Source organism: Acidovorax sp. Leaf78 (genome assembly GCF_001422735.1).
Taxonomy (GTDB): domain Bacteria; phylum Pseudomonadota; class Gammaproteobacteria; order Burkholderiales; family Burkholderiaceae_C; genus Acidovorax.
Genome location: NZ_LMLZ01000021.1, coordinates 1 through 54,484, shown reverse-complemented (window position 1 = coordinate 54,484; position 54,484 = coordinate 1). Strand labels below are relative to the sequence as shown.

Here is a 54,484-nt window from a genome sequence, read left to right as displayed (position 1 = left end):
TATGCGGTGGGCCAGGGCGTGCAGCTGCACTGGACGCCGGAGCAGGCCCACCCGCTGTCGCCCCGCACGGTGCCGGTATCCGCGCCTGCTGCTGCTGCTGATGCGGCCACTGCGCAGGCCGTGCCGGCCTGACCCTTTTTCGTTTGATCGTTCGTCCTCTCGTTTCCAACCCCCTGCCACTTCGCCAACCAAGGAGCTTTCCCATGTCCGACGACTCTCGTGCTGATTCCCCCGCTGTTGTTGCTGCCGCCGCCTCCGACACCACCGGCGGCATGCAGCGCCGCTCGCTGCTCAAGGGCACGGCGGGCATCCTGGCCGCTGGCGTGTTCCCGGCCGTCCATTCGCAGGAGAAGATCGTGCTGCGCTACCTGGGCACGGCGGTGAACCAGGACAAGGCCATTGCCGAGAAGTTCAAGGCCGACACCGGCATCGAGATCCAGTACGTGGCCGTGACCACGGACGACGTGACCAAGCGCGCCGTGACCGCGCCCAACAGTTTCGACCTGATCGACACCGAGTACTTCTCGCTGAAAAAGATCGTGCCCACGGGCAACTTGAAGGGCATCGACACCAAGCGCATCAAGAACGCCGACAAGATCACCACGCTGTTCACCACCGGCATGGTGGCCGGCAAGGCCGTGGGCGACCAGGGCACGGCGCCCAAGAAGGTGATCTACCTGGAAGGCGAAAAATCCAAGAAGTTCGCAACCGCGCCCACGCAGTTCATGTCGCTGATCCCCACCGTGTACAACGCCGACACGCTGGGCATCCGCCCCGATTTGATCAAGCGCCCCATCAGCTCCTGGGCCGAGCTTCTGAACCCCGAGTTCAAGGGCAAGACCGCGATCCTGAACATTCCTTCGATCGGCATCATGGACGCCGCCATGGTGGTCGAGGCCATGGGCATCTACAAGTATCCTGACAAGGGCAACATGACCAAGAAGGAGATCGACCTCACGATCAAGACCCTGATCGAAGCCAAGAAGCAGGGCCAGTTCCGCGCGCTGTGGAAGGACTTCAACGAGTCGGTCAACCTGATGGCATCGGGCGAGGTGGTGATCCAGTCGATGTGGAGCCCGGCCGTCACCGCCGTGCGCACCAAGGGCATCGCCTGCAACTTCCAGCCGCTCAAGGAAGGCTACCGCGCCTGGGCTGCAGGCTTTGGCCTGCCGGCCACATTGAGCGGCCGCAAGCTTGATGGCGCGTACGAGTTCATCAACTGGTTCCTGGACGGCTGGGCCGGTGCGTACCTGAACCGCCAGGGCTACTACAGCGCCGTGCTGGAGACCGCCAAGTCCAAGATGGAAGCCTACGAGTGGGCCTACTGGATGGAAGGCAAGCCCGCCACGCAGGACATCAAGAGCCCCAATGGCGACGTGCTGGCCAAGACCGGCGCGGTGCGCGACGGCGGCAGCTATGAATCGCGCATGGGTGGCATCGCCTGCTGGAACGCGCTGATGGACGAGAACAACTACATGGTTCAGAAGTGGAATGAATTCGTCGCGGCCTGACGGAGTGAAGGGCGGGGCCTGGCTCCGACAGGCTCAGCCCGAACGGTTTGGGGGAGGGCGTGTGTTCACCGCAACCCCCAATCCGACCCCAATCCACCCCCAACCGTTCGCACTGAGCTTGTCGAAGTGAGGGCTCAGCATGACTTTTTGTGCCGATCCGTCATTGGAAAAATCCCAACCCGTTCACGCTGAGCCTGTCGAAGCGCCGCACGAGGCTTCGACAGGCTCAGCCCGAACGGCTCGGATCGATCGAACGCGAATCCTTGTGAATAGTCACGTTCTCTTGCGCTAATTTGGCTGAACCGCACCACCATGAGCACCACCCACACTCCGACCTTGCCTGCCAGCGCCGCCCCCGGGCGCGGCATTGCCGCCTGGTGGCAGGCCGCGCCGTTCACGCTGGTGTTCGTGCTGTTCTTCCTGGTGCCGCTCGCGCTGATCGTGATGGTCAGCTTCTGGGACTTCAACGAGTACGAATTGCTGCCGGGCTTCACGTTCAAGAACTACGTGTCGATCTTTGCGGGCTGTGGCGATGCGTCAGACGGCCTGTGCGTCACGCTCAAGACGTACTGGTCCACGCTCAAGTTCAGTTTTCTGGTGTGGCTGATCACGCTGGTGATCGGCTTCACGGTGGCCTATTTCCTGGCCTTTCATGTGCGCTCGTCGGGCATGCAGACGCTGCTGTTCGTGCTGTGCACCATTCCGTTCTGGACGTCGAACGTGATCCGCATGATCTCGTGGGTGCCGCTGCTGGGGCGCAACGGGCTGGTGAACCAGACCCTGGTGGGGGCGGGGCTGGTCGATCAGCCCGTCGAATGGCTGCTGTTCTCGGACTTCTCGGTGGTGCTGGCCTTCGTGCACCTGTACACCATGTTCATGATCGTGCCCATCTTCAACAGCATGATGCGCATCGACCGCAGCCTCATCGAGGCCGCCAGCGACAGCGGGGCCAGCGGCTGGCAGACGCTGTGGAACGTGATCGTGCCGCTGTCGCGCACCGGCATCATCATCGGGTCCATTTTCGTGATCACCATCGTCATGGGCGACTTCGTCACCATCGGCGTGATGGGCGGCCAGCAGATCGCCTCCATCGGCAAGATCATCCAGGTGCAGACGTCGTACCTGCAGTTCCCGCTGGCCGCGGCCAATGCCGTGATCCTGCTCGCGGTGGTGCTCATGATCATCTGGGGCCTCACGCGCCTCGTGGACATCCGAAAAGAACTATGAACACCCCCGTTGCTTGCTCACTTCGTGTAGCCGCCACCCCCCTCCAGGGGGCGACACCGGTGGCCCGGCAAAGCCGGCTCCACGGTGTCACTGGCTTGGTTCATGCCATGTTGAATGGCTTGTTGCCGAAATTGGTCCATCGTAGGAATCCCGCATGAAAGCTCCTCGCGAATCCCGCCCCGCCAGCTTCTGGCTGCTGGCCATCGTGTTCAGCCTGTTCGTGCTGTTCATGTACGGGCCCATGTTCGTCATCTTCATCCTGAGCTTCCAGGGCCCCGAAGGCGGGCTGACCTTTCCCATGCGCGGCGTGTCGCTGCACTGGTTCCACAAGCTGGCCGAAGGCTTGGGCGTGGTGGACATCGGCGCGGCGCTGTGGCGCTCGCTGGGCCTGGGTGTGGCGGTGATGCTGTGCACGGTGGTGCTGTCGGTGCTGGCGGGCCTGGCCTTTCGCAAGAGGCTGGCGGGCGGCAACACGCTGTTCTTCATCGTCGTGGCCAGCCTGATCATGCCGTCCATCATCGTCTCGCTGGGCATCGGGCTGGAGTTCCGGCTCATCGACAACGGCATCAAGGCCGCGCTCGAATGGCTGGGCATGGAGAGCGCGCTGGAGGGCTACGGCACGTCGCTCGGCCTGTTCACCTCGGCCCTGGGCGCGCACCTGACCTGGACGCTGCCGTTCGGCCTGCTGATCATGTTCGCGGTGTTCAACCGCTTCAACCCGGCGTACGAAGAGGCCGCGCGCGACCTGGGCGCCACGCCCTGGCAGGGCTTTGCCCATGTGGTGCTGCCGCTGATCGCGCCCTCGGTGGTGGGCATCGGCATGTTCGGCTTCACGCTCAGCTGGGACGAGATCGCCCGCACCTCGCAGGCCATCGGCGACGTGAACACGCTGCCGCTGGAGCTGCAGGGCCTGACCAGCACGGTCACCACGCCGTCGATCTACGCGCTGGGCACCCTGACCACGGTGGTGTCGTTCGTGGTCATGGGCATCACGCTCGCCCTGGTGTGGGCATTGGGCCGCGGGCGCAAGGGCCGTTCGGGGTAAAAACGGCACATCTATGACCACGACTGCCAAGAAACCCCGGCGCGCAGCCCAGGCTGCCGCTTCTGCCCCCGCCTCCGCGCCCGCCGAATCGCCCGTTCAGTCGACCATGCAGTCGCCTATGGCCGACGTCCCGGGCCAGCTGAGCGACAACGACATGTACGACCGCATGGTGTCGGCCATTCTGGACCACCGCCTGCCGCCCGGCACCAAGCTGGTCGAAGACAAGCTGGCAGCGGCCTTCGGCGTGTCGCGCACGCGCGTGCGGCCGCTGCTGGTGCGGCTGGCCAACGAGCAGGTGGTCACGCTCACACCCAACCGGGGCGCGTCCATCGCCCAGCCGACACCGGAAGAGGCGCGCGAAGTTTTCGAGGTCCGTCGCCTGCTCGAGCCGCGGCTGGTCGAGCTTTTCATCGCCAACGCCACCGACGCCGACATTGCCGCGCTGCGCACCTGCATCGACGACGAAGAGGCTGCGCGCGCCGGTGGCGACATGCGCCGGGCCATCCGCCTGTCGGGCGACTTTCACCTGCACATCGCCCAGGCCGCGGGCCACCAGACGCTCGGGCGCATCCTGCGCGAACTGGTCTCGCGCACCTCGCTCATCCTCATGACCTATAGCCCCAGCCATGCCCGCGAGCGCGAGGAGGCCACGGCCTGCGGCTGCCGGGAGCACCGCGCGCTGATCGACGCCATCCGCTTGCGCGACGCGCGCGAGGCGGCGCGGCTGATGCTGGACCATTTGAAACGCATCGAGTCCCAGCTGGAGTTCACCCCGCCCGCCAGCGATGCGCCCGACCTCATCGGTCTGCTGCTGGGCCGCGCGGCCTGAACGCATCGACCCGACCTCCACGACCTTCTTTAACCGTGCGCCAACTGCTGGTCATCAACCCCAACACCTCCGCCAGCGTGAGCACGCTGCTGCAGCACCACGTGCAGGCCGCTGCCGGCTCGCATGTGGCAGTGCGCACTGCCACCGCCCGTTTCGGTGCGCCGTACATCGCCTGCGAGGCGAGCTACGCCGTGGCAGCGCATGCCGCGCTCGACGCCTGGGCCCATGACCTGGCACAGCCGCAGGGCAGGCAGCCGCCGCCCGATGCCGTGCTGATCGGCTGCTTTGGCGACCCGGGACTCATGGCCCTGCGTGAAAGCAGCCCGGTGCCCGTGACCGGCCTGGCCGAAGCGTCCTTCATCGAAGCCGCCCGCCACGGCCGCTTTGCCATCGTCACCGGTGGCGAGCGCTGGGGCCCCATGCTGCAGCGCCTGGCGCAGGCCCTGGGGCATGCGCACGGGCTGGCAGGTATCCACACCGTGGCCCCCACAGGCGCTCAGCTGGCTGCCGACCCGGACGCTGCCCGCGCCTTGCTGGCCCAGGCCTGCCGCGATGTCGTGCGCCAGATGGGTGTGCAGGCGGTCATCCTGGGCGGTGCGGGCCTGGCCGGCATGGCCGCCGCCGTGCAGCCGCAAGTGGGCGTGCCGGTGATCGACAGCGTGGTGGCGGGTGCGACCTGGGCGCTGCGGGCGCACCCGGTGCCGCCCGAGCGTCGGGTGGCGGGGTTTGATGTCAGCTGGGCTGGCGTTTCAGTCGATATGGCAGATCTGGGAATTAACGCTACGTTTGACGGAGGCAGCGGGCAGGTTTAGTATTACATGTGTAATTACTGGAGTTCCCATGCACACCCTCAAACTCACCCAAGTCGGTAACTCTGTCGGAGCCATCTTCCCCAAGGAGCTGCTGGCGCGACTGCAGTTGGAGAAGGGCGATGAGCTGTACGTGACCGAGTCACCTGATGGCTTGCGCATCACGACCCACAATCCGGAATTCGAAGCGCAGATGCGCGTTGCGCGCGAGATCATGAAAGAGCGTCGGGCCGTTTTGCACGAGTTGGCCAAATGAGCCAGTGGGTCTGGCTGGACAGGGCTGTCATTGTTGCCATCCATGAAATGCAGTTGGCAGAGCATGGCGGAGGTGCAGGCGTGCGTGATGCAGGATTGCTGGATTCGGCATTGGGCAAGCCGCTCCATCTGAGCCACTACGGCGAGCCGCCGCCCGATGCCCCTGCCTTGGCCGCGTCGTACGGCTACGGCATTTCTCGCAACCATCCTTTCATTGACGGCAACAAGCGTACAGGCTTCGTGGCGGCGGAACTGTTTCTGCGTCTGAACGGGTGGACGTTGGCTGCGGATGATGCGTCTTGCGTGATGACCATGCTCGCCGTCGCTGCCGGAGACATTTCGGAAGAAGCCTTTGCCGCCTGGCTGCGCAAACATGCAGTCGCTCGCCAAGCATGAAGGCTTTGAGGCCTCTACCGCTTGACTGTTAAGCGCGAGCAGCTATCGAATCTGTAGCGGCAGGCCGTATGGATCAAGGCGCCATCACCTTCGGCTCGAAATCGCAATACCGTGCCACCACGCACTCCCAGCAGTGCGGCTTGCGCGCCTGGCACACATAGCGGCCGTGCAGGATGAGCCAGTGGTGCGAGTCCACGGCGTACTCGGGGGGCACGCGCTTCATCAGCTGCAGCTCCACGGCCAGCGGGTTTTTGCCCGGGGCCAGGCCGGTGCGGTTGCTCACGCGGAAGATGTGGGTGTCCACCGCCATGGTGGGTTGGCCGAACGCCACGTTGAGCACCACGTTGGCCGTCTTGCGGCCCACGCCGGGCAGGGCCTCCAGGGCTTCGCGGGTGCGGGGGACCTGGCTGCCGTGCTGCTCCACCAGGATCTGGCAGGTCTGCAGCAGGTGGCGGGCCTTGCTCTTGTACAGGCCGATGGTCTTGATGTAGCCCTCCAGGCCCTCGAGGCCCAAGTCCCAGACGGCCTGGGGCGTGCCCGCCACCGGGAACAGCTTGCGCGTGGCCTTGTTCACGCCCACGTCGGTGGCTTGGGCCGACAGCAGCACGGCGGCCAGCAGTTCGAACGGGGTGGTGTATTCCAGCTCCGTGTTGGGCATGGGGTTGGCCGCCTTGAGGGTGGCGAAGAAGGGCTCGATGTCGGAGGTCTTCATCTGGACTTGGGTGGGGGCGTTTTTTTTCTGGAAGGCACGGGTGGTGCCGCTGCATTGTCCCGCAGCTGGCCGCGCAGGAACTCCAGGAACATGCGCACGGCGGCCGGCAGGGTGCGGCCGTGCAGCGTCTGCAGCTCGGTGTAGCGCGCGCCCATGCCGGGCTCGCGGATCTGCGCGGCGTGCAGCTCGCCGCGCTGCACGCGGTCGCGCACCGTGACTTCGCCCGAGATCGAAAGGCCGCCGCCGTGCAGCACGAAGTGCATCAGGGTCTCGAAGTGGTTGCACACCAGCGCGGGCTCGAACACCAGGCCGCGCTGGCTGCAGCCGATGTCGAACAGCTGGCGCACGGTGTTGTCGCGCTCGGGCAGGGCGATGGGGTAGCCATGCATCTGCGCCAGCGTGACCGACGCGAATCGCGCGAGCGTGTGGTCCTTGCGCATGATGGCGATGACGGGTGATGCCAGCCGGTGCTGCACGGTGATGTCGCGCTCGGCCGATCGGCTGTAGGTCAGCCCGATGTCGGCATCGCCGTTGAGCACGGCGGTGGTCACGGCTGCGGGGCTGACCACCCGCAGGTGGAACTGGATGCCGGGGTACTGCGTGCGGAACTGCGCCATCACCCGCGGCAGGAATTCGATGGCAAAGCCGGCCGAGCTGCACACGCGCACCAGCCCGGTGTGCAGGCCCTGCAGCGCCGCAATGTCCGACACCACGCGGTCCGCCTCCAGCGCGCCGCGCCGGGCGTAGGCCGCCAGCAGCTCGCCGGCGGCGCTGGGCGCCATGCCGCGCGGGCGCCGCTCGAACAGCGGCACGGAGAGCAGGTCTTCGAGCGCGGCCACCTGCCGGCTCACGGCCGAGGGCGACACGTTCAGGCGCGTGGCGGCCTCGCTGACCGAACCGCTGCGCACGACCTCCAGAAAGTAGCGCAGTGCCGTGTCCTGAAGCCGGGTCGAAAGCATGGGGCCGCCTTGGGGTGTGGATTGCATAAAACGCAACGATAACCTCAGAAATCGTCGATTGTCGAAACGCAAGGGGCTGCTTATGCTGACTTGCAAATGACACAATCCTCCAGCTCCGCCACATCGACCACACCCGCGCAGCCTGCCCAGGGCAGGGCACCGTGCGGCATCGTCGGCCACACGGCCACCAGCCTGTCGCGCGCCATCCACGCCCGCGACGTGTCGTGTGCCGAGGTGCTCGACGCCTACCTGGCACAGGTCGACCGCCTGAACCCCGTGGTCAATGCGCTGGTGGCCCTGGCAGACCGCGACATGCTGCGCACGCAGGCCGCCGAGCGCGATGCGCAGCTGGCGCGCGGCGAGAGCCTGGGGCCGCTGCACGGCTTTCCGCAGGCACCCAAGGACATCATGCCCGCGGCCGGCATGGTCACCACGCGCGGCTCACCCATCTTTGCGGGGCAGGTGTCCACCACCGACGCCGTGGTGTTCGAGCGCATGCGCGCGGGCGGTGCGCTGTTCGTCGGCCGCAGCAACTCGCCCGAGTTCGGCCTGGGCGGGCACACCTACAACCCGGTGTACGGCACCACGCGCAATGCGTTCGACCCGGGCGTGTCGGCGGGCGGCAGCAGCGGCGGGGCGGCGGTGGCCGTGGCGCTGCACATGCTGCCGGTGGCCGACGGATCGGACATGATGGGGTCGCTGCGCACGCCGGCGGCGTTCAACAACGTGTATGGGCTGCGCACCTCGTTCGGCCTGGTGCCGCACGGCCCGACCGAAGAGGTGTTCTTCCAGCAGTTCAGCGTGGCCGGCCCCATGGCGCGCAACATCCCGGACCTGGCGCTGCTGCTGTCCGTGCAGGCGGGCTTCGATGCGCGGCTGCCGCTCACCCGCCGGCACGAGGACGTGGCCTTGCTGGGGCGGCCGCTGGAGCGCGACTTCGGCGGTGCGCGCATCGGCTGGCTGGGCGACCTGGGCGGGCACCTGCCCACCGAGCCCGGCGTGCTGGCCACCTGTGAGCAGTCGCTCGCGCACTTTCGCACGGTGGGCTGCACGGTGGAATCCGTGGTGCCCGCGTTCGACATGGCCCAACTGTGGAACGCCTGGATCGACCTGCGCAGCTTCAGTGTGGCGGGGGCCAACGCGGGCCTGTACCGCAACCCGGCCACGCGCGCACTGCTCAAGGCCGAGGCGGTGTGGGAGATCGAGCGCGGCATGCGGCTGTCGGCCCTGCAGGTGTACGACGCGGCCCGCGTGCGCAGTGCGTGGTACCAGATGCTGCGCGGCCTGTTCGAGCAGTTCGACTTTCTGGTGCTGCCGGCCGCGCAGGTTTTTCCGTTCCATGCCGACCTGGACTGGCCGCACGAGGTCGGCGGGCGCACCATGGACACCTACCACCGCTGGATGGAGGCCGTGGTGCCCGCCACCATGGCCGGCCTGCCTGCCTTGGCTGCGCCTGCGGGCTTCGGGCCCGGCGGCTTGCCGGCGGGGCTGCAGATCATCGGTCCGGCGCAGTCCGATGCGGCCGTGCTGCAGATCGGGCACGCGTACGACCAGGCCAGCGGTCATGCCCGTGTGCCGAGCCCGTTGCTGGGCTGATGCGCGCTGTTTTCCACATCGATTCGCCATCCCGCCCTTACTGCTCTTACTGCCCTTCCCGCATTTTTTGACCGGAGAACTCCCCATGTCCCTGCCGCGCTCCCGCTTCGTATCGTGTCTCCTGGCCAGCGCATTCGTGCTGGCAGCGCCCGCCGTGTCCTGGGCGCAGCAGACCTATCCCGACCGGCCCGTGAAGCTGGTCGTCCCGTTCGCGCCCGGCGGCGCCACGGACATCCTGGGGCGCCTGCTGGCCACGGCGATGGGCGAGCGGCTGGGCCAGCCGATGGTGGTCGAAAACAGGCCGGGCGCGGGCACGGTGGTGGCCGCATCGCTCGTGGCCAAGGCACCGGCCGACGGCTACACCCTGCTGCTGGGCGCCAACACCACGCTCACCATGAACCCCGCCATCCGCACCAACCTGCCGTACGACCCGGTGCGCAGCTTCACGCCCATCGGCATGGTGGCCGACATGGGGCTGCTGCTGGTGGCCCACAACGATGTGCAGGGCAGCACGCTCAAGGACATCGTGGCGCAGGCCAAGGCCGCGCCGGACAAGTTCTCGTACGGGTCCTACGGCACGGGCTCGTCGGTGCACTTCGGCGCCGAGATGCTCAAGGCCACCGCGGGCTTTCCGATGTTGCACGTGCCCTTCAACGGCAGCTCGCCCAACCTGACTGCGCTGATGGGCGGGCAGGTGCACCTGGCGGTGGACACGGTGGTGGCCTCCACCCCGCTCATCAAGGCCGGCAAGATCAAGCCCATCGCCGTGCTCAGCCCGCAGCGCCTGGCGTTGTTGCCCAACGTGCCCACGGTCGCTGAGAGCGGCTACCCGGGCTTCGACATGGGCTCGTGGTTTGCGTTCGTTGCGCCCGCCGGCCTGCCCGCGCCGGTGCAGAAAAAGCTGGAGAAGGCCCTGGCGGACACCATGGCGTCTGCAGAATTCAAGAAGAAGCTGGTGGACATCGGCATGACCCCGGCCTGGGGCAACGGCGACGCGCTGCGCGCCCGCATCGAGCGTGAGCTGCCGCTGATGCGCGCCGTGGCGGCGCGGGCGGACATCCGCGTCGATTGATCGAGAAGGCGGCGCGCCCCGGAGCGGGGCGTGCTCAAGCCGTGCGCTGCACCGCCAGACACAGCCAGCACGGAAACGCTCCGGTGGCGGGGTTGACGGCAAAGTGCTCGTCATACACCTCGACGGCGGGCCGCGCGGCCACTTCCCAGCCCGCGGGGATCTGCCCTGGTGCCATCATGCCCGCCCAGGCCGCGCCGATCTCGGGCCCGGTGCCCACGAACTGCAGGCACGCATAGTCGCCGCCCGGAAAGTCCTGCACCAACGCCTCGGTGCCAGTGCGCAGCCCCACCCCCACCTGCACGCAGGCGTCGTAGCGGCATTGCTCGGGCGGGGTGCAGGTCGGGTTGTCCAGACTGATACCGTAGTACTTGGGGCGCGGCTCGGCCAGGCCATGGGCCTGGCACCACTGGCCAAAGCGGTCCCACAGGTGCGTGAGCGACGGGCCGTAGTGGCCGGTCTGGCGCATGTAGGCCAAGCGCATGCGGGGCAATTGGCGGATTTCGAGGGGCATGGGGCAGGTCTTTCAGACGGGTGATGGCCGACAACGCGGCGCCTTGCATCGTAAACACCTTGCCCGTCGCAGGAAACCTGCTTGGCAATTGGCGACAATGGCAAATTCTTTGCCACCCACCTTGTTGACGCCATGCAATTCGCCGACCGCCTGAACAATGTAGAAACCTCCGCCATCCGCGAGCTTTTCAAGCTGCTGGGCAAGCCCGGCATCATCAGCTTTGCGGGCGGCTTCCCGGACAGCGCGATGTTCGACGTGGATGGCATCCGCGCTGCCAGCAACGCCGCGCTGGCCGAAGAACCCGGCGCCGCCCTGCAGTACGGCGCCACCGAGGGCTACAACCCGCTGCGCGAGCAACTGGCCGCCTTCATGGCATCCAAGGGTGCCACGGCGGTCGCGGCCGACAACCTCATCGTCACCACCGGCAGCCAGCAGGCGCTGGACCTGCTGGGCAAGACGCTCATCAGCCCCGGCGACAAGGTCATCGTGGAAGGCCCGACCTTCCTGGCCACCATCCAGTGCTTTCGCCTGTACGGCGCCGAACTCATCAGCGCACCCATCGACGCCAACGGCGTGAAGACCGACGAGCTGGAAAAGCTGATCGCCGAGCACAAGCCCAAGTTCGTCTACCTCATCCCCACCTTCGGCAACCCCAGCGGCGCCATGCTGAGCGCCGAGCGCCGCAAGGCCGTGCTGGAGATGGCCGTGAAGCACAACACCCTGATCGTCGAGGACGACCCCTACGGAGACCTGTATTTTGGCGACGCGCCACCCCCCAGCCTGCTCAACCTGTCGGCCAGCGTGCCCGGCAGCCGCGAGCTGCTGGTGCACTGCGGCAGCTTGAGCAAGGTGCTGTCGCCCGGCCTGCGCGTGGGCTGGATGATCGCCCCGGCCGAACTGCTGGCCAAGGCCACCATGTGCAAGCAGTTCAGCGATGCGCACACCAGCACCTTCGCGCAGGCCACGGCCGCGCAGTACCTCAAGGCCGGCCGCATGCCCTCCACGCTGGCCAACGTGCGCAAGGTGTATGCCGAGCGCGGCCAGGCCATGGGCGATGCGCTGCGCAAGGAACTGGGCGACGCCATCGAGTTCGTGCAGCCCCAGGGCGGCCTGTTCGTGTGGGCGCGCCTGACCGGCGCCGGCGGCAAGGTGGCCGACGGCAATGTGCTGGCCAAACGCGCCATTGAAAAGGGCGTGGCCTTCGTGCCCGGCACGCCGTTCTTCTGCGCCAACCCCGACCACGCCACGCTGCGCCTGTCGTTCGCGACCGCCGATGTGGAGAAGATCCGCGAAGGCGTCGCCCGCCTGGGGCAAGCAGTGACAACCCCCTGAGTCGCTTCGCGCCTTCCCCCTTCTCTCGAATTGCGTTGCAATTCGGGAAGGGGGACACCGCCAGCGCGGCGGGGCGGCCCTTGCGCGGCGGTTGCTGGCAGGGCAGTGCCCACCAATAAGTTCACGGTTGTATTGGAAACCTATGGAATCTACCTCTGAGCCCAGTTCTGGGCAGCGGCGAATCATCGAGCGGCTGGAGAGCCTGGAGATCAAGGCCAGCTTCACCGAAGACCTGCTGGACCAGCTCAACATGACCATCTACCGCCAGCAAGAGCTGATCGACCGGCTGGCGCGCGAGGTGATCCAACTGCGCCAGCAAGCGCCGGAGGGCGGTGGCGCCGCGGCACCGCGCAACCCGCGCGACGAGCTGCCGCCGCACTATTGACGATAAAAGGCCCACCCCGCCGTACACCGCGCTCCGCGTCGAAAGGCTGCCCATGCCATCCTCCACGCTCACCCAATCGGCCCTGGCCCTGTGCGGCGCAGGCGCCGCGCTGCACCTCTACACGGTAGTGTTCAAGGCAGCGGGCGGCGAGGAGGGCGCGGGTGCCAGCGCATTTCTCATCGGCCTGTGGGTCTTCTCGTGCGCGCCGTACGCCATCTCTGCCTGGCTGGCACGGGGCCGCTGGGCGGCGTGGGCCCTGGGGGCGGCTGCCGCGTGCCTGGTGGCAGACCTGTACATGCACTACAGCGTCTTCGTGGCCCCGGCGGGCTCCACCGCCGCGCTCGGCCTGCTGTTCATGCCGCTGTGGAACCTTGTCATCATCGGCCCGGCGGGAGCATTGCTGGCCGGGGCTGTGCATTGGGCCTGGCGCCGCAAGGCGGGCGCAGCGGGCTGACCGGCAGTCGCAACAGCCGCCAGGGCCGCGCTGTCACGCCTTGACCGAGCGCCACGCTGCCGCGGCCAGCTCGCTGCGGTAGGTTTCGGGCGACGGCAGCGTGCCCGGCCCGGCGCGGTCCGAGAGCCAGGCCCGGCAATAGCTCTGCACCGGCCCCATCACCAGCGAGGGCATCAGTTCGCATGGCAAGTCCAGCACCGCACCGGCGCGGCGCTGCGGCTCGAACCAGGCCACCAGCGCCTGGTTGCGCCGGCGGGCCGCCTCGGCCAGGTCGGACGATCGCGGGCCCGCCGCCACGGCGCCCCGGGCCTGGAACATGAAGCGCGCCCGCTCGGGCTGCGCCACCACCCAGTCCAGATACCCCGTGACCAGGGCACGCACACCGGCTTCGACGCCGCGCGAAGCATCGAGCTGCGCCTGCACGCTGCGCGACTGGTCGTGAAAGATGTCGAAGAACAGCGCCGCCACGATGCCGTCGCGGTTGCCGAAGTGGTGATAAATGCTGCCCACGCTGGCCCCGCAGCGGGCCCGCACGCCGTCGATGGTGACCGCGTCCACGCCGCCTTCGGCCGCGCAGGCGAGGGCGGCGTTCAGGATGTCCTGGCGGCGGTCTGCGGTGGCTTCGGTCGGAGGGGCGGGCGGGTTGGGGGAAGTGCGGCTTGCCATGGCATGTAATTCTAGAATAAAGTTCTAGAAAATATTTCTAGTCCACGATGGTGCCCATGCAGTCTTCTTCCGCCGCTCCCACAGCCTTCCCTGCAGCCGCCGCCACGCCCGGCGCAGCCTTGTACCCGCACCTGCTCGCGCCCCTTGATCTGGGCTTCACCACGCTCAAGAACCGCGTGCTCATGGGCTCCATGCACACGGGGCTGGAGGACGAGCGCGACCTGTCGCGCATGGCGGCGTATTTCCGCGAGCGGGCCGAGGGCGATGTGGGCCTGATCGTGACCGGCGGTTTTGCGCCCAACATCGCGGGCTGGGCCAAGCCTTTTGCGGGCACACTGTCCACGTCGGGCGCGGCGCGGCGCCACCAGGTGGTCACGCGGGCCGTGCACGAGGCGGGCGGCAAGATCGCGCTGCAGATCCTGCACACGGGCCGCTACGCCTACCACCCGCTGGCGGTGGCGCCCTCGCGCCTGCAGTCGCCCATTTCGCCGTTCACGCCGTTCGCACTGTCGGCCCGCGGGGTGGAGCGCCAGATCCGCGCGTTCGTCAACTGCGCAGTGAAGGCGCGCGAGGCGGGCTACGACGGCGTGGAGGTGATGGGCTCGGAGGGCTACTTCATCAACCAGTTCCTGTCGCAGACCACCAACCTGCGCCAGGATGCCTGGGGCGGCGACTACAGCCACCGCATGCGCCTGCCGGTGGAGATTCTGGCCCGCATGCGCGAGGCCGTGGGGCCGGACTTCATCATCATCTACCGCCTGTCGATGATCGACCTGGTGCCCGGCGGCAGCAGCTGGGACGAGATCGTCACCCTGGGCAAGGCCGTGGCCACGGGCGGGGCGAACATCGTCAACACCGGCATCGGCTGGCACGAGGCGCGGGTGCCTACCATTGCCACCAGCGTGCCGCGCGCGGCGTTTGCCTGGGTCACGCAGAAGATGAAGGCCGAGTTCGCGGCGGCAGGCATTGCCACGCCGCTGGTCACCTCCAACCGCATCAACACGCCCGAGGTGGCTGAAGCCGTGCTGGCCGACGGCTGCGCCGACATGGTGTCGATGGCGCGGCCGCTGCTGGCCGACGCCGCCTTCGTGAAGAAGGCCGCCGAGGGCCGGGCCGACCGCATCAACACCTGCATCGCCTGCAACCAGGCTTGCCTGGACCATGTGTTCCAGAACAAGACCAGCAGTTGCCTGGTCAACCCGCGCGCCTGCCACGAGACCGAACTGGTCTACCGCCCCATCGCCGCACCGTCGGCCCGCAAGCGCATCGCCGTGGTGGGCGCCGGGCCTGCGGGCCTGACGGCGGCCACGGTGGCGGCCGAGCGTGGGCACGAGGTGCACCTGTTCGACGCGGCGCCCGCCATCGGCGGCCAGCTCAACATGGCCAAGGTGATCCCGGGCAAGGAGGAGTTCCACGAAATGCTGCGCTACCTGACCACGCGGGTGGAGGACACCGGCGTGCAGTTGCACCTGAACCGCGCGGTGGAGGCGGCGGACCTGGCGGGCTTCGACGAGGTGGTGGTGGCCACGGGCGTGCTGCCGCGCGACCCGCAGATCCCCGGGCAGGACCACCCCAAGGTGCTGAGCTACATCGACGTGCTGCGGCACCGCAAGCCGGTGGGCGAGCGCGTGGCCATCATCGGCGCGGGCGGCATCGGCTTTGACGTGGCCGAGTTTCTGACCCACGGCGAGCACCCATCCACCACGCTCGACGTGAGCGCGTGGCAGGCCGAATGGGGCATCACCGACCCGGCCGCAGCGCGCGGTGGCCTGGCACCCGCCGGGCCGCACGCCACGCCGCCGGCGCGCCAGGTGACGCTGCTGCAGCGCAAGAAGGGCAAGCTCGGTGGCGGCCTGGGCAAGACCACGGGCTGGATCCACCGCACGGTGCTCAAGATGAAGGACGTGCAGATGGTGGGCGGCGTGAACTACGAGCGCATCGCCGACGAGGGCCTGCTGGTGTCGTACGGCGATAAGCGCGAGGACCCCACCTGGATCGCCTGCGACACCGTGGTGCTGTGCGCGGGCCAGGTGCCGCTGGCCAGCCTGGCGCAGGCGCTGGAGGCCCAGGGCCGCAAGCCGCACCTGATCGGCGGCGCGCTGGAGGCGGGGGAGCTGGATGCCAAGCGCGCCATCGACCAGGCGGCGCGGCTGGCTGCGCGACTGTGATGGGCGCAGCACACACCACACCACGCTGCACCAGTAGGTGACGCCGCGAGCGATTCAGGCAGCGGATTTGATATAAAAAAAGGCCCTGCCGCTTGATGGTCAAGCGCTAGCAGCTATTGTTTTTATAGCAATTGAATCGACCGCGCCTTACGCAGCGGGTGCGGCAGGCACCTGCAGCGCATGGAACACCCGCAGCGCTGCCCAGGCGTCGTTGGCGGCGTAGAGCACCTGCGCTTCGGTCAGCCGGTCGTTGGCCCAGTTGGACGTCGCGGCCTTCTTGGATTTGAGGAAGCGCCGGTTGAACAGCACGGCCACGGCGGCCTTCACGCCCATGTCCTTGCGGTAGCCGCGCTGGCGGAACACGGTGTTGAGCTCCAGCACATCGGCGGGCTCCACGCCCAGTTTGGCCTTGATGCGCTTGGTGTCGTCCCCCAGTCCGAAGCCTGCCTTGGTCACGGCACGCAGGGCCAGCAGCTCGGCCACGCGCGCGCGGCAACCGGCATCCTGCAGCTGAAAGACCCAGGCGTGGTCCAGCGTGGACAGCTGCACGATGTGCGGGCCGTCCGACGCCTCCCCTTGCACGAAGGTGGGTTTGGATTCGGTGTCGAACCCCCAGGCCGTGGCTTTGCACAGCGCGTCGCGCGCGCGGTCGGCCTGCTCCGGCGTGCGCACCAGCGTGATGCTGTCCATGCCCAGCCGCTCGAAGGCGTCGAGCAGGGCGATCTGCTCCTTGCCGGGGATGGCCTGGTGGTGCGATGGGTGCGCGCGGCCGTGGGGGGCGGTGTCGGCGGTGTCGGCGGTGGTGGGGGTAGGGGTCTGGGTCTGCCCGTGCGCGACTGCGCGCCGGGGTGGGGTGGGGGCCGTCATGCTGGGGATTGTGCCCGGTGCCCGGCGGCGGGGTCAGGGCCTGCGCGCCTTTGCTGCCTTCGGGACCTTAGGGGCCTTGGGCTTGTGCAGGCGCGGCACCTCGCCAATGCGCGCCAGCGCCTTGCGGCTGGCCGTGGTGGTGCGCGGGAGGCGGGCGGCCAGCCAGCCCACGCCGAACCAGGCGCGGGCGTCCCGGGTGGCGATCTCGGTGTACAGGTCGCTGGCCACGCGTTCATCGTGCAGCCGGCCCAGCGCGGCCAGGGCGGGGCGCAGGCTCTGCAGAAAGGCATCGCCCTCGTCGCCATCGAAGGCGGGCACCAGAAACTCCGCCAGGTAGCGCAGGCGCTTCAAGCGTTTGCGCAGGCGGTGCTGCGCGGGCGCGGCCAGCGTGTCGATGCGGCGCCCGTCGGCGAGCACCTGGGTGCGCAGCGATTGGAGCTTCTTCTGGAGTGTGCGGCGCACGTCCTTCGGGGGCAGGGCCTGTGCGCCGTCGGTGGGCTCCGCCTTGTCGGCGGTGAAGCCCATGAGCTCGACCAGCGCGGACTGGAAGGCCGGCGTGCGCACGATGTCCGCCGCGGCATGGCCTGGGGCGTCGCCCAGCGGCATCAGCAGCGAGGCCGGTGCGCCCGCATCGCGCAGTTCGGCGTTGAAGCCGCGCAGGATCTGCTCGCGGTCGCGCAGGCTGCCCAGGCGTTGGAACACGTCCCGCAGTGCGGGCTCCCAGTGCGGGGCGAAGCGCCCGGGTGCCAGGGCGTCCAGCTCGCGCAGCGCGGTGCGCAGGCGGCGGATGCCGATGCGCAGCTGGTGGACATGCTCGGCCAGGTCGGTGGTGGGCAGCGTGGTTTCGACGATTTCGCTGGCATTGGCCAGGATCTGCACCAGGCAGTGGGAGAGCACGGTGCGCTGCAGGTGGGCCGCATCCAGAAACAACGGCGCGGTGCTGCCCGCGCGCAGCGGGCGGGCCGACACCGCCGGGCGCACCCACTGCGGGGCCAGCAGCCGCTCCCCGCGTTCAGCCTTGGAAATGGTGCTCAGCACCAGGCCGTGCTGGCGTGCCCAGGTGTCGGCCAGCCGGGCCAGGCCGGCCACGGGGCCGCTTTTGAGTTCGAGCTCCAGCTCGCAGATGCGGGCCTCCTGCTGCTGCGGGGTGCCGCGGCGGGCCACCACGCGGCCGGTGTCGAGCGCCAGCTCGGCCATGCCCCCGGCAAAGCGGATGTCGCGGGTGATGCGGTCCATCTCGGTGCCGTAGGTCTCTGCCAGGGGGCCGGCCGCGCCCTGCAGCGCGCGCATCATGATGTCTCCGGCCGGCGATCCCGCATGCAGGTCGGGCTGCAGCGCGGGTGCGCCAGCCGGGCTGGCCGCGCCGCGCTCCACGTTGTGCTCGTGGCGGTCCAGCGGGCCCTCGCCCAGGGCCTTCACGGTCTGCACCCAGCGGTCGCCTTCCCGCCGCAGGCGCAGCGCGATGCCGCGGGACGACAGGGCGGCATCGGGCGTGTCGAAATAGCGCGCCTCCATGCGAATGGGCGTGTGCCGGCCGCGGCGAACGGCGGCGGTGACGGCGGCCAATTGCGCAGGGGGAATGCAGAACTTGAATTCGATTTCCATGGTGCCCGGGTATTTTCAGTGAGTGCGAATTATCGTGGAGTGCGGTGCTGGCCGGGCGTTGGCGATGGAACCGCTGCCTGTGCAGTCATGCGATTTGGACGTAGATGCCAGGTACGGTGCATTGCTTTGTTGCAGATAATCAATTTCAAGATAATGAAATTATCGTGAATGGATTATCAAGGAACGAATGAATACCAAGTCATGATTTTGTCACTTGAAATAAATAGTATCTGAACACCGGCGGATATGTCGCACAGGTAGCCGCTTCCCAAGGCTGCCAGTCCGCCGGGTCGACCAGAAAGTTCACATGCTCCAGACCATGAAAATCGGCACCCGCCTGGCCTTGGCGTTCGCGGTGCTTTTGCTCTTGCTATCGGCACTGGCCGCAGGCGGCATCAGCGGCGCCAAGCGCCTGACCGAGCGCAGCGCGGCGCTGTATGGCGACCGCACGGTGCCGCTGGGCGTGCTGGCGGAGATCAGCCACCTCACGCAGCGCAACCGCGTGCTGGTGATGGACATGCTCATGGACCCGGGCACTGCCAACCAGGCCACCCACGCGACGCTCACAGCGAACGTGGAGCGCATCCGCACGCTGTGGAAGACCTACACCGCCCAGCCGCTCGGCGCCGAAGAAGACGCACTGGCCCGCGCGTTCGCACAGGCCAATGCCACCTACCTCGACCAGGGGCTGATCCCCGCCGCCGCCGCGCTGGTGGGCGGCAAGTACGACGACGGCTCCGAGCTGTACATCAACCAGATCCGGCCCCACGCCGCCAAGGTGCAGGACGCCGTGCAGCGGCTGGTGGAACTGCAGGTGCGCGTGGCGGCCGATGAATTCGGCGCCGCACGCGCCATGAGCGAGACCATCCATGTGTGGATGCTGGCCGCCACGGCGCTGGCGCTGCTGGCAGGTGCGGCGATGGCGGTGGTCATCACCCGGTCCATCTCGCGGCCGCTGCAGCAGGCCGTGGCCGTGGCGCGCACGGTGGCCGGGGGCGACCTGAGCGCGCGCATCGAGGTGCGCGGCACCGACGAGACCGCCGAGCTGCTGGGCGCCCTGCGCGAGATGAACGGCCAATTGGTGCGCGTGATCACCGAGGTGCGCGACAGCACCGAGACCGTGGCGCGCGATGCGGTGCAGATCGCGGGCGGTGCTGAAGACCTGGCCCGCCGCACCGAGGTGCAGGCATCGAGCCTGCAGGAGACGGCCGCATCGATGGAACAGCTGACCGCCACCGTGCAGCACAACACCGACAACGCAGGCCGCGCCACGCGCCTGGCCCAGGAGGCCAGCAAGGTCGCCAACGAAGGCGGCAGCGTGATGCAGGACGTCATCGCCACCATGCAGGAGATCAACGCCCAGTCGCGCAAGATCAACGACATCATCAAGGTCATCGACGACATCGCTTTCCAGACCAACCTGCTGGCGCTGAATGCCGCGGTGGAGGCGGCCCGCGCGGGCGAGCAGGGGCGCGGCTTTGCGGTGGTGGCGGGCGAGGTGCGGGGGCTGTCGCAGCGCAGCAGCACTGCGGCGCGTGAAATCCGCGGCCTCATCACCGCCAGCGTGCGGGGTGTGGAGCGCGGCTCCACCCTGGTCGGCCAGGCGGGCGAGCGCGTGGCCAACACCGTGCGCCATGTGGACCAGGTGGTGGAGCTGATCAGCGAGATCCAGGGCGCGGGCCAGGAGCAGGCGCGCGGCATCGCGCAGATCGGCGAGGCCGTGCGCCAGCTCGATGTGGCCACGCAGCAGAATGCGGCGCTGGTGGACGACAGCTCGTCGGCCTCCACCGGCATGAAGAACCAGGCCCGGCGCCTGCTGGATGTGATCCGCCAGTTTCAGCTGGGCCCGCAGGCTGGCGCAGCCGGCGACGAGCCGCTGCGCCTGGCCGGCGCGGACACCGCAGTACAGCCCCGGCTGTCCATGGCGCCCCGGTGAACACCCGCGCCGACCACCCTGCGCCCATTCCCATGAACCGGACGGACGTACTCATCGCCATTGCAGAGATCGCCCACACGGGCGGCGCGGCCACGCCCGAAGACGCCATCGCGCAACTGGCCATGATCATCGACGACCTGGAGCTGTCGCACGGCGGCGCCGAGCACGTGATGGAGATGCTGCTGCGCATCGCGGCCTGCCTGTGGAACCTGCAGCAGGAGCGGATGCGGATCTGACCGGGGCCCGCCGTGGCCCGGCGGCGATGGCCGCGCGGGCAGAGGAGGCGGTCAGTGGCCCGGCGTTTCTGGCTGCGGACCGGTGGGCTCCAGCGATGCGATCTGGTTGCGCCCCCGGTGCTTGGCCAGGTACAGCGCCTGGTCCGCACGGTCGAGCGCATCGCGCAGGCTGCGGTCGGTCTGCCGAAAGGCGCCCAGGCCCATGCTGGCGGTGATGCCGTAGGGCTGGCCTGCATCGTCGCTCAGTTGCAGCGCCCGGATGCTGGCGAGGATGCGCGTGGCCACCTCCAGCCCCTCGTCGATGGCGGTGAGCGGCAGCAGCACGCCGAATTCCTCGCCGCCCAGGCGGCCCACGACGTCGCTCGCGCGCAGCTGGCTTTTGACGGCCTGGGCAAACGCCGCCAGGGCGCGGTCGCCCTCCAGGTGGCCGAAGCGGTCGTTGATGGACTTGAAGTGGTCCAGGTCCAGCATCAGCAGGGTGATGGGCTCGCCATTGCGCAGCGAATGCGCGTACACCGACTCGGCGCATTCCAGGAAGGCGCGCCGGTTGGCCATGCCGGTCAGCATGTCGGTGGTGGCCAAGCGCTGCAGCTCGCGCTCCAGGTTCTTGCGCTGCGTCACGTCGCGGTAGATGCCCTCCACACCCGCAAAATTGCCGGCGTGGTCGTACAGCGCGTGGCTGCTGATGGAGATGTCGATCACCTGGCCGTCGCGGCGCACCATCTGGCCGGGGAAGTCCGAGACCTCGCCCTGCGCGAGGATGGCCGCCTTGAACGCATCGCGGTCGGAGCTTTGCGGGTAGTACGACTCGGCGGTGCGGCCCTCGATCTCGTGCGGCTCGTAGCCCAGCACGCGCCGCACGGCCGGGCCCACGTGCTGCACCACGCCCTGCGCATTGGTGCGGTAGTACACGTCCTGCATGTTCTCGAACAGGCGGCGAAAGCTCTGCTCGCTCTCGCGCAGCTCGGCCTCGATCTCGCTCTGGTGAGTCATGTCCATACCGGTCATCAGCACGGCGGGCGCGCCTTCCCAGTCGATGGCGACGCTGCTCACCAGCACCATGCGCAGCTGGCCCTGCTGCGTGCGCACCCGGAATTCGGAGGATTTGTTGGGCCGCCGGGCCTGATCGGCCCCCGCCACCTGCTGTACGCGCCGGTTGGAGCGGCGCTGATCCAGGGGGTGCACGAACTCGGCGAGCACCTGACCGATCAGGCCTTCTGGGCTGTCAAACCCCAGCAACTGCGCACCCGCCGCATTGGCAAAACGGATGGCCCCGTTCTGCGTGACCAATACCGCCGCCGGCAGCGCTTGCAGCAGATCGATGGAGGGGTGCATGGGTGTGGTTTGTCACCAGATGTTGTGCGCCATTGTGGCATCTGGGTTTTCAACTGGGAATGGGTTTGTGCCGGGGGCGCTACCATCAGCCATGAGAAAAACTTTTCAACTCCACGCCGAAGGCAAGAATCCGGACCGCATCCTGGATGCCGTCAAGCACGAAATCCGCAAGTACATCAAGCGCGAACGCCGCCGCGATCTGCCTGAAGGCGCCGACTACTGGGACTTCGACTGCCGCTTCGGCCGTACCCAGGACGCCGCCGAGGTGGTGCACCTGTCTGCGCTGACCGAGCGCATCAACGCGGTGGCCGCCGAGGGTGGCCCGCAGTTCTACGTCGAGATCTTCGCCAAGCCCGGCCAGCGCAAGGCGCGGCCTCCCGGCGCAGAGCCTGAAGGCGAGGGCGATGAGGGGATGGACGACGAAGAGGCCTGACCGACTGGCCCCAATGAACCCCTGACCGCTGGTGGCCCGGTCACCGGGTCACCGCTCAAATTGGGTGACAGGGTCGTATCACGAAGCGCTGGAGGCATGCCCCAGCGCTTTTTTTTGTGCAGGCGCTTATGCCTTGCCGGGCCCGTGCTCGGCGTCGCCGGCTGCTGCCGCCGCGGCAGCAGCGGCCCGCAACTTGTCCTTCTTGTTCGGGCGCTTGCCCTTGATGCCGCCGGTGCCGGCGGGTGACTGCGCATCGGGCGCAGCGGCAGGGGCCGTTGCGGTCCGCTCGAAGCCCGCAATCTGCTCCAGTGGCAGTGCCAGGTGCTGGCGCTTTTCGATCAGCCGGAAATGCGCTTCGGCGTCGGCCGTCACAAAGCTCACGGCCACGCCGCTCTCGCCTGCGCGGCCTGTGCGGCCGATGCGGTGCACGTAGTCCACCGCAGAGCGCGGCAGGTCGTAGTTGACCACGGCGGGCAACTGCGCAATGTCGATGCCGCGTGCGGCCAGGTCGGTGGTCACCACCACCTGCCAGCGTTCGTCCTTGAACTCCTGCAGCACCTGTTTGCGGGCGCCCTGGCTCAGCCCGCCGTGGAAGGGCGAGGCGAAGATGCCGGCCTTGTAGAGCTTTTCAGCCACATGCTCGGCCGCGTACTGCGTGGCCACGAACACCAGCACGCGCGACCAGCCGTGCTCCTTGACCAGGTGGCGCAGCAGCTGGGTGCGGCGGGCAGCATCCACCGCAATGGCGCGCTGCTCGATGGAAGGCTCGTTGCCCGGCGTGTGGGGTACTTCGACCCGCACGGGGCTCTTGAGCAGTGCATCGGCCAGCGCCTGCACCGCGGCCGGGAAGGTGGCCGAGAAAAACAGGTTCTGCCGCTGCGTGGGCAGCAGCGCCAGCACGCGCTGCAGTTCTTCGGCGAAGCCCAGGTCCAGCAGGCGGTCGGCTTCGTCCAGCACCAGGTGCGCCACGGCAGACAGGCGCAGCGCGTTGTGCTCCACCAGGTCCAGCAGGCGCCCGGGCGTGGCCACCACGATGTCGGCGCCGCCGCGCAGGCCCAGCATCTGGGGGTTGATCGACACGCCTCCGAACACGATGGCCACCTTCAGCGGCTGCTGCAGGTGCTGGGCCAGGCTGCGCAGCACCTCGCCCACCTGCGCGGCCAGCTCGCGCGTGGGCACCAGCACCAGGGCGCGCACGCGGCGCGGCCCGGAGGTGGCGCTCAGGGGCAGCAGCTGCAGCAGAGGCAGGGCAAAGGCGGCGGTCTTGCCCGAGCCGGTCTGCGCGGCGCCCAGCACGTCCGAGCCTTGCAAAATGGCCGGTATGGCCTCGGCCTGGATGGGCGTGGGCGCAGTGAACCCCAGCTGGGTGGCGGCATGGACGAGGGCCGGGGACAGGCCGAGGGAAGCAAAGGGCATGGGCAGGGGGCAGGGCAGGCGCACGGACGGCTAGCCAGGATGGGGCCGCAGGGCGCTGCGCGTGGAGGAAGGGAAGCCGCCATTGTCGCCGCAGTTGCAGCGGCGGCACAGGGGCTGCCCGGCTGCGGGCGGTGGCACCGATAATCAGGCCGCCTGCTTTTTCGTCACTTCTTCTTCGCAACCATGGCCCTGACCCTCGATCCGTCCAACATCACCCATGGCATCCAGCTCGCGGTGGCGCCGGTGTTCCTGCTCACCGCCGTCTCCGGGATGATCGGCGCCGTGGCCGGCCGCCTGGCCCGCATCATCGACCGGGCGCGTGTGGTGGAAGACCGCGCACGCGCCAACACCGAGCCCGAATTCCTGGCCCGTGCCTACAAGGAACTGGCCGACCTGCGGCTGCGCGGGCGGCTGGCCAATGGCTGCATCGGGCTGCTCACGTTCTGCGCTTTCCTGATCGGCATCACCATCATCCTGCTGTTCCTGGGCGAGACGACGAACTTCCAGTCCAACCGGCTGGCGGTGGCGGGCTTCCTGGCAGGGGTGGCCTCATTCCTGCTCGCGCTCGTGTGCTTTCTGACCGAAACGCTGCTTGCCACGCGCCTGCTGGACTTTCACATGCTGCAGAACGAAGTGGAGCACAAGCGATGAAGTCGTTCGCGGACCTGGGCGGGCTGGTGTACTCCACCGACGCGGGGCGCATGTGCCCAGGCTGCCGCCAGCCTGTGGCGCAGTGCGTCTGCCACCAGAACAAGCCGCTGCCCACGGGCGACGGCATCGTGCGCGTGTCGCGCGAGACCAAGGGCCGCGGCGGCAAGGCCGTGACATTGGTCAAGGGCGTGCTGGTCGACGCCGCCGCGCTGGAGCAGCTGGGCAAGCAGCTCAAGGCCGCCTGCGGCAGCGGCGGCACGGTGAAGGACGGCGTGATCGAAGTGCAGGGCGACCATGTGGACCGCGTGATGGCCGCGCTGCAGAAGCTGGGCCACAAGGTCAAGCGCGCGGGCGGTTAAGGCCGGCGTAGCCGACCACCGGATCGGCGGGGGCGGCGGAGCGCGGCGACTAGAACGCAGCCTTGACCAGCGTCTGCACCTTCTGGCCGAACACATGCAACTCGAAAGGCTTGGTCAGCACCTGCATGCCGGTGGGCAGGTGTCCGTGGCTGAGCACGGCATTTTCGGCATAACCCGTCACGAACAGCACCTTGAGCGCCGGATGCGTCGTGCGGGCCGCATCGGCCACCTGGCGGCCATTCATTCCGCCGGGCAAGCCCACGTCGGTGACGAGCAGCGTCACGGAGGGGTCGTGCTGCAGCAGCTCGACCGCGCCAAGCCCGTCCTCTGCCTCCAGCACGCGGTAGCCCATCTCACGCAGGACCTCCGCCATCAACGCGCGGACCGAGGCTTCATCATCGACGACCAGTATGGTCTCGCCCAGCCCGGTGTTGCCGAGCGGTGGCGCCTGCGCGGTGTGCTCATTGCGGACAGTGTCTTCACCCAGGTGCCGCGGCAAGAAGATGCACACGGTGGTGCCTGCGCCCACTTCCGAGTGGATCCTGGCCTGCCCCCCTGACTGGCGCGCGAAGCCGTAGACCATGGAAAGACCCAGGCCGGTCCCCATTCCAAGGGGTTTCGTCGTGAAAAAGGGGTCGAACGCGCGGGCGATCACTTCGGCAGGCATACCGGTACCGTCGTCGGTCACGGCAATCGACACGTACTGGCCCGGCCGCATGCCTTCGTCGCTGGCGGTGCGTTCATCGATGGACCGGTTGGTGGTCTCCACCACCAGGCGGCCGCCGTCGGGCATGGCATCGCGGGCATTGATGCACAGGTTCAGCAGCGCATTTTCGAGCTGTCCGGGGTCGGCGAGCACCGGCCACACGCCGGTCCCGGCAAGCACTTCCAGCGCAACCTGCGGTCCTATGGAGCGGCGAATCAGGTCCTCGAACCCGCCGATCAATTGATTGACCTGCACGACCTTGGGCTCGAGCGTCTGCTGGCGGGAGAAGGCCAACAGACGGTGCGTGAGCGCGGCTGCCCGTTTGGTCGCGGTCTGGCCCATCTCGATGTAGCGCAAGGACGGAGATTCCTTGCCGGCCTGGCGTTTGAGCAGCTCCAGGCTGCCCGAGATCGCACCGAGCAAGTTGTTGAAATCATGCGCCAGGCCGCCGGTCAGCTGGCCCACGGCTTCCATCTTCTGGGACTGCCGCAGTGCGGCTTCGGTCCGCATGAGTTCAGCGGTGCGCTCCTTGACCTTGCGTTCGAGCGAGTTCGCCAGCGCATGCAGGTTTTGTTCGGCGCGCCGGCGCTCCACCGCGTGACGGGTTCTGTGCGCCACCTCGCGGATGAGGCTCATTTCGTCCGCCGTCCAATGCCGCAAGGTGGCATGGTTCAGGTACAGCAATGCCACCAAGCCGCCTTCCTCATTCACCGGCATGTTGATGACCGACTGCGCACTGATGGCGATCAGCGCATCGGCCGTATCGCGCGTGCGCGGGTCGGTGCGGGCATCGGCAAATACCACCGTCTCCCCCCGCTTGAGGTCTTCGATGTAGCTGCCGAAGTCCCGAAAATGAAGCGTGCCTGCCAAGGTCGCAATGCCCGGCGCGTTCCAGTCGCGGTCGATGGTGATCGTCTCTGCCTCGCGGTCGATCAAGCCGTAGCCAGCACGGCTCACGTCCAGCACCCGGCCCAGGGCCTCGGCGGCGCGGTAGGCGATTTCATGCGGCTCGTGCGGGACGCCATAGACATCGCGTTCCAGAAGCTCCATCAGCTGCGCACGCCGGCCGGCCAGCACGATGTCGGTGATCTCCTGCGAGATGCCGGCCATGTAGGCGGGTTGGCCCTCCGCGTCACGCTCCAGGCGGCCCATGATCCGCACCCACGCCAGCTGGCCATCCGGCCGCACGATCCGGTACTCGATGCGGTAGTCCTCGCCGGTCGCGATCGTGTGGGCGACCGAGGCTTGCATGCGCGCCAGGTCATCGGGATGCACGGCGCCCAGCAGTTCGGCGTAGGTAAACGGCAGGGATTCGTCGCGGCCGAAGTTGGCCTTGCAGTGGCCTGAGGCCATGAGCTCTTGCCGCGCCAGGTCCAGTTGCCATACGCCCAGCTCGCCAGCATCGGTGGCGGCCCGCAGCCGCGCCTGCCCTGTTTCCACTTCGCGCACGCGCTGGGCCAGCTCCACCGTCAACCGTTCGGCTTCTTCCTTGGCGGTCTGCATCTCGGCCACTGCCGCGATGCGGGCTGACCGCTCTGCCACCTCGCGCAGCGCGCGGTCCAGCACGGACGCGAGCCGTGGCAACCTCGACTTGCTCACATAGTCGGTCGCGCCGCGCTTGAGCAGTTCTACCGCGTTGTCCTCGCCGATCACCCCGGATACAAAAATGAAGGGAACCAGCGGCATCCGCTCGCGGGCCAGGTCGAGCGCCTCGGTGCCGGTAAAGCCGCCCAGTTCGTGGTCGGACAGGATGACGTCGAAACCGCCGCGCTCCAGCGCGCCCGCAAAGCCCTGGGCATTGCGAACCCATTCGATGTGGGCGCGGGGGTAGATACCCAGCAAGAATTCCTGGAGCAGTTCAGCGTCGAACGCGGAATCCTCCAGCAACACGACCCTCAGCGGGTGCTCCGATCGGACCATGGTGCCCAAGATCTACTCGTACCTGCGGTTGGTGCGCAGGGACCCTGGGGGCGGCTCATTGAGCACTGCCCAAAACACGCCCAGATCGGCGATGGCAGACACGAATTGCTTGAATTCGACGGGCTTGACTACATACGCGTTGACACCCAGTTCGTAGCTGCGCAACAGGTCGCTTTCTTCCTGCGAAGAGGTCAACATCACCACCGGAACACTGCGCAGTGCCGGACTCTGGCGGACCGCTTCAAGCACCTCCAGTCCGTTGACCTTGGGCAGCTTCAGATCGAGCAGGATCACCGCCGGGTTGCCTTCGGCGCGGTCGGCATATTCGCCTTCGCGGCGCAGGTAGTCGAGCGCTGCGGCGCCATCGCGCAGCACCACGACGTCGTTGGCCAGCTGGCTTCGCTCCAGGGCCAGGAGCGTCAGTTCCTGGTCGCGCAGGTCGTCCTCGACCAGAAGAATCGGCTTAAGCATGATCGGACTCGTTCCCGACAGATTGAAAATTGGCAGCATTGTGCCCGGGCTCTGGGATCTCGAACCCAAAAGTGGCGCCATGTCCTACGTCGCTGTGGGCCCACACGCGGCCTCCGTGCCGCTCCACAATGCGTTTCACGTTGGCCAGCCCGATGCCCGTGCCCTCGAACTCTTCGGCCTGGTGCAGGCGCTGGAATACCTGGAACAGTTTGGCTGCATATTGCATCTGAAAGCCGACGCCGTTGTCCTGCACCTCCAGGCCCTGTCCTTCGGCGTTGCGAACGGCCCGCACCGTGACCACGCAGGGCTTGCTGTCGCGGCTGTATTTGACGGCGTTGCCCATGATGTTGCGCACCGCCACTTGCAGCAGCAGCGGGTCGGCCATCAGCACGGGAAGGTGCGGGTCCACACGCCATTCGATGGTCCGATCGCGTTCGTGCCGGGAGATTTCGCGCACCAACCCTTCCACCAGGCTGTTGCAGTCCACCCGCTTGATTTTGAGCGCCGTGCGGCCCATGCGGGAAAAATCCAGCAAGGCATCCACCAACTGGCCGGCGAATGCCGCCGCATCCTTGACATGGCCCATGTAGCGGTGCGCACGGGCGGTGAGCGCCGTGCCTTCGGTTTCCATCACCAGGTCCACATAGCCAGCGATATGGCGCATGGGCGCCCGCAGGTCGTGCGATACGGTGTACGAAAAAGCCTCCAGCTCCTTGTTCACGCGGCCCAGTTCGCTGGCGATGGCGGCCAACTCCTCTGCGCGGCGCAGCACGACCCCGATCAGCGCCTGGCGCAGTTCACCGGCCGTGCCGATCTCTGCCGCGGACCAGGGGAGGCAATGGCCGCCGATTTGCTCCACCCAGCTTGCAAAGCTGTGGCGGGGGTGGATCCTCCCTGTCGCATCGGGCTGGCGACTTTTGCGCGGATCGCCCGCCCACGTCACCGTCTGAACCAGCTCGGGCCTGAACCACAAGATGACGTGGCGATGCACCTGCGAAATGGAAATGGCCAAGACGCCTGAAGCGGTGGTCTGCCATTCGGCTGCCTGCGGGTAGTGGGCGGTGAGCTGCGAACTTTCATAGACCTCATGGCCCATGCCCGCGACCCAGTTCGCCAGCTCCAGCAGCGCATCGGGGGGCGGCGTCTCGCCCGCAGTCCATGCCTGGTCGTCCAGCACCACGGCCGCACCCGTGGCACGGGCCAGGCGCAGCAGGAGCGACGGCTCGTCCACGATGCGGCGCAGGCTGGCGTCGCTGTCCGACAGGTGCGCAACCAACTGCAGGGTCAGCTTGCGCAGCTCCAGCCGCGCCGCCACTTCTGCGGTGGCCTGTTTGGCATCGATCTGCATGGAGAGGAATTGGCCGAGCAGCGAGCAGGCCGCGCGCATGCCGGAGTCCAGATACCGGGGCGCGTGGTCGTGGCACGAGGCCAGTCCCCACAACTTGCCGTCCACCACGATGGATACCGACATCGACGCGAGGGTGCCCATGTTGCGCATGTACTCCAGGTGCACCGGCGACACGCTGCGAAGAAACGCTTGGGACAGATCGATGTCGTGTGCTGCGGGCCCACCCGGCGCGGCCAGCAGGGGCACCGCCTGGTAGTTGGCGTCCGGAATCAGCCGGAACCGGTTGGCCAGATAGAGGGCTCGGGCCTGCTGCGGAATGTCCGTGGCAGGGAAATGCAGCCCGAGATAGCTGTCATAACCCGGCGCTACGGCTTCACCCAGCACTTCACCATGGCCGTCGGCGTCGAACCGGTAGACAAGGGTGCGGCCGAACCCGGTCAGGCGCTGCAATTCTTCCGCCGCCAGTTGGGCCAGTGCCTCTACCGTGTCGGTGTCCTGAAGACGGGGAAGGAAATCGCGGGCCACGCCATAGATGGGCTCCTCCGGCCGCTGTTGGGGAGGGGTGGGCTCACACTCCAGAATCAGCTGTGTGGCGTTGCGATGCGCCCAGCAGGAGTGCATCTGGGCATCGATGTGGAGTACACCCACCTGCATGGACACGCCACCGGGTGGTGTGGCATGCAGGGCCTGATGGTCCATTGCAGCCAGGGCATCGGCAGCTGCATCGAACCAGTTGGCGCTCCAGGCTTGCAGGGCCAGCGTTTCACCGTCAAGAACCAGCATACGGCCATGCGGCTGGATGGCGCCGGGGATGCGAATGGGCTCTTGGTCACAGAGCGTGAGGTCCGAAGGAGTATTCATGGCGAGATCTGAGAACGCGGAGGGTCGGCTGCAATAGACCGGCGGGGAATTTCTTGTAGATTTTCCAGCCCATGCCTATTTGATCACGCGCGCTGCGGCCAGCGCTTTGCGCGCGCCGCCTTGCCATGCGCGTGGAGCGGGGCGCCCTGGCCAAAGCGCGACGGGCGAGCCATCCTGGTCGGCTTTCATTGCTAGTGACCTCTCCACAAAAGTGCGAGATTCCTCGCCTGCGGGCGTTAATCTTGAAGGCTGACCAACGCCTCACTTCCCTCATGGCAAGCTACCCATATCTCCTGACACGGCGCGCAGAATGCGCGAGGCCGATTGCAGCAACACGTGCACAACAACCCCACGAGGTGAGCGATGCAGGCCATTGACCCCGACAAGCTGCACCGCCTGGTCACCGTGCAGATGCCCTACGGCAAGTACAAAGGCACGCTGCTGGCCGACCTGCCGGGCAACTACCTGCACTGGTTTGCGCGCGAAGGCTTTCCCAAAGGTGAGCTCGGGCAGTTGCTGGCGCTGATGCGCGAGATCGACCACAACGGTCTGTCCGACCTGCTCACGCCGCTGCGCGCCGGCGCCGCAGGTCGGCCCGCACCGTAGGCGCGGCGCGTTCCAGTCCCGCCATAATCGCGCTCAGACCACACCAACAACTCCGAGGGAATGCACATGAAGGGCAATATCGCTGCGATCGTTCTGGTCGTGCTGGGCGTGTTTTTTCTGCTGACCAACCTGGGGCTCATCAGCATCAGCCTGCGCGAGTTGCTGCGGGTGTGGTGGCCGGTGGCGCTGATTGCGGTGGGTGTGGCGCTGTTCTTCACGCCCGGCACCAAAAAGGACAAGTAGGGCTCTGGGGTGGGGAGGGCCTTGGCGCACAAGGCCCGCCCTCGCTACCTAGCTACCATTGGAAGGATGAGCGCAGGCCGACGGGGCCTTGCGAACCGACTCAGGGCGCTCGCGTGTCCGGCGCCACGTCGGTGGAAAACGACGGCGCCTCGCCGAAGTAACCCCTGAAAAGATTGCGCGCAATGCCATGGGCCGCCAGCTGCAACTGCTGGGCGGCCTCGGGCGCAAAGAGCCGGGTGGTGTGCAGCTGCCACAGCCGTACCCAGGCCGCAAAATGCGCGGGCGTCACGCCGTCCAGCGCCATGTGCTTGCCGAACACGTCGCCCCTGAAGCTGCGCGTGCCCAGCGCCACCGTGCTCCAAAAGTCCACCAGCCGCTGCAGGTGCACATCCCACTGCCCGTGCAGGGCCTTTTCGAACACCGGCCCGAGCAATGGGTCCGCGCGCACGTCCGCATAGAAGCCATGCACCAACTGCGCGATGCTGTCCGGGTTGGGCACGCCCGTGGGGACCGCGCTGCTCGTTGTGTCAAGGGTGGCGGTAGACCTGCCGTTCGTCGCCTGCATCATCTTCATCATCCGCAGGCGCAGCCCGACGACCCGCAGCCCTGCGCAGGTGACGAGGTTGCGGATGGAGCGGCGTCTGCCTCAAACGCCGGGAACAACACGTTGTTCTCCAGGTGGATGTGGCTGATCAAATCGTCGTTCAACTGAGCGATGCCGGCGTAAAGCGCGCGCCAGGTGTTGCAGGCGCCCAGCGGCGGTGTGGCATCGTGGGTGAGCGCGTTGAGCTGGTCGAGCGCGGCGCCATGGTCCACATGTTCCGCGCGCATCATGCTGATGGGCTGCCCTACGAAGGGGCTACCGCCGGCCTTCATCATGGGGAACAGGATCTGCTCTTCCTTGCGCATGTGCGAGAGCAGTTCTTCGTGCATGGCTTCCAGCAGGTCGGCCAGCCCCGCCGGCACCTGCGGGTTGTCGCGGTGCACGGCCTCCACGCGGCGGGCCATGCGGATCAGCTCGGGCAGCTGGGCGCGGTGCACCTCGTGGTAGCGCACCAGGATGTGGTCGATCAGCACACTGGGGGAAGCCGCCTCGGGCGCAGCCTCGTGGTGCTGCAGGGCCGCCAGCTCGGCCAGCACCGCATTCACATCAAGCCCCTTGTCGGCAGTGGCCTGTGCCAGCGCGACCTGGCCGCCGCAGCAGAAGTCCAGCTTGAGGCGGCGGAACACCGCAGTGGCGCCCGGCAGGTGCACGGCGATCTGGCCGATCTGCTGCTGGGCATTCAGATCGAAATCCGTGGCGGACGAAGCGGTGTGGAGATGGTCTGCGCGGGCGTTCATGGCGGTCCTTTTAAAGATTCATGTGATGTGAATATTTTATTCGATAAAATTCAGCCGCTATGAATCTTTTGATTGACCTGGGGCAAAGTCCATGCGCCTGACCCAATGGACCGACTACACGCTGCGCGTGCTGATGTACTGCGCCGCCACCGAAGGCCGCGAGCAGCCGGTGACCATCGTCGAGGTGGCCGAGGGGTACGGCATTTCGCGCAGCCACCTGATGAAGATCGTGCAGCAGCTGGGCGCCCAGGGCCTGCTGGAGACCACGCGCGGGCGGGGCGGTGGCATGCGGCTGATGCGCCCGGCGTCAGAGATCAATGTGGGAGCGGTGGTTCGCGCCACCGAGACCGACTTCCATCTGGTGGAGTGCTTCGACCCCGAGACCAACCGCTGCCGCCTGAGCAGCCACTGCCGCTTGAAGGGCGTGCTGGGGCGCGCGATGCAGGCTTACCTGGACGTGCTGGATGGGGTCACGCTGGCGGACTTGATGGTGCCCACGGCACCGGCCACGGGGGTGGTCGCCGCCGTGGCCGCGCCGCGCAATGGGTCGGCCCGGCATGCCTCGGTGCCGGTGGCAGGGCTGCCGCTGCCCTTGTATCTGGAGTGACGCTCGCCTGGCGGCGGGGCGCCCGGTACGCAGGGCCTTCAGCAGGCGTTGCTCAGCGCAGCACTTCCAGCAGCCGGTCCAGCCCGCCCTCGTTAATGGCCACGTTGGCCTGCGCGCGCACGGCGGGCTTGGCGTGGTAGGCCACCGACAGGCCGGCCACGCCCATCATGGGCAGGTCGTTGGCGCCATCACCCACTGCGATGGCCTGCGATGGGGCAATGCCCATGAGCGACGCCACTTCCAGCAGGGTGCGGCGCTTTTCGGCACCGTCGCAGATGTCGCCCCAGGGCTGGTTCACCATGCGGCCGGTGAGCAGGCCGCCTTCCACTTCCAGCATGTTCGACCGGGCGAAGTCGATGCCGAGGCCCGCCTTCACGCGGTCGGCAAAAAAGGTGAAGCCGCCCGAGACCAGCAGCGTGGTCAGGCCGGCGGCCTTGGCTGCGGTGATGAGCTCTTTGGCGCCGGGGTTGAAGCGCAGGCGCTCGGTGAACACCTGCTCCATGTGTTGCACCGTCACGCCCTGGAGCAGGGCCACGCGCTGGCGCAGGCTCTCCTTGTAGTCGGTGATCACGCCCTGCATCGCAGCCTCGGTGATGGCCGCCACCTCGGCCTTGCGGCCTGCGGCGTCGGCGATCTCGTCCACGCATTCGATGTTGATGAGGGTGGAGTCCATGTCAAAAGCGATGAGCTTGTAGGCAGACAGGGACAGCGGGGGCTCAATGCCCTGGACAACTAGGCCGGGAGCGAATTCGGTGGCGTGGGTCATGGCTGGAAAAGAATAGGTGCTGGGCGTGGCCGCAAACCCGCAATGGTATCGTCCACGCCCGGCAGGCAGGCAGGCAGGCAGGCAGGCAGGCAGGCAGGCAGGCAGGCAGGCAGGCAGGCAGGCCGGCTTGATGCGCGCCGTGCCAGCCGTGCCTACGCCACGCTGGGCGGGAGCTTCAGCCGCAGCTCCAGGCGCGACGCGCGCTCGCTGATGGCCTGGATGCGCTGGGCTTTGGCAGCTTCAGACAGCTCTTTGTTGCGATTGACCTGCTGCCAGGCCACGAACATGTCGATGTCTGCCGCCGTGATGAGCTGCGAGTTTCGTGATTTTCTGAAGGCCGAGAGGTTGTTGACCTGCTTGAGCACTTCTTCGTCCAGCGCGTTGTTCTTGCCGAACGCGGTAATGATCTGCTGGAGCCTGCGGCGGGTATCCAGGGGGAGGGCGGTGGACCATATCAGCGGAGATTGCGGAATCACCGGCGATGTCCACAGGATATTGAGCTGGCTGGCCAGCTCCGGGTTTTTGACCTTGAACATCTTGAGTTCTTCGTCATTGGCGGTGGCAATATCCACCTTGCGTTGCGCCGCCAAAGTGAGATTTTCAATATGGCTGCCGCGGCGCACCTCCGTGAACACGCCGGCCGGGTCGTTGATGCCGCGTTTGACGAAGGCGTAGTACAGCGGCACCAGGTGGCCCGAAAAGCTCTTGGTTTCGCCGTCGGCAAAGACCAGGCCCTTGCCGGGCTGCTGGGCGGCATCCAGGGTTTTGAGACCGCTGTCCTTGTGCGTGACGATGATGGAGTGGTAGCCGGTGCTGCCGGTGTCCGTCACCATCTGGGCAAAAACCTCGCCCACGCCGCGCTCCACCACGGCCAGTGCGGCTGAGTTGCCCGCCCAGGCCAGGTCGATCTCGCCGCTGGCAAATGCGCCGGCCAGGGCTGATGGGTCGGGCGAGACCCATGGCTTGAGGGTGATGGGCTGGCCCAGCTCCTGCGCCACGCGTTGGACGAAAGAAGTCCACGCTGCCAGCGCAGCATCGGTTCCGCGTGGGGTGATGACTGCGAACACCAGCGGTGATTTGCGCACATCGCCCTGCGCCGGGGGCGGCGCTGCGCGGCTGCAGGTGTGTGCCAGTAGCAGGCCACTGGCCAGCAGCCATTGCCGCCGGCTGTGCGGCGCATCAACATTCACCATGCCATATCTCCTGAAAATCGCCTCGTGAATCGGAATTGATTATGAAGCGATGGTTTGTGGGTAGCGGTATTCGATTCGAAAATGCCGGCCGATCGCTTGCAATGGAATATAGGTGCTGTGGCGTGGGATGCGCAAACCCGGAAGAACCCTAGGAGGTTGTATATATTTCGAGCAGTTCTTGACTTGGCTTTCAAGCTGCTTTCGAATATCTTTCAAATGCCTTTCAGAATTCTTTCAATAATCGCAGGTGTAAATACCGTGTGCAATGATTGGAATCGATAATTAATGCATTTGCCGGTCGAGGGTTCAATGCTTTGTCTGCGGCCAGACGGTCAGTGGTTCTTGTCCCGCTTCCAACAGATGAGGACCAGCAGCGCCTGCCGCATGGCCAACAGCGCTGCCGCAACTGCATGGCTTGGGCCATGATGAGGGGGCTCGCCCTTGTTGAATGAGATGCCCCATGACCCTTGCTTCCACCGCCTCGCGTGCCGCACCGGCAGACATGTCCAATCGTTTGCGCGGCCTTCAGTCCGACGCCCGTGAGCTCGACGACACGGCCGTGGACATCCGTGGGCATGTGCCGCCCTGGATGCTGGGCGGCAGCTTGCTGCTCAACGGCCCGGCGCTGTGGGACCTGCCGCACGGCAGTTATGCGCACTGGTTCGATGGCCTGGCCATGCTGCACCGCATACGGTTTGCACCGGGCAACGCCGGGGGCGCCAGCGCAAGCTACCGCAGCCGCTACTTGCAGACCGATGACCTGCGCGAGAGCCTGGCGGCGCGCAAGCCGGCCCGCGGCGGCTTTGGCAGCCCCAGCCCGGCCGGGTGGTTTCACCGCCTGCGCCATCTGCGCAACCCGGTGGTCACCGACAACGGGGCGGTGGTGATGGCGCGCATCGGCTCGCAGTGGGTGGCGCAGACCGAAACTCCGCTGTTGACCAGCTTCGACCCCGATACGCTGCAGACCACGGGCCGCATCGTGTATGACGATGCCGAGGTCATCCACGTCATGTCGGCCCACGGCATCACGGACGCTCAGGGCACCTACTGGAACGTGGGCGTCGAGATGGGCCCCAAGTGCACCTACAAGCTGTTCAAGATCGTGGCAGGCAGCCGCACCCGCGAGGTGATTGCGCGCTGGGCCGTGCGCCAGGCGGGCTACCTGCATGCCTTTGCCATGACGCCCACGCATGTGCTGGTGTGGCAGCCGGCCATGCGGGTCAACGCCATCAAGCTGGCGCTGTCGGGCCAGGGCTTCATCGACAACTTTGCGTGGAAGAGCGCTGCGGGCTCGTCCATCGACGCGATCTCGCTCGCCGACGGCGGCGTGCGCAGCTGGGCGGTGCCAGCAATGGCCAGCTTTCATGCGGTGCAGGCCTGGGATGAGCCCAGTGCGGACGGCCGATCACCCGCCACGCTGGTGCTGGACCTGTGCACCACCGACGGGCCCGAAATCTTCAGCGCGTTCCGCCTGGCGCGCCTGCGTGCGGGCGAGCCGGTGGGCGTGCAGCACCGAGTGCAGCGCTACCGGCTGGAGCCTGGCCGTAGCGACGCGCAGCCCCAGCTGCTGGTAGGGGGTGCGAGTGTCGAGCTGCCTTCGGTGCATGGCGCCTATTGGGGCCGCCAGCGGTCCCGCCATGCCTGGTTCGCCGGGTTCGACCCGGACGGCAAGGCGCCCCTGTTCGACCGAACGCTCAAGCTGGACCTGGACGCCGGCCGCATTGCCGGCGCCTGGCAGCGAGAGGCGGCTGTGCATCTGGAGCCCCTGTTCGTGGACCGCCCGGGCTCCACGGCCGAAGACGATGGCGTGCTGCTGGTGCCGACGCTCGCTGAGGGCGACGAGGGCACGGTGATCGGTGTGGTCGACCCTGCCAGCATGCAGTGCCTGGCCACGCTGCATTTGCCGCAGGTGGTGCCGTTCGGCTTTCATGCGGCGTGGAAACGGGGGTGAATGCCGCGGCGGGCGCGGCGGTCCCGGTTGATATTCGCGGCTTCGGCAGCATGTGCGTGTTTGTCATGTAGCCTTGGGTACCCGCCCACACGCGCCAGCCAGACTTTCGCCCGCAGGCGATCCACGATCGACCCAAGATGAAGACCATTGACGAAATGCTGAACCTGGACCTGCTCACCCCCGAGCAGCACGTAGAAATCAGCGCGTGGATTGCGCGCTCTGCCTCTCCCGAAGAAATCCTGCAGATGCCCGCGCCCCTGTGGCAGGCGCTGGAACGCGCCAGCAAGGTGATGGGGATCGACGAGGACCTGTTGCGGCCCCCGTCTTTCGATGCGGACAGCCTGGCCCTGGGCTAGGCGGCTCTTGCGAGGGCGCGCGGGCCCAGGCCTGGGGCCGGCGCTTCAGGCCGGCGCCGGTTCGGCATCACTCGTTGCTGCAAACACTTCACGCGCAGCCGCCAGGCCATTGAGCGCAGCCGGAAAGCCCGCGTAGACGGCCATCTGCATGATGACTTCCACGACCTCTTCGCGCGTCACGCCGACGTTCAGCGCGGCCTGCAGGTGCACCTTGAGCTGCGGCGCCGCGTTGCCCAGCGCCGTGAGCGCGGCCACTACCGCGATCTCGCGGCTGCGCAGGTCGAGACCCGGGCGCGAATAGATGTCGCCGAACGGAAACTCGATCAGGTAGCGGGCAAAGTCGGGTGCGATGTCGGCCAGGCTGGCCACGACGTGCTCACCGGCCTGGCCGTCGATCTCGCGCAGCTTGGCGAGGCCCTGCAGATAGCGGGCGTTGGTTTCTGAGGTCATGGGGTGCTTCCTTTGCGGGGTTTGCGGGTGGGTGGTGATGGCGTAGGGCAAAGGGAAGCCTCCAGATCCTCGTAGTGCGCGATCTTGGCCTGCAGTGCCTGCGCGGCCTGCTGCATGGCGTTGATCGTGGCGAGCACCTGGGCCAGGTGCTGCTGCAGCAACTCGCGCCGCTCGGGGGCGGTGGCGTTCCCTTCGCTGCGCAGCCGCGCGAAGGCCTGCATCTGCCCGATGGGCATCTGGGTCTCGCGCAGGCGCAGCAGGAATCCGATCCATTCCATGTCCGACGCCGCATAGCGGCGCTGGCCGCCGGGTGCACGCGCCACGGGCGCGATCAGACCGGCGCGCTCGTAGTAGCGCAGCGTGTGCGCGGTCAGGCCCGTGCGCTGTGCGACGTCGGCAATGGTGAGGAGGGATGCCATGGGAACGATTCTGAAAGTTAGAGCGCACTCTAAGTCAAGCGAAAAGATCGGGCAAAAATGCGACTCCCTTTTTGCAGCCTGAACCGTCTGCACTGCATTCATTGCATCCACCGCATCCACAGCGTCCGCTGCATCACTGCAAGCGCAGGGCGTGCAGGGCGCGGCGCGCCACCTCAGCGGTCGGCTTGGCCGGGCAGCAGCAAGATCTTGCCAATGCTGGCCCCGGATTCCATGCGCTGGTGTGCCTTCGCAGCCTCGGCCAGCGGGTAGGTCCTGTCGATCACGGGCCGGATCGTGCCGTCCGCCAGAGCGGGCAGCCACCGCTGGGCAAAGCGCTGCACCATGGCCTGCTTGACCTCGGGCGGGCGCGACTTCATCACGGTGCCAAAGATCTGCAGGTGGCGGTACAGCACCGCGTCCATCGGCAGCGTGGCGCCCTGTGCACCGCCCAGCAGGCCCACGGCCACCATGCGCCCTCCCACCGCCAGAGAGCGCACGTTGCGTTCCAGGTAGGGCGCGCCGATGAAGTCGATCACCACATCGACACCTTGGCCGCCCGTTTTCTCGGCAACCACGGCCGCGAAGTCCTCGCTGCGGTGGTCGACGACCACATCGGCCCCGAAGCCCCGCACCGCGTCGTGCTTGTCGCCGCCCGCCGTCGCGAACACCTGTGCACCCGCTGCATGGGCCAGTTGCACCGCGGCCGACCCCACCCCACCGCCAGCGGCGTGGATCAGCACCGACTCGCCGGGCTGCAGGCGGGCCAGGTGGAACAGTGCTTCGTGCGCGGTCACAAAGACCTCGGCCACCGCGCCCGCAGCGATCAGATCTAGGCCCGCGGGCACGTGCATCGCCATGCGGTGGTCGATGCGCGAGAGCTCGGCGTAGGCGCCGCCGCCCACGATGCCCATCACCCGGTCGCCCACGCTGAAGCCGCGCACTTGCGGCCCGACCTCGACCACCGTGCCGGCGACCTCCAGGCCCATGGTGTCCGCATCGCCGAAGTAGGCGCGGCCATAGGCGCCCTTGCGGTGCGACAGGTCGGCGCGGTTGACGCCGATGGCGGCGTTGCGCACCAGCAGGTCGTGGGGGCGCACCTCGGGGGCTGTGATCTGGCGGGCCACCAGCACTTCGGGCCCGCCGAAGTCGTCGAACACGATGGCCTGCATGGTGGGCTGGCTTGCAGGCGAATGCTGGATGAGGGCGGACATGGGCAGGGTTCCTTGGGTTGAATCGATGTCAATGCCCCAAGGTTAAGCCGCCACGGTGCCTTTGAAATGCAGCAGTTTCGCTCTACAGTGATGCAAATTTGCATCACCAACACCACCATGAACTGGGACGACACCCGCATCTTTCTGGCGCTGACCCGCACGCCCTCGTTGCGCGCCGCGGCCCGCAGCCTGGGCATCGACCAGGCCACTGTGGGGCGGCGACTGAACGCGCTGGAGGCCGAGCTGGGCGCCAAGCTGTTCTTGCGTGCCAAAGACGGCTACCTGCTGACGGCCGCGGGCGAGACCGCTTTGGCTGCAGCGCGGCGCATGGAAAGCGCGGCGCTGGACCTGCGCGCCAAGATCGAAGGCCAGGACGACAACCCCGGCGGGCTGGTGCGGGTCACCAGCTCCGATTCAATCGCCATCGAATTCCTGCTGCCGGCGGTGGAGCGGCTGCAGCAGCGCTGGCCCACCATCCGCGTGGACCTGGAGATTTCGACCCAGGTGCTCAGCCTGACGCGGCGGCAGGCCGACATCGCGTTTCGCAACGTCCGTCCCGAGTCACCGGACTTGGTAGTGTGCCGCGTGGCCGCCTGGCCGGTGGGCCTGTTTGCCAGCGCCACCTATCTGACGCGATTCGGCGAGCCGGTGCCCGATGACGAACTGCGCGGCCACCAGCTGGTGGCCTACCGCCCGTACCTGGACCACAGCCCGTTTCCCACAGTGGTCGAGGTGCCGGCCCGCCATGCCCGGATCGCCATGGCCGTCAACTCCAGCCTGCTGCTGCGCAAGGCGGTGGCAGCGGGCATCGGCCTGGGCGAGATGCCGGTGCACCTGGGCGAACGTGAAGGCCTGGTGCGAGTGTGGCCGCAGCGCCGCCGCGCCAGCGACCACGAGGTCTGGCAGGTCATGCACCCCGACCTGCAACGCACGGCCCGGGTGCGGGCGACTGCAGAGTTTTTGTCGGAGGCCTTCGGTGGCAGTTGAAATGGTGGGCTGAAGGCTGCTGAGTGGTCCGCGTCAGAGGCCGGTACGCTTGCACTGAACGGGGCAGTCTATGGGTGCGTGGCGTGCAGCGGTGCGTTCGGTCATGTGGCGAATTGCACAGCCACCGAGATTGCTCACTGCGGCACCAGCCCTGCCGCCTTCACCAGCTCTGCATGGACCTTGATCTCTTGCGAGATCGAGTCCTTGAGCTGCTGGCTGCTGCCCGGCGCCACCTCCATGCCGCTGGAGGCCAGCTTGGCGCGGGTGTCGGGGTCGGCCAGGGCCGCATGCGCGGCGCGCTGCAGCCGGTCAATGACGGCCTGGGGCGTTTTGGCCGGGGCCAGCAGGCCGACCCAGGCCGACAGGTTCATCTCGGGCGCGCCTGCCTCGGCCATGGTCGGGGTCTGCGGCAGCGTGCCGGTGCGCTGCGCGGCCATCAGGCCCAGGGCATGCAGCTTGCCGGACTGGATGTGCGGCAGCGCTTCGGGCAGCACCGCAAACAGCATGTCCACCGTGCCCGCCAGGGCGTCGTTGATGGCCGGGGCGCCGCCCTTGTAGGGCACGTGCAGCAGGTCGGTGCCGGTGCGGGTGGTGAACATCAGCCCTGCCAGGTGCTGCGGGCTGCCGTCGCCGGACGAGGCGTAGGTGAGCTTGCCGGGCGCCGCTTTGGCGGCTGCGATCACCGCGGCCACGGTGGGGAATTTCTGCTTGTCCTTGACCACCAGCACCATGGGCTGGTTGACGAACTTGGTGATGGGCACGAAGTCCGCCTCAGGGTCGTAGGGCAGGGTCTTGAAGATGCTTTTGTTGGTGGTGAGGAAGGACGCGGGCGAGACCATCAGCGTGTAGCCGTCGGGCGCGGCGCGCGAGACCAGCGGCGTGCCGATCTGGCCGGATGCCCCGGCCTTGTTGTCCACCACGAATGGCTGGCCCAGCTCGGCCGCCATCTTCTGCGTGACCACGCGCGCGATCATGTCGGCGCTGCCGCCCGCGGGCAGGGCCACGATGACTTTGACGGGGCGGTCGGGGTAGGGCGCCTGTGCGAATGCGGCGGTTGCGCTGCACAGCGCCAGTACTGTGGAGGTAAGGGTAGAAACCAGACGCCAAGAATTCATGGAACAACTCCCAAGGGGTGGAACAAGCCAGCGGCCACCGGCGGTGGCGCTGCTGCAATGCGGCCGCGCCGCGCGTTCCTGGGGGTTAGCAATTCCTGCACCACACGCCGATGGTCCGGCAAGGGCCCACGGGGCAGCCCCGCCTGTTGACGGTGTGTTGCTATGTTATTGGTAGCAATAATATGATGTGGGATCAGCGGTGGCGGCCTTTTTGGGTCGATATCTGCCCAAGGGCACCCACAGGGCGTGGTTGACCGGAGCACTGCTGCAGAGACCGGGCCTCGTCTCAGGAGTACAGCCATCTTGTAAACCACCCATTCACTGAATGCGGGACCCACCCCGCCGCAGCCTCGGTGACAAACCAGAATACGATCAGCCCCAGCATTCCGGTACACCACAGGCTCAGCCACCGGAGCATCGGGTGTGCAGGTAATACGCGATGCCGTGCCGCAACCACCACGATGATGCCCACGAAGCCGCCCAGAGCTGCCGGCCATGGCACGTAACTCCAATCCGACCCGTCCAGTGCCAGCACTGCCGCGGCGGTGCACGCCGCACCCACCGCGCCGCTCACCAAAGACCGCCGCCCGGTCCACTGCGCCAGTGGAGCAAAAAGCCACAGCGCCACGCTCAAAGCCAGCGCGGCAGAGCCTGGCTGGCCTGGCCAGATGTAAGGGTCGGGGATCTCATAGCGGAGTGAATAGCCGACGTCCCTCATCGTGGCGGGCAGCCAGAACTGCCACCAGCCGGTGATCACCACCACCATCGATGCGGCCGCCCGATGCAAGCGGGCTCCGAGCTTGAAGGCAGCCCAGGGGGCCAGCACGCTGACCGGGATGCTGATGACCACCAAAAACCCGGGCGACCAATGCATGTTCATCGGGCCGCTGGACGAGAACCCGCTCTGCGCACTCCAGGCTGCGATCACCCACAGCGCGAGCAGCAGCGCCCACGCGGCGGACCACGCCCTGCGCGGGGTGTCGGTCAACATGGATTCACCACTGCCCGCTGAGCTTTGGGAGCCTGCAACCCGTCAAACCGGTGCCGCCACCGGCTGCCCCAGCGAGCGCAAGATATCCCGCACCATCTGCGCGCGGTCCTTCGGGTCCTTCAACTCACGCTCGATGCGCAGCTTCTCGTTGCCCGCCAGCTTGATGTGCTTGTTCTTCTGGATCAGCTCGATGATGCGCATCGGGTCGATGGGCGGCTGGGGTTTGAAGGTGATGTTGATCACGCCCGGGGCGGCATCGACCTTCACCACGCCGTAGGGCTGGCTCAGCACGCGCAGGCGGTGCACGTCGATGAGGGTCTGGGCCTGCGGCGGCAGTTTGCCGAAGCGGTCCACGATCTCTTCGAGCAGGCTGTCGATCTGGTCGGGCGTCTTGGCGGTGGCCAGCTTCTTGTAGAACGACAGGCGCAGGTGCACGTCGCCGCAGTAGTCGTCGGGCAGCAGGGCGGGGGCGTGCAGGTTGATGTCGGTGGTGACCGACAGGGGCGAGAGCAGGTCCGGCTCCTTGCCGGCCTTGAGCGCCTTGACGGCTTCGTTGAGCATCTCGTTGTACAGCTGGAAGCCTACTTCCAGCATGTTGCCGCTCTGGTTCTCGCCCAGCACCTCGCCGGCGCCGCGGATCTCCAGGTCGTGCATGGCCAGGTAGAAGCCGCTGCCCAGCTCCTCCATCTGCTGGATGGCGTCCAGGCGCTGCGCGGCGTGCTTGGTCAGGCCCTCGGTGTCGGGCACCATGAGGTAGGCGTACGCTTGGTGGTGGCTGCGGCCCACGCGGCCCCGCAGCTGGTGCAGCTGCGCCAGGCCGAACTTGTCGGCGCGGCTCATGATGATGGTGTTGGCCGTGGGCACGTCGATGCCGGTCTCGATGATGGTCGAGCACAGCAGGATGTTGTAGCGCTGGGCCACGAAGTCGCGCATCACGCGCTCCAGTTCGCGCTCGGGCATCTGGCCATGGGCCACGGCGATACGGGCCTCGGGCAGTATCTCTTCGAGCTTCTGGCGGCGGTTCTCGATGGTCTCCACCTCGTTGTGCAGGAAGTACACCTGCCCGCCCCGCTTCAATTCGCGCAGCACCGCCTCGCGGATCACACCCGTGCCCTCGTTGCGCACGAAGGTCTTGATCGCCAGGCGCCGCTGCGGCGCGGTGGCGATGACCGACAGGTCGCGCAGGCCTTCGAGCGCCATGCCCAGCGTGCGCGGGATGGGCGTGGCCGTCAGCGTCAGCACATCCACCTCGGCGCGCAGGGCCTTCATCTGCTCCTTGTGGCGCACGCCGAAGCGGTGCTCCTCGTCGATGATCAAGAGGCCCAGGTTGTGGAACTTAGTGGACTCAGACAGCAGCTTGTGCGTGCCGACCACGATGTCCACCGTGCCGTCGCCGATGCCCTTGATGGCGGCGGTGATCTCCTTGCCCGAACGAAAGCGCGACACCTCGGCCACCTTCACCGGCCACTTGCTGAAGCGGTCCACCAGCGTCTGGTAGTGCTGCTCGGCCAGCAGCGTGGTGGGCGCCAGAAAGGCCACCTGCTTGCCGCCGGTGACGGCCACAAAGGCCGCGCGCAGGGCCACCTCGGTCTTGCCGAAGCCCACGTCGCCGCAGACCAGGCGGTCCATGGGGCGGGGGCTGATCATGTCCTGGATCACCGCGTGGATGGCGGCGTTCTGGTCGGCGGTTTCTTCGAAGCCGAAGTCGTTGGCAAAAGTCTCGTAGTCCTGCGGGCTGTAGCGGAAGGCGTGGCCTTCGCGCGCCGCGCGGCGGGCATAGATGTTGAGCAGCTCGGCCGCGCTGTCGCGCACCTGCTCGGCGGCCTTGCGCTTGGCCTTTTCCCACTGGCCGCTACCGAGCTTGTGCAGCGGCGCTTCGTCGGCACTCACGCCGGTGTAGCGGCTGATCAGCTGCAGCTGGCTCACGGGCACGTAGAGCACGGCCTTGTCGGCGTATTCGAGGTGCAGGAACTCCTGCATGGCGGGCGTGCCGTCGGGGTTCTTGTTGCCCACGTCCATGTTGACGAGGCCGCGGTAGCGGCCGATGCCGTGCGCGCTGTGCACCACGGGGTCGCCGACGTTCAGCTCGGCCAGGTCCTTGATCAAGGCCTCGACGTCGCTCACCTGCTCCTGCTTCTTGCGCCGGCGCGTGGTGGGGCCGGCGGCGAAGAGCTCGGTCTCGGTGACGAAGTCGATGCCGTCCTCGATCCAACTGAAGCCCACCGTGAGGCCGGCGGTGGCGATGCCCACCTTTTCGTCGGCCGTGCCCTGGAACTCGGCCAGCGAGTCGAAGGCCGGCGGGTTCACCCCGCTCGCGCGCAGAAAGTCGAGCAGGCTCTCGCGCCGGCCCGCGCTTTCGGCCAGCAGCAGCACGCGGTGCTGGGTGTTGCGGATGTGGGCGTGCAGGCGGGCCAGCGGGTCTTCGGCACCACGCAATACCGACAGGTCGCCCAGCTTCTGAAAGTGCGGGTTCTCGGCAATGTCCTCCACGCCGGGGCGGATGGACAGCTGTGCATGCTCCTTGGCGCGCGTGTAGAACTGGTCGGCCGAGAGGAACAGCTCCTCGGGCGGCAGCACCGGGCGCTCGGGGTCGCCCTGTACCAGGCGGAAGCGGTCTTTCGTGTCCTGCCAAAAGCGCTGGAAGGCCGGCTCCAGGTCGCCGTGCAGCACCACGGTGGCTTCTGAACCGAGGTAGTCGAACACCGTGGCTGTGTCATCGAAGAACAGCGGCAGGTAGTACTCGATGCCAGCTGTGGCCACGCCCGCGCCCATGTCCTTGTAGATGCGGCTCTTGGTCGGGTCGCCCTCCAGCATCTCGCGCCAGCGGCTTCGGAACTTGGCGCGCGCGTCGTCGTCCATGGGGAACTCGCGGCCGGGCAGCAGGCGCACCTCGGGCACGGGGTACAGGCTGCGCTGGCTGTCGGGGTCGAAGGTGCGGATGCTGTCGATCTCGTCGTCGAACAGGTCCACCCGGTACGGTACCAGCGAGCCCATGGGGAACAGGTCGATCAGCCCGCCGCGCACCGCGTATTCGCCAGGGCTGACCACCTGCGACACATGGCTATAGCCCGCCAGCGTGAGCTGGGCCTTGAACTTGGCCTCGTCGAGCTTTTGCTTGACCTTGAAGTGGAAGGTGTACCCCGCCAGGAAAGACGGCGGCGCCAGCCGGTACAGCGCCGTGGTGGCCGGCACCAGCACCACGTCGGCACCGGTGTCCTTGTCTTTTTGGCTGATGCGCCACAGCGTGGCCAGCCGCTCGCTGATCAGATCCTGGTGGGGCGAGAACGTGTCGTACGGCAGCGTCTCCCAGTCCGGGAACAGCGCGCAGCGCAGCCCGGGCGCGAAGAAGGCCATTTCCTCGATGAGGCGCTGCGCATCGGTGGCGTCGGCCGTGACGATGGCGGTGGTGCGCCCTGCGGCCTTGTCACGTTCGGCCAGGCGGGCCAGCAGCAGCGAATCGGCGCTGCCCACGGGGCGGGGCAGGGTGAAGCGTTTTCCGGGGGAGAGTTTGGGCAGTTCCATGCGGACGGTACGTGTCGTCGGTGGGCCCGCCGCACCCGTTGGGCGCAGAAAGCGCACGGGCTGTTTCGGGGGCAACGGAGCATTCTAGAACCTGCGCATGAACTCTGCCGGGCCCGCGCACGCCCTCGCCTGCCGCCGCCCGCGACAACGCTGAGGGCGCAGTGGACGGGGCACCATCCCGCCCCTCCTAAAATGGCCCCCTCATGACCATCGACCCGCTGCTGCAATCCTCGCTCGCCACGTCCCACGCCCCTCAGGTGGCGCCAGGGCGCTTCTGGGCGCTGGTGCCTTGCGCGGGGACCGGGTCACGCGCGGTGGCGGCTCCGCCTGCCGCACCGGCTGGCTCCACCGTGTCGGCCTTCGGCGCGCTGGCTGCGGCGGCGGGCGATGCCGCAGCGCCACCACCCCTGCCCAAGCAATACCACTTGGTGGCGGGCTACCCCATGGTGATGCACACACTGGCGGCATTTGCGGGTGTGGGCCGGTTGGCCGGCACCTTGGTGGCCGTGGCGCCTGGGGATCATTTTCTGGAGGCCCATGGGCATCCATCGTTCTTTGTGGTCGACTGTGGCGGCCCCACGCGCGCCGCCACGGTGCAGGGCGGGCTGACAGCGCTGCAGGCACGGGGCGCCCAGCCCGACGACTGGGTGCTGGTGCACGATGCAGCGCGCTGCCTGGTCACGGCCGAGCAGATCGACCGGCTCATCGACGTCTGCGCGCAAGACAGCGTGGGCGGCCTGCTGGCGCACCAATTGGCCGACACGCTCAAGACATCGACCGACGGCCCGGGCGGCGTGCGCGTGTCCTCCACGGTGGACCGCAGCAACAAGTGGCTGGCGCAGACGCCGCAGATGTTTCGCATCGGCCCGCTGCAGGATGCCCTGGCCAAGGTGGGCACCAACGTGACGGATGAAGCCAGCGCCATGGAGGCCATGGGCCTGCACCCGCGCCTGGTGCCCGGCGGCGCGCAGAACTTCAAGGTGACCTACCCTGACGACTTTGCACTGGCAGAGGCCGTGCTGGCCCAGCGCGGCCACGGCACCACGCTGGCACGCTTTGGCGGCGAGCGCGGGCAGGGCGCCACCGAGACGGGGCGCAAGACTATTTTTTGAAGCACATCGCCCGCGAATTCGTTGGTGCGAGACACGGATTTATCAACGCAGCGGAACAGGAGCGGCTCACCAGCTCAGCCCTTCGGTTCTTGCGACGCGCTTGGCCGCAGGCAGTACGCACGTACGGCACGGCGGGGCAACGACGCCGTAAGAGCTGGGTAAGTCGCTAACAAAAGGCACACATGAATTTCAGGATTGGAGAAGGTTGGGACGTGCATGCGCTGGTGCCAGGCCGCGCGCTGGTGATCGGCGGGGTGACCATTCCGCACACCATGGGTCTGCTGGGCCATTCGGATGCCGACGTGTTGCTGCATGCGATTACCGACGCCATTCTGGGCGCGGCGGGCCTGGGCGACATCGGCACCCATTTCCCGGACACGGACGCGCAGTTTCGCGGGGCAGACTCTGCCGTGCTGCTGGCGGAAGCCGCGCGCCGCGTGCGCGCCGCGGGCTACAGCATCGGCAATGTGGACAGCACCGTGGTGGCCCAGGCCCCGCGCCTGGCTGCGCACATTCCCGGCATGCGCGAATGCATTGCCAAGGCGCTGGCCATCGAACCGGGCCAGGTGAATGTGAAGGCCAAGACCGCCGAACGCCTGGGGCCCGTGGGGCAGGGGCTGGCGATGGAGGCGCGGGCCGCAGCGCTGATCTACAAAGCCTGAGGCGCTGCGCGCCAAAACCACGGCCGCTCGGTGTTGGACGGGTAATGTGACCGGGCGTTGTGCCTTTAGCATCAGCGTGCCGCTTCGACGGCACGCACCAGGCCTTGTCACCGCATTCGGCTGCGCCAAGCGCAGTGACCGATATACAAGAGCCTATGGCGCCGGTGGTGAAAAAACTGGCGGGCGCGGTGCGCAACTGAGTCCGCCCCGTCGTCCCACCCGCCATGGCGAAGGAGGCACCGCCAGCGCCACCAGGAGGGTGCGGTGCCTTGCGCAAACAGTCGGCGGCCTTGCTGTCTGCCGTCACTCCATCGTGATTTTGGAGTTGGTCACGATGTCGCGGTACAGCGCAGCCTGGGGCTTGATGAAGGCCTTGAACTCGGGCCCGCCCATGGGTGCCACTGTGATGCCTGCGTCCAGCAGTTTTTGGCGCAGCTCGGGCTGGGCCAGCGTCTCCTTCAGGGCCTTGTCGTACGCGGCCACGGTGGTGGCGGGTGTGCCAGCCTTGAGGAACAGGCCCTGCCACAGCGGCAAAGCCATACCGGCGAAGCCGTCTTCCTCACCGATGCGCTTGACGTCGGGAAGCTGGGGTACGCGCACGGTGTCGGAGACCGACAGGGCCTTGATCTTGCCGTCCTTGAGGAATGGCATCGCGGTGGAGAGCACCAGCATGGCGCTGTCTACCTGGCCGCCCACCAGGTCGTTGGTGATGTGCGTGCCGCCGCGGTAGGGCACGTGCAGCATGGCGACCTTGGCCTGTTTGTTGATGAGCGCGCCGTACAGGTGCTGCATGGTGCCGATGCCCGGCGTGGCAAAGTTGATGCTGTCCTTGCCACCCTTGCGCAGTGCCGCCACCAGGTCGGCCAGGCTGGCGTAGGGGGCCGCCTTGGGCACCGCGAAGATCATGGGCACCGTGCTCATGCGGCCCACGGGCACCAGGTCGTTCTCCCAGTCGAGCTTAACCTTGGCGTTGACCATGGGCACCACGACCGTGTCGGTGCCGCCCATGTAAAGCAGACTGCCGTCGGTGGGCCCGTTGAGCACGCGTTGAGCGGCCAGCATGCCGCTGGCGCCGGCCACGTTCTCGACGATGACGGTGCGTGAGAGGCGCTTGCCCAGCTCTGTGCCCACGACGCGCGCCACCAGGTCGGCGCTGCCGCCGGCCGAGTAACCCACGATGAGCGAGATGGGTTTGCTGTCGCTCTGGGCGTGGGCCGCTAGGCTGGGTGCCAGTGCGCCTGCTGCGATGGCGGCAGCTTGATTCAGGAGTTCTCTGCGTTGCATGGCATGCCTCCTGTTCAGAATGTGTGCTTCACGCCGAAATCGATCGCCGTGGTGCGTGTGAGCCCGTCGCGCTTGGCGGTACCCAGGTTGGTGTAGAGCAAAGTGCGCTTGCTCAGGTCGTACTGCAGGCCCACGCCGATCATCTGCGAATCGAGGTTCGTCGCTGGGTTGAGCTTTCCGTACATCACGTAGGTGCGGCCAAAGCTCAGTGGCACCAGGGCCGAGACGCTGTAGGCAGTGGCATCGCCGTTGAGACCGCCCTTGGCGCGGCTGACGCTGGCCTTGGCCTGCACCACGCCGAAATCGTATCCGCCCGCCACCAGTGCCAAGTGGGTGCTGGCATCGAGCCGGTCAAATGCGGCGCCCAGCCACACCGGGCCGTTCTTGTACTGCAGGTTGCCCGAGGTGGCATTGCTGCGCGTGCCCTCTCCCAGGGCTGCGGCAACCTCTGCGCTGACGCCCGCAATGGTGGGCGACTTGTAGCCGACCGTGTTGGCCCAGCGGATGTTGGAGGCCTCCACCGTGGCGGCCACCGGCGTGTAGTTGGCATAGGTGTAGGCCGAGCCGAGCTGGCTTACGTAGCTCCAGTAGGTGGGGTCGGCGTTCAGCGCCACGGTGTAAGCGGCCGAGTATTCGCGGCCCGCATACACCTCGCCCCAATCCTTGCTGCCCACGGCCACCACCGAGCGGCCCAGCCAGAACACATTGGGGTTGCTGGGCGCGCCGGTGTCGGCGGCAAAGCGGTGCTCCAGCTGAAAGCGTGAGTACAGGCCGCCACCCAGGTCCTCGCGCGCCGCAAAGCCCAGGCGCGAGGTGTTGCCGGCCTTGAGCGTCCAAACCAGGGGCGTCACGCCGCGGCCGGGCAGCAGCGCGCCCGGCGTGGTGCCGCCGTTGGCGCGGGCCAGACCCTGGTCGACGATGCCGTAGATGGTGAGCGAAGACTGTGCCTGCGCTGCACCGCAGGCACCAAGGCCGGCGCAGGCCAGCAACAGCGCGAGAGGGGTGGAGCAGGCGGGAGCACCTGCCGGGGAATACCTTGTCATGGACTTGTCTCCGATGGGATGGGGTTTGTAGCTGACAGGCAAATTGTATGTATTGATTTTTTGCAATGCAATACAATGCAGCTCAATCGAAGACGTACCTGGTGCCATTCGATGCTGAATTTATTCAGATTTTTCTAATCAAATCAATACAATACAAGTGCAATACAGGGACATACCCTAGGTTGTATGAACGGAGCACACATGGCGGTCGGAATGTTCGAATCCTTCATCACGGGCCACTGGTTCAGTGCCGAGGCCAAGGCCTTTTGGAGCGATGGCGCCACCCTGCAAGCCTGGCTGGACGTGGAGGCCGCGCTGGCCCGCGCGCAGGCCGAGCTGGGCGTGATCCCGCCCGAGGCGGCGCCCGTGATTGCCGCGAACGCGCGTGCCGAGATGTTCGACCTGCCGCAGCTGGCCCAGGCCATCGCTTTTGCCCAGCACCCGCTGGTCCCGGTGCTGCACCGCTTCGAGCAGTTGTGCGGCGAGCCGGCGGCCGGCTACATCCACTGGGGTGCGACCACGCAGAACATCTTCGACACCGCCAGCGCGTTGCAGATGCAGCGCACGCACGCGCTGCTGGCGGGGCACCTGGATGGCGCCATCGATGCGCTGGCCACGCTGGCCCTGACGCACCAGGCCACGCCCATGGCAGGGCGCACACATGGTCAGCATGCGCTGCCCATGACGCTGGGCTTCAAGCTCGCGGGCTGGGTGGACGAGCTCGACCGCAGCCGCCAGCGCCTGGCTGAGCGGCTGGCCACGTCCTTCCCGGCCAGCATGGGCGGCGCCATCGGCACCTTTGCCGCCACCGGGCCGCTGGGGCCGGCGGTCCAGGCACGGCTGGCCGCGCAACTGGGGTTGCTGGCAGCGCCGCTGCCGCTGCGGTCGTCCTTCGACCGGGCGGGTGATTACCTGGCTGCACTGGGCTTGCTCGCCGGCACGGCGCAGAAGATTGCGCAGGACGTCGTCTTTTTGCAGCGCACCGAGATCGGCGAGGTGGCCGAGGCCTTCCACCTGGGCAAGGTGGGCAGCTCGACCATGGCGCAAAAGCGCAACCCCTCCACCGCGCTGCTGCTGGTGAGCCTGGCACGCATGCTGCGCACCCGCGTGCAGGCCGCGCAGGACACGATGGTGCGCATGGACGAGGGCGATTCATCCGCTACCAACGTGGCCGACGCCCTGCTGCCCGAGATCGCCATCATCGCCGCCTCGGTCACGGAAACGCTGGCACGCCTGGCCCGCGGCCTGGTCGTGGACGAAGAGGCGATGGCGCGCAACCTGGGGCTGACGCAGGGCCTGATCGCGTCGGAGGCCGTGATGATGCGACTGACCCAGCGCATGGGCCGGCACGAGGCACACCGCCTGCTGTACGCGGCAGCGCAGCGCGCGCAGTCCGACGGCGTGCCCTTTGTGGAGGCGATCCGTGCGCTGCCACCGTTTGACGGCGGTGCGCTGCCGGCCGACCTGCTGCGGGCGCTGGATGCGAAGACCTATGTGGGCGAGTCGGCTGCGCTCACGGTGCAGACCGTGGCGCGTGTGGCGCCCGGCTGCTCAGGCTAGCGCGGCCACCGATGCGCCCGCGCGCCGCACCACGGGCGTGAGGTGGATGCCGTAGGGCCTGCCGGCATCCGCCCAGCGCGCGGTAATGGCGCCGTGCAGGGCCTCCACCTGATCGGCCACGCTGCAGCCCACCACGTCGAAGAAATCGGCATGCTCGTTGGCCAGGTCGGTGCGCCCCAGCAGCACCACGCTCAGCTGCGCGGGCACGGCGATGCCGGCATGGGCCAGCAGGCGCTGAAACAGGGCGCCGTCCTCGATGCCCCAGGCCACCAGCGCGGTGAAGGGCAGGGCGCCAGCGGCATCGGCGCTGGCCTGCAGCTGCTGCACCAGCCGTGTGGCGTAGTCCTCGTGTGGGAGCTGGTCCTGGGTGATCTCGATCAACTCCACGCCGGGCAGGGAGTGCTGCAGGCTGGCAAAGCGGCGCCGCCCGAGCTGCGTGGCCAGATAGGGGTGGGCCGTCGTGGCATAGGCAATGCGCCGGTGCCCTTGCTGCACCAGCTGCTCGATGGCGGCGGCCAGCGGTTCGCCCCATTCGGTGCCGACGGCCTCCACGTCGGCACCCACCAGGGCTGCGCCGTCAACGGCCAGCACCTCGCACTTGTCGCGCAGCGCGGCCAGCAGGGCAATGGGAATGGCCTTGAAGGTGGACTGCACCACGCAGGCATCGAAGCGCGGCAGGCCCTTGAGCACGGTGAGTGCATGGTCCGGGTCGTTGTACGACAGCTCCAGCACCCGGTGTCCTTCGGCCGCCAGGCGGCGCTGCAGCCCTTCCACCAGTACCCGGCCGCGCGCAATGCTGATGGAGCGGCGCAGCAGCAGCACCGATTTCACGGCGGGGAGGGCGGTGCCGGCCTCAGGCGCCCGGGGGCGCTCGCCGTCAGCCGGCGCTGCTGCGGCACGGTGTGCGCCGGTGCCCCGAAAGTAGGTGCCACGCCCTACCTGCGAGTCGATCAGGCCCCGGTCCTTGAGTCCCTGAAAAGCGCGCTGCACCAGCATCTGCGAGGCGCCGAAGCGCTTCATCAGCTCGCGGATGGTGGGCAGGCGCTCGCCGGGTTGGGCCTTGTGGGCCAAGTGGTCGAGGAACTGGTCGAGGTCCGGCGGAGAGCTGGCGGTGCTGCGCATGATGTCAATACAATACACCACAAATTGCATGTGGCGCCTGGGCGGGTGAGGCTATGCGCTTTCCCGCTCCACGATGGAAAAGCCGATGTCCACCACCGGCTCCGCTACGGACTTACCGTCGGCACGGTCGGCGATCAGTTGGGCCGCCATCTGCCCCATGCGCGTGCCGTCGATACGCACGGTGGTCAGGCTGGGGCTCACCGTCTGCGCGAAGTCGATATCGCCAAACCCCACCACCGCCAGCGGCCCGGGCACGGCAATGCCGCGCACGCGTGCCTCGGTCAACACGCCCAGTGCCAGCATGTCGGAGCTGCAGAACACCGCGTCGATGTCCGGCGCATCGGCCAGCAGTGCGGCCAGGCCGTCACGGCCGTCGGCGTGCGTGGTGGGGGATTTGCCCAGCCGCACCGCCGGCTCGCGCAGGCCCAGGCGCAGGGCCGCGGCCTGGAACCCGCGGGCGCGGCGGGCGGCGCGTTCGTCACCACCGCTGAGCAGCGCCAGGCGCCGCCGGCCCTTGGCAAACAGGTGTTCGCACACGGCGGCGCCCAGTGCTTCGTGCCGCAGGCCCACCAGCATGTCGATAGGGGTGTCGGTGAAGTCCCAGGTTTCCACGATGGGGATGCCCGATGCCATGAGCATGCGGCGCCCCTCGGGCGAATGCATGACGCCCGTGACCACGATGCCATCCGGGCGCCGGCCCACGATGGCGCGCAGCAGCTCATCCTCGCGCGAGTGCGCATAGCCGACCTGGCCCACCATCACCTGAAAGCCGCGCACTTCCAGCGTATCGGTCAGCGCCTGCACCATCTCGCCGAACAGGGGCCCGGTGAGGGTGGGCACCAGCGCGGTGACCACGTGGCTGCGCGCCGAGCGTAAGCCGCCCGCGACGAGGTTGGGCACGTAGCCCATGTTGGAGACGGCCTCCTGCACGCGCAAACGCGTGCGCTCCGATACCTGGTGCGGCGTGTTGATGGCGCGCGAGACGGTGATCATCGACACCCCTGCGCGCTCGGCCACCTCCCGCAGCGTGACCGCAGGGCGGTCGCGCGGTGCGGGGGATGCTGTGGAGGGAGTGGAGGGGGCTTGCATGGGCGGAGTCTATCGACAAGCAGTGTGGAAAATTGCCTCGAGGACTGGGTCGGCGGCGAGTGTGGTGCGGCTCAGTGTGGCATTTGCCGGCGTAGCTGCCGCTGTGAAGGTCAACGTCCAGAAAGCATTCCTCCAGGCGATTTCCACTGCCTGACTGGCTGCAAGTTTGAATAAAAATGGCTGCTACCGCTTGATGGTAAAGCGCTGGAAGCTATAAAAAATATAGCAAAGCATCTTTTGAAAATATCTCGGAGTATCTCCATAGAGATCCCATGACTAAGGGTTAACCTTAGTGCCGAATGATTTTGTTAACGTTAACATTTGGCTTGAAAATGCAAATCCGGAGCATCTCCCGCGAGCGTTTGGGGCGCCCTAAAGTAGTTGTATGACTTCTGCCGCAGCCCATGACGCTGCGCTGGTGCCTGTTTTGTGCAATCTCCCACCCACCGATCTGACTGGATGACCATGAACCCGCAAGAACTCAAATCCATCATGGGCTCCGGCCTGCTGTCGTTCCCCATCACCGACTTCGACGAGCAGGGTGAATTCCGCCCCAARACCTACATCGAGCGCCTGGAGTGGCTGGCCCCCTACGGCGCCAGCGCTCTCTTTGCCGCCGGCGGCACGGGTGAGTACTTCTCGCTGTCGGGCCCCGAGTACGGCCAGGTGGTCAAGACCGCGGTGGACACCTGCCGCGGCAAGGTGCCGATCATTGCCGGTGCCGGTGGCCCCACCCGTACCGCCATCGCCCATGCACAAGAAGCCGTCGGCTGTTTCGGACTT

At 67.3% G+C, this 54,484-nt stretch carries 54 protein-coding genes (1 of these 54 cut by a window edge); 29 read left to right on the top strand and 25 right to left on the bottom strand.

Annotated elements, in window-relative coordinates:
* From ASF16_RS16330 to ASF16_RS16295, 8 genes are all read left to right on the top strand, one after another.
* Window positions 1–132, top strand: the final stretch of a protein-coding gene (locus ASF16_RS16330) for an ABC transporter ATP-binding protein (RefSeq protein ID WP_056169516.1). Its footprint begins 978 nt before the window's first position; the window shows 132 of its 1,110 coding nt (coding positions 979–1,110); its start codon lies off the left edge, out of view; its stop codon occupies window positions 130–132.
* Window positions 133–203: 71 nt separating this feature from the next.
* Window positions 204–1,511 (top strand): PotD/PotF family extracellular solute-binding protein, encoded by a 1,308-nt coding sequence (locus ASF16_RS16325; protein ID WP_056169512.1) that lies wholly within the window; start codon window positions 204–206, stop codon window positions 1,509–1,511.
* Between the two features lie 312 nt (window positions 1,512–1,823).
* Complete coding sequence (locus tag ASF16_RS16320; RefSeq protein ID WP_056169510.1) at window positions 1,824–2,738, top strand: ABC transporter permease; 915 nt, start codon at window positions 1,824–1,826, stop codon at window positions 2,736–2,738.
* A gap of 154 nt (window positions 2,739–2,892) precedes the next feature.
* On the top strand, window positions 2,893–3,783 hold the full coding sequence (locus ASF16_RS16315; RefSeq protein WP_056169505.1) for an ABC transporter permease: 891 nt from the start codon (window positions 2,893–2,895) through the stop codon (window positions 3,781–3,783).
* A gap of 13 nt (window positions 3,784–3,796) precedes the next feature.
* Window positions 3,797–4,612, top strand: coding sequence for a GntR family transcriptional regulator (locus ASF16_RS16310; RefSeq protein WP_056169503.1), 816 nt, complete (start codon window positions 3,797–3,799; stop codon window positions 4,610–4,612).
* 35 nt (window positions 4,613–4,647) lie between these two features.
* Entirely contained in the window at window positions 4,648–5,424 is a 777-nt protein-coding gene (locus ASF16_RS16305; protein ID WP_056169500.1) for an aspartate/glutamate racemase family protein, read from the top strand.
* Between the two features lie 28 nt (window positions 5,425–5,452).
* On the top strand, window positions 5,453–5,677 hold the full coding sequence (locus ASF16_RS16300) for an AbrB/MazE/SpoVT family DNA-binding domain-containing protein (protein ID WP_056169497.1): 225 nt from the start codon (window positions 5,453–5,455) through the stop codon (window positions 5,675–5,677).
* Window positions 5,674–6,072 (top strand): type II toxin-antitoxin system death-on-curing family toxin, encoded by a 399-nt coding sequence (locus ASF16_RS16295; RefSeq protein WP_056169493.1) that lies wholly within the window; start codon window positions 5,674–5,676, stop codon window positions 6,070–6,072. The genes ASF16_RS16300 and ASF16_RS16295 overlap by 4 nt, the downstream gene beginning before the upstream one ends.
* A gap of 73 nt (window positions 6,073–6,145) precedes the next feature.
* On the opposite strand, the gene nth is transcribed toward ASF16_RS16295, so the two are convergent.
* Both nth and ASF16_RS16285 read right to left on the bottom strand, forming a co-directional pair.
* Window positions 6,146–6,784 (bottom strand): endonuclease III, encoded by a 639-nt coding sequence (gene nth / locus ASF16_RS16290; RefSeq protein WP_056169491.1) that lies wholly within the window; start codon window positions 6,782–6,784, stop codon window positions 6,146–6,148.
* Entirely contained in the window at window positions 6,781–7,743 is a 963-nt protein-coding gene (locus ASF16_RS16285) for a LysR family transcriptional regulator (RefSeq protein ID WP_056170624.1), read from the bottom strand. The genes nth and ASF16_RS16285 overlap by 4 nt, the downstream gene beginning before the upstream one ends.
* A gap of 96 nt (window positions 7,744–7,839) precedes the next feature.
* On the opposite strand from ASF16_RS16285, the gene ASF16_RS16280 reads away from it, so the two are divergent.
* Together ASF16_RS16280 and ASF16_RS16275 are read left to right on the top strand one after the other, a co-directional pair.
* Window positions 7,840–9,339 carry an amidase gene (locus tag ASF16_RS16280; RefSeq protein ID WP_235507406.1) on the top strand — a complete coding sequence of 500 codons (1,500 nt, stop codon included), beginning with the start codon at window positions 7,840–7,842 and terminating at the stop codon, window positions 9,337–9,339.
* A gap of 85 nt (window positions 9,340–9,424) precedes the next feature.
* Complete coding sequence (locus ASF16_RS16275) at window positions 9,425–10,411, top strand: tripartite tricarboxylate transporter substrate binding protein (protein ID WP_056169487.1); 987 nt, start codon at window positions 9,425–9,427, stop codon at window positions 10,409–10,411.
* 34 nt (window positions 10,412–10,445) lie between these two features.
* Here ASF16_RS16275 and ASF16_RS16270 read toward each other — a convergent pair whose 3' ends face one another.
* Window positions 10,446–10,922: a GyrI-like domain-containing protein gene (locus ASF16_RS16270; RefSeq protein WP_056169484.1), complete on the bottom strand. Its 477-nt coding sequence runs from the start codon at window positions 10,920–10,922 to the stop codon at window positions 10,446–10,448.
* Between the two features lie 132 nt (window positions 10,923–11,054).
* Here ASF16_RS16270 and ASF16_RS16265 point away from each other — a divergent pair, with 132 nt between their 5' ends.
* From ASF16_RS16265 to ASF16_RS16255, 3 genes are all read left to right on the top strand, one after another.
* Window positions 11,055–12,254, top strand: a complete 1,200-nt coding sequence (locus ASF16_RS16265) for a PLP-dependent aminotransferase family protein (RefSeq protein ID WP_056169482.1) — start codon at window positions 11,055–11,057, stop codon at window positions 12,252–12,254.
* Window positions 12,255–12,396: 142 nt separating this feature from the next.
* Window positions 12,397–12,639, top strand: coding sequence for a SlyX family protein (locus ASF16_RS16260; RefSeq protein ID WP_056169479.1), 243 nt, complete (start codon window positions 12,397–12,399; stop codon window positions 12,637–12,639).
* A gap of 52 nt (window positions 12,640–12,691) precedes the next feature.
* The gene (locus ASF16_RS16255; RefSeq protein WP_056169476.1) at window positions 12,692–13,093 is read left to right on the top strand and encodes a hypothetical protein; all 402 of its coding nucleotides are present in this window, start codon (window positions 12,692–12,694) and stop codon (window positions 13,091–13,093) included.
* Between the two features lie 33 nt (window positions 13,094–13,126).
* On the opposite strand, the gene ASF16_RS16250 is transcribed toward ASF16_RS16255, so the two are convergent.
* Window positions 13,127–13,759: a TetR/AcrR family transcriptional regulator gene (locus ASF16_RS16250; protein ID WP_056169473.1), complete on the bottom strand. Its 633-nt coding sequence runs from the start codon at window positions 13,757–13,759 to the stop codon at window positions 13,127–13,129.
* Window positions 13,760–13,815: 56 nt separating this feature from the next.
* Between ASF16_RS16250 and ASF16_RS16245 the strand changes: the two genes are divergently transcribed.
* Window positions 13,816–15,927 carry an NADPH-dependent 2,4-dienoyl-CoA reductase gene (locus tag ASF16_RS16245; RefSeq protein WP_056170617.1) on the top strand — a complete coding sequence of 704 codons (2,112 nt, stop codon included), beginning with the start codon at window positions 13,816–13,818 and terminating at the stop codon, window positions 15,925–15,927.
* Between the two features lie 147 nt (window positions 15,928–16,074).
* On the opposite strand, the gene ASF16_RS16240 is transcribed toward ASF16_RS16245, so the two are convergent.
* Both ASF16_RS16240 and ASF16_RS16235 read right to left on the bottom strand, forming a co-directional pair.
* The gene (locus ASF16_RS16240) at window positions 16,075–16,803 is read right to left on the bottom strand and encodes a 3'-5' exonuclease (protein WP_369817175.1); all 729 of its coding nucleotides are present in this window, start codon (window positions 16,801–16,803) and stop codon (window positions 16,075–16,077) included.
* A gap of 24 nt (window positions 16,804–16,827) precedes the next feature.
* Window positions 16,828–18,399, bottom strand: a complete 1,572-nt coding sequence (locus ASF16_RS16235) for a CYTH and CHAD domain-containing protein (protein ID WP_056169470.1) — start codon at window positions 18,397–18,399, stop codon at window positions 16,828–16,830.
* A gap of 319 nt (window positions 18,400–18,718) precedes the next feature.
* On the opposite strand from ASF16_RS16235, the gene ASF16_RS16230 reads away from it, so the two are divergent.
* Together ASF16_RS16230 and ASF16_RS16225 are read left to right on the top strand one after the other, a co-directional pair.
* Window positions 18,719–20,335 carry a methyl-accepting chemotaxis protein gene (locus ASF16_RS16230; protein ID WP_235507405.1) on the top strand — a complete coding sequence of 539 codons (1,617 nt, stop codon included), beginning with the start codon at window positions 18,719–18,721 and terminating at the stop codon, window positions 20,333–20,335.
* Window positions 20,336–20,367: 32 nt separating this feature from the next.
* Window positions 20,368–20,571, top strand: coding sequence for a hypothetical protein (locus ASF16_RS16225; protein WP_056170610.1), 204 nt, complete (start codon window positions 20,368–20,370; stop codon window positions 20,569–20,571).
* A gap of 51 nt (window positions 20,572–20,622) precedes the next feature.
* Here ASF16_RS16225 and ASF16_RS16220 read toward each other — a convergent pair whose 3' ends face one another.
* Window positions 20,623–21,906, bottom strand: coding sequence for a GGDEF domain-containing protein (locus ASF16_RS16220; RefSeq protein WP_056169467.1), 1,284 nt, complete (start codon window positions 21,904–21,906; stop codon window positions 20,623–20,625).
* Between the two features lie 91 nt (window positions 21,907–21,997).
* On the opposite strand from ASF16_RS16220, the gene ASF16_RS16215 reads away from it, so the two are divergent.
* Complete coding sequence (locus tag ASF16_RS16215) at window positions 21,998–22,339, top strand: DUF6172 family protein (protein WP_056169464.1); 342 nt, start codon at window positions 21,998–22,000, stop codon at window positions 22,337–22,339.
* A gap of 126 nt (window positions 22,340–22,465) precedes the next feature.
* Here ASF16_RS16215 and ASF16_RS16210 read toward each other — a convergent pair whose 3' ends face one another.
* Window positions 22,466–23,755, bottom strand: coding sequence for a DEAD/DEAH box helicase (locus tag ASF16_RS16210; RefSeq protein ID WP_056170608.1), 1,290 nt, complete (start codon window positions 23,753–23,755; stop codon window positions 22,466–22,468).
* A gap of 183 nt (window positions 23,756–23,938) precedes the next feature.
* On the opposite strand from ASF16_RS16210, the gene ASF16_RS16205 reads away from it, so the two are divergent.
* Together ASF16_RS16205 and ASF16_RS16200 are read left to right on the top strand one after the other, a co-directional pair.
* Window positions 23,939–24,406: a DUF2721 domain-containing protein gene (locus ASF16_RS16205; RefSeq protein ID WP_056169461.1), complete on the top strand. Its 468-nt coding sequence runs from the start codon at window positions 23,939–23,941 to the stop codon at window positions 24,404–24,406.
* Window positions 24,403–24,765 carry a translation initiation factor Sui1 gene (locus ASF16_RS16200; protein WP_056169459.1) on the top strand — a complete coding sequence of 121 codons (363 nt, stop codon included), beginning with the start codon at window positions 24,403–24,405 and terminating at the stop codon, window positions 24,763–24,765. Before ASF16_RS16205 ends, ASF16_RS16200 begins: the two co-directional genes overlap by 4 nt.
* 49 nt (window positions 24,766–24,814) lie before the next feature.
* Here the strand turns inward: ASF16_RS16200 and ASF16_RS16195 are convergent, their stop codons facing one another.
* From ASF16_RS16195 to ASF16_RS16185, 3 genes are read right to left on the bottom strand one after another with little or no spacing between them, the layout of a single operon-like run.
* On the bottom strand, window positions 24,815–27,391 hold the full coding sequence (locus tag ASF16_RS16195; RefSeq protein ID WP_156372110.1) for a response regulator: 2,577 nt from the start codon (window positions 27,389–27,391) through the stop codon (window positions 24,815–24,817).
* Between the two features lie 12 nt (window positions 27,392–27,403).
* Window positions 27,404–27,862 carry a response regulator gene (locus ASF16_RS16190; protein ID WP_056169456.1) on the bottom strand — a complete coding sequence of 153 codons (459 nt, stop codon included), beginning with the start codon at window positions 27,860–27,862 and terminating at the stop codon, window positions 27,404–27,406.
* Window positions 27,855–30,071 (bottom strand): ATP-binding protein, encoded by a 2,217-nt coding sequence (locus tag ASF16_RS16185; protein WP_056169454.1) that lies wholly within the window; start codon window positions 30,069–30,071, stop codon window positions 27,855–27,857. Before ASF16_RS16185 ends, ASF16_RS16190 begins: the two co-directional genes overlap by 8 nt.
* Window positions 30,072–30,443: 372 nt before the next feature.
* Between ASF16_RS16185 and ASF16_RS16180 the strand changes: the two genes are divergently transcribed.
* Both ASF16_RS16180 and ASF16_RS26570 read left to right on the top strand, forming a co-directional pair.
* On the top strand, window positions 30,444–30,677 hold the full coding sequence (locus ASF16_RS16180; protein WP_056170603.1) for a DUF3820 family protein: 234 nt from the start codon (window positions 30,444–30,446) through the stop codon (window positions 30,675–30,677).
* Between the two features lie 66 nt (window positions 30,678–30,743).
* A complete protein-coding gene (locus tag ASF16_RS26570) occupies window positions 30,744–30,920 on the top strand; it encodes a LiaI-LiaF-like domain-containing protein (protein WP_200912439.1) in 177 nt (58 codons plus the stop codon).
* A gap of 100 nt (window positions 30,921–31,020) precedes the next feature.
* On the opposite strand, the gene ASF16_RS16170 is transcribed toward ASF16_RS26570, so the two are convergent.
* Both ASF16_RS16170 and ytfE read right to left on the bottom strand, forming a co-directional pair.
* On the bottom strand, window positions 31,021–31,497 hold the full coding sequence (locus tag ASF16_RS16170; protein WP_369817166.1) for a group III truncated hemoglobin: 477 nt from the start codon (window positions 31,495–31,497) through the stop codon (window positions 31,021–31,023).
* On the bottom strand, window positions 31,494–32,261 hold the full coding sequence (ytfE, locus tag ASF16_RS16165) for an iron-sulfur cluster repair protein YtfE (RefSeq protein WP_056169447.1): 768 nt from the start codon (window positions 32,259–32,261) through the stop codon (window positions 31,494–31,496). The genes ASF16_RS16170 and ytfE overlap by 4 nt, the downstream gene beginning before the upstream one ends.
* Before the next feature lie 91 nt (window positions 32,262–32,352).
* Between ytfE and ASF16_RS16160 the strand changes: the two genes are divergently transcribed.
* The gene (locus tag ASF16_RS16160; RefSeq protein WP_056169444.1) at window positions 32,353–32,868 is read left to right on the top strand and encodes an Rrf2 family transcriptional regulator; all 516 of its coding nucleotides are present in this window, start codon (window positions 32,353–32,355) and stop codon (window positions 32,866–32,868) included.
* Between the two features lie 52 nt (window positions 32,869–32,920).
* Here ASF16_RS16160 and serB read toward each other — a convergent pair whose 3' ends face one another.
* Together serB and phnD are read right to left on the bottom strand one after the other, a co-directional pair.
* Entirely contained in the window at window positions 32,921–33,634 is a 714-nt protein-coding gene (gene serB / locus ASF16_RS16155; RefSeq protein ID WP_056169441.1) for a phosphoserine phosphatase SerB, read from the bottom strand.
* 152 nt (window positions 33,635–33,786) lie between these two features.
* Window positions 33,787–34,827 (bottom strand): phosphate/phosphite/phosphonate ABC transporter substrate-binding protein, encoded by a 1,041-nt coding sequence (gene phnD / locus ASF16_RS16150; protein WP_056169439.1) that lies wholly within the window; start codon window positions 34,825–34,827, stop codon window positions 33,787–33,789.
* A gap of 460 nt (window positions 34,828–35,287) precedes the next feature.
* On the opposite strand from phnD, the gene ASF16_RS16145 reads away from it, so the two are divergent.
* Both ASF16_RS16145 and ASF16_RS16140 read left to right on the top strand, forming a co-directional pair.
* Window positions 35,288–36,778, top strand: a complete 1,491-nt coding sequence (locus ASF16_RS16145) for a carotenoid oxygenase family protein (RefSeq protein WP_056169436.1) — start codon at window positions 35,288–35,290, stop codon at window positions 36,776–36,778.
* 137 nt (window positions 36,779–36,915) lie between these two features.
* Window positions 36,916–37,134, top strand: coding sequence for a hypothetical protein (locus ASF16_RS16140; RefSeq protein WP_056169433.1), 219 nt, complete (start codon window positions 36,916–36,918; stop codon window positions 37,132–37,134).
* A 45-nt stretch (window positions 37,135–37,179) separates the two neighbouring features.
* Here ASF16_RS16140 and ASF16_RS16135 read toward each other — a convergent pair whose 3' ends face one another.
* From ASF16_RS16135 to ASF16_RS16125, 3 genes are all read right to left on the bottom strand, one after another.
* A complete protein-coding gene (locus ASF16_RS16135) occupies window positions 37,180–37,584 on the bottom strand; it encodes a carboxymuconolactone decarboxylase family protein (protein WP_056169430.1) in 405 nt (134 codons plus the stop codon).
* Window positions 37,581–38,003, bottom strand: coding sequence for a MerR family transcriptional regulator (locus ASF16_RS16130; protein ID WP_056169427.1), 423 nt, complete (start codon window positions 38,001–38,003; stop codon window positions 37,581–37,583). The genes ASF16_RS16135 and ASF16_RS16130 overlap by 4 nt, the downstream gene beginning before the upstream one ends.
* 173 nt (window positions 38,004–38,176) lie before the next feature.
* On the bottom strand, window positions 38,177–39,172 hold the full coding sequence (locus ASF16_RS16125; RefSeq protein WP_056170596.1) for an NAD(P)H-quinone oxidoreductase: 996 nt from the start codon (window positions 39,170–39,172) through the stop codon (window positions 38,177–38,179).
* 159 nt (window positions 39,173–39,331) lie between these two features.
* Here ASF16_RS16125 and ASF16_RS16120 point away from each other — a divergent pair, with 159 nt between their 5' ends.
* Complete coding sequence (locus tag ASF16_RS16120; protein ID WP_056170593.1) at window positions 39,332–40,201, top strand: LysR family transcriptional regulator; 870 nt, start codon at window positions 39,332–39,334, stop codon at window positions 40,199–40,201.
* A gap of 134 nt (window positions 40,202–40,335) precedes the next feature.
* On the opposite strand, the gene ASF16_RS16115 is transcribed toward ASF16_RS16120, so the two are convergent.
* From ASF16_RS16115 to mfd, 3 genes are all read right to left on the bottom strand, one after another.
* Window positions 40,336–41,316: a tripartite tricarboxylate transporter substrate binding protein gene (locus ASF16_RS16115; RefSeq protein ID WP_082516988.1), complete on the bottom strand. Its 981-nt coding sequence runs from the start codon at window positions 41,314–41,316 to the stop codon at window positions 40,336–40,338.
* A gap of 286 nt (window positions 41,317–41,602) precedes the next feature.
* A complete protein-coding gene (locus tag ASF16_RS16110) occupies window positions 41,603–42,307 on the bottom strand; it encodes a hypothetical protein (RefSeq protein WP_056169424.1) in 705 nt (234 codons plus the stop codon).
* A 42-nt stretch (window positions 42,308–42,349) separates the two neighbouring features.
* A complete protein-coding gene (gene mfd / locus ASF16_RS16105; RefSeq protein ID WP_056169423.1) occupies window positions 42,350–45,829 on the bottom strand; it encodes a transcription-repair coupling factor in 3,480 nt (1,159 codons plus the stop codon).
* Window positions 45,830–46,032: 203 nt separating this feature from the next.
* Between mfd and ASF16_RS16100 the strand changes: the two genes are divergently transcribed.
* Window positions 46,033–46,941 (top strand): 2-C-methyl-D-erythritol 4-phosphate cytidylyltransferase, encoded by a 909-nt coding sequence (locus ASF16_RS16100; protein ID WP_056169420.1) that lies wholly within the window; start codon window positions 46,033–46,035, stop codon window positions 46,939–46,941.
* Between the two features lie 182 nt (window positions 46,942–47,123).
* Entirely contained in the window at window positions 47,124–47,603 is a 480-nt protein-coding gene (ispF, locus tag ASF16_RS16095) for a 2-C-methyl-D-erythritol 2,4-cyclodiphosphate synthase (protein WP_056169416.1), read from the top strand.
* Between the two features lie 303 nt (window positions 47,604–47,906).
* Here the strand turns inward: ispF and ASF16_RS16090 are convergent, their stop codons facing one another.
* Together ASF16_RS16090 and ASF16_RS16085 are read right to left on the bottom strand one after the other, a co-directional pair.
* On the bottom strand, window positions 47,907–48,887 hold the full coding sequence (locus tag ASF16_RS16090) for a tripartite tricarboxylate transporter substrate binding protein (protein ID WP_056169413.1): 981 nt from the start codon (window positions 48,885–48,887) through the stop codon (window positions 47,907–47,909).
* 14 nt (window positions 48,888–48,901) lie between these two features.
* Window positions 48,902–49,930, bottom strand: a complete 1,029-nt coding sequence (locus ASF16_RS16085) for a porin (RefSeq protein WP_056169409.1) — start codon at window positions 49,928–49,930, stop codon at window positions 48,902–48,904.
* Between the two features lie 201 nt (window positions 49,931–50,131).
* On the opposite strand from ASF16_RS16085, the gene ASF16_RS16080 reads away from it, so the two are divergent.
* Entirely contained in the window at window positions 50,132–51,490 is a 1,359-nt protein-coding gene (locus ASF16_RS16080) for an adenylosuccinate lyase family protein (protein WP_056169407.1), read from the top strand.
* Here the strand turns inward: ASF16_RS16080 and ASF16_RS16075 are convergent.
* The gene (locus tag ASF16_RS16075) at window positions 51,482–52,612 is read right to left on the bottom strand and encodes a GntR family transcriptional regulator (protein ID WP_235507404.1); all 1,131 of its coding nucleotides are present in this window, start codon (window positions 52,610–52,612) and stop codon (window positions 51,482–51,484) included. The two genes, ASF16_RS16080 and ASF16_RS16075, sit on opposite strands and share 9 nt — an antisense overlap.
* Window positions 52,613–52,663: 51 nt before the next feature.
* Window positions 52,664–53,701, bottom strand: a complete 1,038-nt coding sequence (locus ASF16_RS16070) for a LacI family DNA-binding transcriptional regulator (RefSeq protein ID WP_056169402.1) — start codon at window positions 53,699–53,701, stop codon at window positions 52,664–52,666.
* Between the two features lie 465 nt (window positions 53,702–54,166).
* On the opposite strand from ASF16_RS16070, the gene ASF16_RS16065 reads away from it, so the two are divergent.
* The coding region (locus ASF16_RS16065) for a dihydrodipicolinate synthase family protein (RefSeq protein ID WP_200926920.1) at window positions 54,167–54,484 on the top strand (318 nt) is incomplete at its 3' end.

What these genes read in the sequence shown, in the direction of transcription:
- nth (WP_056169491.1), bottom strand. Translation starts at nt 6,784, where the DNA reads ATGAAGACCTCCGACATCGAGCCCTTCTTCGCCACCCTCAAGGCGGCC.
- ASF16_RS16270 (WP_056169484.1), bottom strand. Translation starts at nt 10,922, where the DNA reads ATGCCCCTCGAAATCCGCCAATTGCCCCGCATGCGCTTGGCCTACATG.
- ASF16_RS16090 (WP_056169413.1), bottom strand. Translation starts at nt 48,887, where the DNA reads ATGCAACGCAGAGAACTCCTGAATCAAGCTGCCGCCATCGCAGCAGGC.
- ASF16_RS16200 (WP_056169459.1), top strand. Translation starts at nt 24,403, where the DNA reads ATGAAGTCGTTCGCGGACCTGGGCGGGCTGGTGTACTCCACCGACGCG.
- ASF16_RS16310 (WP_056169503.1), top strand. Translation starts at nt 3,797, where the DNA reads ATGACCACGACTGCCAAGAAACCCCGGCGCGCAGCCCAGGCTGCCGCT.
- ASF16_RS16100 (WP_056169420.1), top strand. Translation starts at nt 46,033, where the DNA reads ATGACCATCGACCCGCTGCTGCAATCCTCGCTCGCCACGTCCCACGCC.
- ASF16_RS16235 (WP_056169470.1), bottom strand. Translation starts at nt 18,399, where the DNA reads ATGGAAATCGAATTCAAGTTCTGCATTCCCCCTGCGCAATTGGCCGCC.
- ispF (WP_056169416.1), top strand. Translation starts at nt 47,124, where the DNA reads ATGAATTTCAGGATTGGAGAAGGTTGGGACGTGCATGCGCTGGTGCCA.
- ASF16_RS16185 (WP_056169454.1), bottom strand. Translation starts at nt 30,071, where the DNA reads ATGAATACTCCTTCGGACCTCACGCTCTGTGACCAAGAGCCCATTCGC.
- ASF16_RS16285 (WP_056170624.1), bottom strand. Translation starts at nt 7,743, where the DNA reads ATGCTTTCGACCCGGCTTCAGGACACGGCACTGCGCTACTTTCTGGAG.
- ASF16_RS16110 (WP_056169424.1), bottom strand. Translation starts at nt 42,307, where the DNA reads ATGTTGACCGACACCCCGCGCAGGGCGTGGTCCGCCGCGTGGGCGCTG.
- ASF16_RS16075 (WP_235507404.1), bottom strand. Translation starts at nt 52,612, where the DNA reads ATGCGCAGCACCGCCAGCTCTCCGCCGGACCTCGACCAGTTCCTCGAC.
- ytfE (WP_056169447.1), bottom strand. Translation starts at nt 32,261, where the DNA reads ATGAACGCCCGCGCAGACCATCTCCACACCGCTTCGTCCGCCACGGAT.
- ASF16_RS16125 (WP_056170596.1), bottom strand. Translation starts at nt 39,172, where the DNA reads ATGCAGGCCATCGTGTTCGACGACTTCGGCGGGCCCGAAGTGCTGGTG.
- ASF16_RS16230 (WP_235507405.1), top strand. Translation starts at nt 18,719, where the DNA reads ATGAAAATCGGCACCCGCCTGGCCTTGGCGTTCGCGGTGCTTTTGCTC.
- ASF16_RS16245 (WP_056170617.1), top strand. Translation starts at nt 13,816, where the DNA reads ATGCAGTCTTCTTCCGCCGCTCCCACAGCCTTCCCTGCAGCCGCCGCC.
- ASF16_RS16130 (WP_056169427.1), bottom strand. Translation starts at nt 38,003, where the DNA reads ATGGCATCCCTCCTCACCATTGCCGACGTCGCACAGCGCACGGGCCTG.
- ASF16_RS16320 (WP_056169510.1), top strand. Translation starts at nt 1,824, where the DNA reads ATGAGCACCACCCACACTCCGACCTTGCCTGCCAGCGCCGCCCCCGGG.
- ASF16_RS16325 (WP_056169512.1), top strand. Translation starts at nt 204, where the DNA reads ATGTCCGACGACTCTCGTGCTGATTCCCCCGCTGTTGTTGCTGCCGCC.
- ASF16_RS16255 (WP_056169476.1), top strand. Translation starts at nt 12,692, where the DNA reads ATGCCATCCTCCACGCTCACCCAATCGGCCCTGGCCCTGTGCGGCGCA.
- ASF16_RS16080 (WP_056169407.1), top strand. Translation starts at nt 50,132, where the DNA reads ATGGCGGTCGGAATGTTCGAATCCTTCATCACGGGCCACTGGTTCAGT.
- ASF16_RS16315 (WP_056169505.1), top strand. Translation starts at nt 2,893, where the DNA reads ATGAAAGCTCCTCGCGAATCCCGCCCCGCCAGCTTCTGGCTGCTGGCC.
- ASF16_RS16170 (WP_369817166.1), bottom strand. Translation starts at nt 31,497, where the DNA reads ATGATGAAGATGATGCAGGCGACGAACGGCAGGTCTACCGCCACCCTT.
- ASF16_RS16265 (WP_056169482.1), top strand. Translation starts at nt 11,055, where the DNA reads ATGCAATTCGCCGACCGCCTGAACAATGTAGAAACCTCCGCCATCCGC.
- ASF16_RS26570 (WP_200912439.1), top strand. Translation starts at nt 30,744, where the DNA reads ATGAAGGGCAATATCGCTGCGATCGTTCTGGTCGTGCTGGGCGTGTTT.
- ASF16_RS16135 (WP_056169430.1), bottom strand. Translation starts at nt 37,584, where the DNA reads ATGACCTCAGAAACCAACGCCCGCTATCTGCAGGGCCTCGCCAAGCTG.
- ASF16_RS16140 (WP_056169433.1), top strand. Translation starts at nt 36,916, where the DNA reads ATGAAGACCATTGACGAAATGCTGAACCTGGACCTGCTCACCCCCGAG.
- ASF16_RS16120 (WP_056170593.1), top strand. Translation starts at nt 39,332, where the DNA reads ATGAACTGGGACGACACCCGCATCTTTCTGGCGCTGACCCGCACGCCC.
- ASF16_RS16195 (WP_156372110.1), bottom strand. Translation starts at nt 27,391, where the DNA reads ATGGTCCGATCGGAGCACCCGCTGAGGGTCGTGTTGCTGGAGGATTCC.
- ASF16_RS16260 (WP_056169479.1), top strand. Translation starts at nt 12,397, where the DNA reads ATGGAATCTACCTCTGAGCCCAGTTCTGGGCAGCGGCGAATCATCGAG.
- ASF16_RS16145 (WP_056169436.1), top strand. Translation starts at nt 35,288, where the DNA reads ATGACCCTTGCTTCCACCGCCTCGCGTGCCGCACCGGCAGACATGTCC.
- ASF16_RS16205 (WP_056169461.1), top strand. Translation starts at nt 23,939, where the DNA reads ATGGCCCTGACCCTCGATCCGTCCAACATCACCCATGGCATCCAGCTC.
- ASF16_RS16225 (WP_056170610.1), top strand. Translation starts at nt 20,368, where the DNA reads ATGAACCGGACGGACGTACTCATCGCCATTGCAGAGATCGCCCACACG.
- ASF16_RS16190 (WP_056169456.1), bottom strand. Translation starts at nt 27,862, where the DNA reads ATGCTTAAGCCGATTCTTCTGGTCGAGGACGACCTGCGCGACCAGGAA.
- ASF16_RS16295 (WP_056169493.1), top strand. Translation starts at nt 5,674, where the DNA reads ATGAGCCAGTGGGTCTGGCTGGACAGGGCTGTCATTGTTGCCATCCAT.
- ASF16_RS16070 (WP_056169402.1), bottom strand. Translation starts at nt 53,701, where the DNA reads ATGCAAGCCCCCTCCACTCCCTCCACAGCATCCCCCGCACCGCGCGAC.
- ASF16_RS16160 (WP_056169444.1), top strand. Translation starts at nt 32,353, where the DNA reads ATGCGCCTGACCCAATGGACCGACTACACGCTGCGCGTGCTGATGTAC.
- ASF16_RS16300 (WP_056169497.1), top strand. Translation starts at nt 5,453, where the DNA reads ATGCACACCCTCAAACTCACCCAAGTCGGTAACTCTGTCGGAGCCATC.
- phnD (WP_056169439.1), bottom strand. Translation starts at nt 34,827, where the DNA reads ATGGTGAATGTTGATGCGCCGCACAGCCGGCGGCAATGGCTGCTGGCC.
- serB (WP_056169441.1), bottom strand. Translation starts at nt 33,634, where the DNA reads ATGACCCACGCCACCGAATTCGCTCCCGGCCTAGTTGTCCAGGGCATT.
- mfd (WP_056169423.1), bottom strand. Translation starts at nt 45,829, where the DNA reads ATGGAACTGCCCAAACTCTCCCCCGGAAAACGCTTCACCCTGCCCCGC.
- ASF16_RS16215 (WP_056169464.1), top strand. Translation starts at nt 21,998, where the DNA reads ATGAGAAAAACTTTTCAACTCCACGCCGAAGGCAAGAATCCGGACCGC.
- ASF16_RS16280 (WP_235507406.1), top strand. Translation starts at nt 7,840, where the DNA reads ATGACACAATCCTCCAGCTCCGCCACATCGACCACACCCGCGCAGCCT.
- ASF16_RS16210 (WP_056170608.1), bottom strand. Translation starts at nt 23,755, where the DNA reads ATGCCCTTTGCTTCCCTCGGCCTGTCCCCGGCCCTCGTCCATGCCGCC.
- ASF16_RS16115 (WP_082516988.1), bottom strand. Translation starts at nt 41,316, where the DNA reads ATGAATTCTTGGCGTCTGGTTTCTACCCTTACCTCCACAGTACTGGCG.
- ASF16_RS16250 (WP_056169473.1), bottom strand. Translation starts at nt 13,759, where the DNA reads ATGGCAAGCCGCACTTCCCCCAACCCGCCCGCCCCTCCGACCGAAGCC.
- ASF16_RS16275 (WP_056169487.1), top strand. Translation starts at nt 9,425, where the DNA reads ATGTCCCTGCCGCGCTCCCGCTTCGTATCGTGTCTCCTGGCCAGCGCA.
- ASF16_RS16085 (WP_056169409.1), bottom strand. Translation starts at nt 49,930, where the DNA reads ATGACAAGGTATTCCCCGGCAGGTGCTCCCGCCTGCTCCACCCCTCTC.
- ASF16_RS16220 (WP_056169467.1), bottom strand. Translation starts at nt 21,906, where the DNA reads ATGCACCCCTCCATCGATCTGCTGCAAGCGCTGCCGGCGGCGGTATTG.